Genomic DNA, 57671 nt, shown 5'->3' with positions numbered 1-57671 from the left:
AGACTGCAAGGTGCAGCGAATTTAGGACTCCGGAGGGACAGGCGCTGGGTGCGGAAATGTGCCGCAGGCACGAAATTGACGGAGTTATTGTAATTGGCGGCGACGGTTCCTTTAAGGGAGCTCAGAAACTGGCTGCTCTTGGAATTAATACCGTGGCAATTCCCGGAACCATTGATTTGGACATTGCATGTACGGAATACACCATTGGATTTGACACAGCAGTGAATACAGCCATGGATGCCATTGACAAGGTACGTGATACATCCACTTCCCATGAGCGCTGCTCTATCATAGAAGTTATGGGACGCGGAGCAGGCTATATTGCACTCTGGTGCGGCATCGCCAACGGTGCGGAGGATATCCTCCTGCCGGAAAAATATGATTATGACGAGCAGAAACTGGTAAATAATATTATTGCCAACCGGAAACGGGGAAAGAAACATCACATTATTATAAATGCAGAGGGAATCGGACATTCCGCAAGCATGGCAAAGAGAATCGAGGCAGCTACCGGCCTTGAGACAAGAGCAACCATTCTGGGCCACATGCAGCGCGGCGGAAGCCCTACCTGTAAAGACCGTGTTTATGCATCCACCATGGGAGCCTATGCGGTGGATTTACTCTGTGAAGGAAAATCCAACCGGGTGGTGGGATACCGTCACGGTGATTTTGTGGACTTTGATATTGACGAAGCGCTGGCCATGGAGAAACAGCTTCCGGAATATCAGTTTGAAGTCTGCAGAAATCTGAGTGTTTAGAAGAATTGGAGCGCATATGATTACAAGTTCCGGAAACAGACAGATGAAACAGATCTTACAGTTGAATAAAAAGTCAAAAACCCGCTATGAACAGCGGGTTTTTGTGGCGGAAGGAATGAAAATGTGTCTGGAAGCCCCCGGAGAATCCATTGAGGCCATGTATGTCTCCGAGTCTTTTCTGGAGGATTCGGAAAAGTGCCGGAAGATTCAGGGATATGATTATGAAGTGGTGTCAGACCGGGTATTTCAGGCTGTCAGTGATACCAAAACCCCCCAGGGGATTCTGTGTGTGATAAAAATGCCGGAGTACAGTCTGAATGATTTGCTGGGGAAAGACAGGAAGGGACATCTGTTAATCCTTGATACCATTCAGGATCCAGGAAACCTGGGTACCATGATACGCACCGGGGAAGCTGCGGGAATTACAGGAATTGTCATGAATCAGACTACCGTGGACCTGTTCCATCCCAAAACCATCCGCGCCACCATGGGAGCTTTGTACCGGGTGCCCTTTTACATTACTCCGGATCTGCCCGAAACACTCCGGGACCTGAAACAGAGAGGAGTTACCCTGTACGGAGCCCATCTGGAAGGGGCCGTATCCTACGAAGAACCGGATTACAGGGGACATACAGGGTTTTTGATTGGAAATGAGGGAAATGGATTAAGTCCTGAGATTGCAGAACTGGCAGATATTCGGATTCGGATTCCCATGGAAGGACGGACAGAATCCCTGAATGCGGCAGTGGCCGCAGCGCTGCTGATGTATGAAGTCAGCCGGCAGAGAAAGTAAAAACAACGTGGTTCCACATCATCTGGCTTTTATCTTCTCTGCTGGACAGGTGACAGAAGGTAAAAGCATTTTCTCTGGCAGTCCGGCTTATTCTTCAATCACATGGATTTCCAGAAAATCAAATGAAATTTCTTCCAGAAAATTATCCTGATAAAAGCGGGCTTTGCCCTGGCGTTTGAATTCGGATATGGTGGAGTCCAGCCAGATTGGCTGGCTCAGGTCAAACTCATAGCAGACCTGTTCCAGTGCATGAAAAATTTTGTGGGTACGGGTATCGCTGCTATCGTCTGTAATCACCGTATCCCGGAGCAGACGGTTATCCCTGAATAATTTAAACCAGATACGCATGGCAGTGTTCCTTTCTTTCGGGAACCTTTGGATTCCCGGTATATTTGATATATCCGGATAACCTCAGAGAGGCCTTTGGGTCTGAAAGGAATACCGGATATGGAAAAGACCAGAAGTTCTGCCGAAACAGAACCCTGGTCTAAAAGAGAGTGGGCAAATTCATTCATAATGCAGCAGTCAGTCATTTTCTTCCATATGGAAATCCTGCCGCATTAACAAAAAGTATGCAACGACGGTTGATTAGTTGTCCCCGTTGCAGTTCATATCTGTAATACTGCAGGTGGTATCGTCTTTGTCGCTGTTACAGTTCATATCTGTGATGCTGCAGGTAGTGTCATCGTTGTTGCCGTTGCAGTTCATGTCTGTAATACTGCAGGTGGTATCGTCATCTGAAGTCACACCGTTCATGTTAGAAATATTTAAGTTTTCTTTCTCCATAGTTTCCCTCCTGAACCGAATATAAAAAATGTAATTGCGTCTTATCTGTGACTGTATTATAACGTTAATTGACAGGGATTGCAAGGCAAAAAAGTTGGAAATGACGGAATAGACAGGGTTTTTTGACACTTGAAATGAACTGTATGAGGGGAGAGAGCAATATTCCGGAAAGCTCATTTCCGATTTGAGAAAATATTAGTTGCTTTTACGGATTTTCAAAGATATAATAAAGTGCAGGTGGTTTACCGTTGCAGGTATCAATGCAACAGGAACGCTTATAAAATGAACGGATGGATGAGAGAAAGGAGTTTTATAATGGAAAATATGATTAATAAACAGGTGGAGGAATTTCAGGTATCCGCATTCTGCAAAGGGGAATTTCTGGACGTGACACAGGAAGATCTGAAAGGACACTGGTCCATACTGTTTTTCTATCCCGCTGATTTTACCTTTGTATGTCCTACGGAACTGGGAGATCTGGCAGACCATTACGAGGAATTCAAAGAAGAGGGATGTGAGATTTATTCCGTATCAGAAGATACCCATTTTGTACATAAAGCATGGGCGGATGCGTCCGATACCATCAAAAAGATTCAGTATGTGATGCTGGGAGATCCGGCAGGTGTTCTCGCGAAACAGTTTGGCGTTCTGGTGGAAGAACTGGGACAGGCCCTGAGAGGAACCTTTATTCTGAACCCCAGAGGAGAAGTGAAAGCATATGAGATTCACGATATGGGAATCGGGAGAAATGCAGAGGAGCTGCTTCGTAAACTGCGGGCAGCGAAATTTGTGGAAGAACATGGCGATCAGGTATGTCCGGCAAAATGGCAGCCGGGGGAGGAGACCTTAAGCCCAAGCCTTGATCTGGTTGGAATGCTGTAGGAGGGGCGGAATGATTAATATCGAAAAAATATCTCCCAGAAGCGAACTTATCACCGAAGAACTGGAAGGCCAGCTGAATACCGTACTGGGAAAACTCACAGGGGGAGTATGTATGGTATGCGTGATAAATCCGGAAGAAAAGGCTTCTGTGGAAATGGCGGAACTGGTACGTCACATGACAGGATTGTCGGATAAACTTTCCTGCCGCTTTTATGACCGGGAAGAGGCTGAAAAAGAACTGCCTGAACTGGACGCTTCGCTGCTGCCTGTTACAGCGCTCTATAAAAATGACAGGTATACAGGAGTAGCATACCATGGAGTTACCGGCGGCAAGGAGATGAATTCTCTGGTGTTCGGCATTTACAATACTGCAGGTCCGGGACAGGAGATTAACGGACGCATGCAGAAGAAGCTGCAGAAACTGGAAGAACGGGTGGATATCAAAATATTTGTATCTCTTTCCTGTCATCATTGTGCACAGCAGGTAATTACCTGTCAGAAAATAGCCTCCGAGTCAGAAGTGACAGAGGCCAGGATGATTGACGCCAGACTGTATCCGGAGCTTGCAGAAAAATATCATATTGAACGGATTCCCATGACCATTGTAAATGACAGTGAGGTGCTGATGGGAACAAAAACCATAGAAGAAATGTATCAGGTAATGAAAAAGTGTAAAAAACAGAAATAGCCATTGGACAAAATAACCAAAATGTCAGAATAAAATTTGACAGTATTGGCCATAATTTTATTTTTTTCGAAAGTTTGCTTGAATTTCTCCGTTAAAAATGCTAACATAATAGCACGAGATAGAAGTAAACAGATGCCTGGAGAGTGGAGAGTAAGGTTATGACAGCAGAAATGTTGCTTATTAGCTTTACTCTTTTTTTCTTTCAAAAAATTAAGGAGGTGAAGGTTCAGTACATAAAATGGAACGTGAACTGGCTGAAACTGGTATGGGAGGCTTATGGAACAGAAATTTTATGATGCGATGACGGACAGTCCCGTTGTTGCGGCGGTGAAGAATTTTGAGGGAATTGAAAAGTGTTTGAAATCTGATGTAAAAATCGTATTTATTCTGTTCGGAGATATGTGTAATATCGGTGAAATTGTGGCACGAATGAAACAGGCGGAAAAAATAGCCCTGGTGCACCTGGATTTGATTGAAGGACTCAGTGCTCATGAGATTGCGGTGGATTATATTAGAAAAAACACAGAAGCAGATGGAATTATTTCAACCAGGATGAATATGATTAATCGTGCAAAAGAGTTGTCCATGTATACGGTTTATCGAATCTTCGTACTGGATTCCAGAGCTTATCAGAGTATAGAAAAGCAGAAGAAACAAATCCGGGCGGATTTTATTGAAATCCTGCCGGGAGTCATGCCGAAAATTATACGGAAGATCAATAAACTTAGTTCTCAGGCTGTCATTGCCGGCGGACTGATCAGTGACAGGGAAGATGTAATTGATGCACTGAATGCCGGGGCAATTTCAGTTTCAACCACCAACCAGGATATATGGTTTATGTAAGGAGGAGAAAGAGAGATGGGTAATACAAAAAGAAAGATTGCAGACGGGTTACAGGAGATGCTTCATGAAAAGCCGCTGAGGAAGATTACCGTTCAGGATATCATGGACTGCAAAAATATGAAACGCCAGAGTTTCTATTATCATTTCCAGGATATTTATGGAGTGATTGAGTGGCTTTATAATGAAGACTTTGTAAAACAGGTTGCATATGACGAGAATGAGGCATTTGAGGATTGGATTTGCAAGGTTGTAAGAATCATCAGGGAAAATCGTTTCTTCTATAAGAAAGTGCTGGAGAATATCAGCAGAGAACGACTGATGGAGCGGCTGTTTCCGGTGGTGGACGAACAGCTCAGAGGCCGGTTCTGGTCAGAGAAAAACGGGAACTATCTGGTGGAAAGTTTTATTGTGAAATCTGTCTGTCATTTTGTACTGGACTGTGTGGCCATGAAGAAAGGGCCGGGAGAGGAAGAAGTGCTTGCTGCGGTGGAAAATATCAGAGCCATGCTGCATCATCCAACAAATAATATTTTGGTACTTCCTACAACAAAAAGCAGTATGACAGCATAGAGTTTCGGCAGAAACACCGTGTATTGGGACGGAAGAACAATAAATTTCAATAAATTGTACAAATAAGAATATGTGTCTAATGACAAAAAGTATTTAAAAAGCTATAATAATACTATCAAGTCAAAACGGAGGAGGATTTTACAAATGGCAAAATATGTTATGGCGCTGGACGCCGGCACAACAAGCAACAGATGTATTCTTTTTAACGAAAAAGGTGAAATGTGCAGTGTAGCTCAGAAAGAGTTCACACAGTATTTTCCGAAACCAGGCTGGGTAGAACATGATGCTAACGAGATCTGGTCTACACAGTTAGGTGTTGCAGTAGAAGCAATGCAGAAGATTGGGGCTTCCGCAGATGACATCGCTGCAATCGGTATCACAAATCAGCGTGAAACCACTATCGTGTGGGATAAGAATACAGGCGAACCAGTGTATCATGCAATTGTATGGCAGTGCCGCAGAACTTCTGAATACTGTGATTCTCTGAAGGATAAGGGTCTGGAAGATTCCTTCCGTCAGAAAACCGGTCTGGTAATCGACGCATACTTCTCAGGAACAAAATTAAAATGGATTCTTGATAATGTAGAAGGCGTAAGAGAAAGAGCAGAAAAAGGAGAACTTCTCTTTGGTACCGTTGAGACATGGTTAATCTGGAAACTTACAAAGGGCGCAGCTCACGTAACAGATTACTCCAATGCAGCACGTACCATGCTGTTCAATATCAATGACCTGAAATGGGATGAGGAAATTCTGAAAGAGCTGAACATTCCGGCAAGTATGCTTCCTGAAGCAAAACCTTCAAGCTGTGTATACGGAGAAGCAGATCCGGCTTTCTTTGGTGGAAAGATTCCGGTCAGCGGAGCAGCAGGAGACCAGCAGGCAGCATTATTTGGACAGACATGTTTCACAGCAGGCGAAGCAAAGAATACATATGGAACCGGATGCTTCCTGTTAATGAACACCGGAGAAAAACCGGTATTCTCCAAGAATGGTCTGGTTACAACAATTGCATGGGGTATTGACGGAAAAGTTAATTACGCATTAGAAGGTTCTATTTTCGTAGCTGGCGCTGCAATCCAGTGGCTGCGTGATGAGTTAAGAATCATCGACAGCGCTCCGGATTCCGAGTACATGGCTAAGAAAGTAAAAGACACCAATGGATGTTATGTAGTACCTGCATTCACAGGACTTGGTGCTCCTCACTGGGATCAGTATGCAAGAGGAACGATTGTAGGAATTACTCGTGGTGTTAATAAATATCACATCATCCGCGCAACACTGGAGTCTCTGGCATATCAGGTAAATGACGTTCTGCAGGCAATCAAAGCAGATTCCGGCATTGAACTGAGTGCTCTGAAGGTTGACGGTGGTGCAAGTGCCAACAACTTCTTAATGCAGACACAGGCAGACATTATCGACGCTCCGGTTAACCGTCCTTCCTGCGTAGAGACAACCGCTATGGGTGCTGCTTATCTGGCAGGTCTTGCAGTTGGCTACTGGGCAAGCAAAGAAGACGTTATTAAGAACTGGGCAATTGACCAGACTTTCAAACCTCAGATTTCTGCAGAAGAGAGAAAAGAGAAAGTAGAAGGCTGGAACAAGGCTGTAAAATATTCTTATGGCTGGGCAAAAGAAGACTAGAAGACAAAAGTAGATTGAAGGCAGAAAGGGGAACACGAAATGTTACCATATATAGCAGAATTTGTAGGAACAATGATGTTGATCATGTTAGGTGATGGCGTAGTTGCTAACGTAACTCTGAACAAATCCGGAATGAAGGGCGCAGGCTCTATCCAGATTACCATTGCCTGGGGTCTTGCAGTTATGATACCGGCATTCATTTTTGGTGCTGCATCCGGCGCAAGTTTCAACCCCGCTTTAACTCTGGCATTAGCAGTAGACGGCAGCTTTGCATGGGATCTGGTGCCTGGTTATATTGTAGCACAGTTCGCAGGTGCATTTGTAGGCGCGATTATCGTATGGATTGCTTTCAAAGGCCAGTTCGATGCAACGGATGATCCGGGAACCAAACTTGGTGTATTCTCCTGTGGACCATCTATTCCGAACCTTCCAATGAACATTCTTGCAGAAGCAGTTGCAACTTTCGTACTGGTATTTGCAATCAAAGGCCTTCCGGCAGAAGCTCCTGCTGGTGTAGGTAACCTGTTAGTATTCGGAATCATCGTTTCCTGCGGTATGTCCTTTGGTGGATTAACAGGATACGCTATGAACCCGGCCCGTGACCTTGGACCTCGTCTGGCACATACAATCCTTCCGATCAGCGGAAAAGGAAGCTCTAACTGGGGATATGGAATCGTTACATTAGTTGGACCGATCATCGGCGCTCTGCTGGCAGTTGGTCTGTATGGAATCATTCCATGGTAAAATAATGACTCGAATGTTATAATTATCGTGTAAAGCACTGATATGTGAAATATGGCATTGCAGAGATAACAGAGAGGCAATGATTACATTCCCCGGAATGGGGAGTGTGATTGTTGCTTTTCCTGTATCAGAAACTGGTTTGTATTTTAAATATGTAAATTAACTGCCCTGAACCTCCGGCTTATGGCAGTAAAAAATAAATAAGAAAGAGTGAGAAAAGGATAGGTGAACAATATGTATGATGTAGTAATTATTGGAGCAGGCGTATCAGGAAGTGCTTCCGCAAGAGAACTTTCCAGATACAAACTGAATGTCTGTGTAGTGGAAAAGGAAGAAGACGTATGCTGTGGAACATCCAAGGCAAACAGTGCAATTGTACATGCCGGATTTGACGCAGAAGCAGGTTCCCTTATGGCGAAGCTGAATGTGGAAGGTAACCAGATGATGGAAGCTCTTTCCAAAGAACTGGATTTCCACTATAAGAATAACGGTTCTCTGGTTGTATGTATTAACGAGGAAGAAAAACCCAATCTGCAGGCGCTGTATGACAGAGGTGTGGAGAACGGTGTCAAAGATTTGCGCATTATTGACAGAGAAGAACTCGTAAAGTTAGAGCCCAATATTGCAGACGAGGCAGTAGCAGCACTGTATGCACCTACCGGCGGAATTGTCTGCCCCTTTGGAATGAACATTGCATTTGCTGAAAATGCTGCAACCAACGGCGTGGAGTTCAAATTTGATACAGAAGTTACTGACCTGGAGAAAAAAGGTGACAACTGGGTAGTTAAGACCAGCCAGGGTGAAATTGAAACCAGATACGTTGTTAATGCGGCAGGTGTTTATGCGGATAAATTCCACAACATGGTAAGCGACAAAAAATTACATATCACACCGAGACGTGGAGATTACTGTCTGTTAGACCGCTCTACCGAAGGATTTGTAACACATACTATTTTCCAGCTTCCAGGTAAATATGGAAAAGGCGTTCTGGTATCTCCTACCGTTCACGGCAATACTTTAGTAGGACCTACTGCAATTGATATTGAGAACAGAGAAGGAACCAATACCACACAGGAAGGTATTGACGAACTGATTAACAAGGCAGGAACTACTGTAAAAGGTCTTCCGATCCGTCAGGTAATCACCTCATTTGCAGGACTCCGTGCACATGAAGACGGACATGAGTTCTACATCGGCGAGCTGGAAGAAGCAAAAGGATTCATTGACTGTGCAGGTATCGAGTCTCCTGGACTGACCAGTGCTCCGGCAATTGGAAAAATGGTAGCAAATATTATCAAAGATCTGACAAATGCAGAAGAGAATCCTGACTTTAACGGAACCAGAAAAGGAATCCTGGATCCCAAGACCCTGACCAATGAAGAACGGGCGGCTCTGATTAAGGAAAATCCCGCATATGGAAATATTATCTGCAGATGTGAGATGATTACAGAAGGCGAAATTATCGACGCAATCAAACGTCCTCTGGGCGCAAAATCCCTGGACGGTGTAAAACGTCGTACCAGAGCCGGAATGGGACGCTGCCAGGCAGGTTTCTGTTCTCCGAGAACCATCGAGATTCTTTCCAGAGAACGCGGAGTAGACCCATCCGAAATTACAAAAGCAGGTGGAGAATCCAAGATTATTGTAGGAATTAATAAAGACAGAATATAGTTGGTTACGAATCAGGAGGGAAAAAAATGTTAAATTATGATATTGTTATTGTAGGAGGCGGCCCTGCAGGACTTGCAGCAGCCGTATCAGCAAAAAGAAATGGAGTAGAATCTATTTTAGTACTGGAAAGAGATAAAGAACTGGGTGGTATCCTGAATCAGTGTATCCATAACGGATTCGGACTTCATACATTTAAAGAAGAGCTGACAGGCCCGGAATACGCAGGAAGATTTATTGATCAGTTAAAAGACGAAAAGATTGAATATAAATTAAATACCATGGTTATGGATATTGCACCCAACAAGGTTGTAACTGCCATGAACCGTGAAGATGGTATGTTTGAAATCCAGGCAAAAGCAATTGTACTTGCCATGGGCTGCAGAGAGCGTTCCAGAGGCGCATTAAACATTCCCGGATATCGTCCGGCAGGTATCTATTCTGCAGGTACTGCACAGCGTCTTGTAAACATGGAAGGCTATATGCCGGGACGTGAAGTAGTAATTCTCGGCTCCGGTGATATCGGACTGATTATGGCAAGAAGAATGACACTGGAAGGTGCAAAAGTTAAAGTGGTAGCTGAGTTAATGCCTTACTCCGGCGGATTGAAGAGAAATATTGTACAGTGTCTGGATGACTACGGAATTCCGCTGAAATTAAGCCATACTGTTGTAGATATCGAAGGTAAGGAAAGAGTGGAAGCGATTACCATCGCAGAAGTAGGACCGGACAGAAGACCGGTTCCCGGAACAGAAGAGCGTTACACCTGCGATACCCTGCTGTTATCCTGCGGATTGATTCCGGAAAATGAGCTTTCCAGAAGTCTGAATGTTGAAATGAGCCCGATTACATCCGGACCATTGGTAAATGAATGTCTGGAAACCAATGTGGAAGGTGTATTTGCATGCGGTAATGTACTTCATGTACATGACCTGGTAGACTTTGTTTCCGAGGAAGCATCCGCTGCCGGAAAACATGCGGCTGAATATGTGCTGAACGGAGCAAAACATAAAGATACCAGCGCAAAGGATATTCCGATTGTTGCGGTAGAAGGCGCACGTTACACCGTACCAAAGACCATCAATCCGGATAGAATGGATGAGAAACATACGGTGCGTTTCCGTGTGGGCGATGTATATAAGAACTGCTATGTATCCGTATATCTGAATGATGAGCGTATTATTCACAAAAAACGTCCGGTTGTAGCACCTGGAGAGATGGAAGAAGTTGTACTGAAAAAAGAAGAATTAGCAGCATTTTCAAATCTGTCTCAGATTACCGTAAAGATTGAGGAGGCGTAAAACTATGGAAACAAGAGAATTAATTTGTATCGGATGCCCCATGGGCTGCCCGTTAAAAGTGGAAATGAACAATGGTGAAGTGGTAAGCGTTACCGGCAATACCTGCAAACGCGGTGATGACTATGCCAGAAAAGAAGTAACCAATCCCACCAGAATCGTTACAAGTTCTGTGATTGTAGAAGGCGGAAGCCTTGCAGCAGTATCTGTAAAAACCAAAGAAGATATTCCGAAAGGAAAAATCTTTGATATTATGAAAGACCTGAAAGGTGTAAAAGTTCAGGCGCCGGTACATATCGGGGATGTGATTGTAAGCGACGTGGCAGGCACAGGCGTAGATATTATCGCAACCAAAAACGTATTATAAGTAAGCCTATCCTAAATTTCAAAATCTTTCACCGCTGTGCGGTAAAGAATATCCCCCTGCAGCATATAATGTAGCAGGGGGATTATTATGCGTTTATGTGAATTAAAAGAAAAAGAAGTTATTAATATCTGCAACTGCAGATGTCTGGGGTTTGTGGTGGATTTGGATATTGACCCCTGCAATGGATGTATTCTGGCGCTGATTATTCCAGGCTGCGGAAGAATCTGGGGGCTGTTCGGCAGAGAGAGTGAAATTATAATTCCCTGGAGCCAGGTAGTCAAAATCGGGCCGGATATTATTCTGGTGGAGATTCCGGATCCTCCTCCGCCCAGGTGAATTCGGGGACCGGAAAGTTTCGGGAAATGATATTGACAGAAGAAAAAAAGAATAATATACTGAAAGAAAACTATGCGGTTTTTGTGTACAGATTTGGGAGGGGTTTCATGAAATGTCCGTTTTGCAGCAGTGATAATACACGGGTGATTGATTCAAGGCCCGCGGATGACAATAATTCCATTCGCAGGAGAAGGCTCTGTGACGACTGTGGGAAGCGTTTTACAACTTATGAAAAAGTTGAAACGATTCCCCTGATTGTCATTAAAAAAGATAATAACAGGGAGCAGTATGAACGGACGAAGGTGGAAGCCGGGATTCTGCGGGCGTGCCACAAACGTCCGGTGCCTGTAAATATGATAAACCAGCTGGTAGATACGGTGGAAGTAGATATTTTCAACCGGGAAGAAAAGGAAATCTCCAGTTCGGAAATCGGAGAAATTGTCATGAACAGACTGCAGGAACTGGATCCGGTGGCTTATGTGAGGTTTGCTTCCGTATATCGGGAATTTAAAGATGTCAATACCTTTATGGACGAGCTGAAGAAGATACTGGACAAGTAAGGTGTGATTTGAAAATTGCAGAGTTCAGGAGAATGGCAGAATGTTGAAAAAATTTTATCCGAATGAATATTTGGATTCCGCGTATCAGATAGAATTTGAGCGTTTGTATCAGGAAGGATATCGGGGAATTATTTTTGATGTGGACAATACGCTGGTACCCCATGGGGCGCCGGCAGATGAGCGGGCGAAAAAGCTCTTTGCTCAGCTGAAAAAGCTGGGCTATCAGTGCTGTCTTCTGTCCAATAATAAGGAACCCAGAGTGAAAATGTTTAATGACCAGGTGCAGGTGCAGTATATTTTTAAGGCAGGAAAACCCAAAGTTTCCGGGTATGAGCGGGCCATGGAACTGATGGGAACCCACAGAACAAACACGCTTTTTGTGGGAGATCAGATTTTTACGGATGTATATGGGGCCAACCGGGCAGGAATCCGGACGATTCTCACCAGACCCATTCATCCGAAAGAAGAAATTCAGATTGTACTGAAACGATATCTGGAAAAGATTGTACTGTTTTTTTACCACAGAAGCCATAAAAGGAAAAAGCAGGAAATATAATAAAGATCATTTTGACAGAAACTGTTGAACAGCTTGTTAAGAACCAGGGAGGAGTAACGTGAAGATAGCGATTGGAAATGATCACGCGGCAGTAGATTTGAAAAGAGAAATTGCCAGGTATGTGGAAAGTCTGGGCTATGAAGTAATTAATTTTGGGACGGATAACAATGAGAGCTGCGATTATCCCATATATGGTGAAAAAGTGGGACAGGCAGTGGCAGAAGGACAGGCGGACTGCGGGATTTTGATTTGCGGAACGGGAGTGGGAGTCTCTCTGGCTGCAAACAAGGTGAAAGGAATCCGCTGCGGTGTCTGCTCTGACACCACAACAGCCCGTTTGATTAAAGAACATAACAATGCAAATGTAATTGCTTTTGGGGCAAGAATCGTAGGCGCGGAAAAGGCGAAAGATATTGTAAAAGCCTATTTGGAAGCGGAATTTCAGGGCGGAAGGCACCAGTCCAGAGTGGATATGCTGAGCAGAATGGAAGAATCCTGGAGCCGGAGCGAATAAGGCTTTCCTGCGGCAGCCCGTCATTTTCCCGGTGGTCCCGGAAAAAAAGGTTGAAAAATCTGCCATTATAGGATAGAATAGTAACGAATACAGGGGCGGAATGGGCCCAAGTGTAGTTTAAGGAGGAAATTCGGATGATTTCAGCAGGAGATTTCAGAAATGGTATTACGATTGAATTAGATAATAACATTTACCAGATTATTGAGTTTCAGCATGTAAAACCAGGAAAAGGCGCAGCCTTTGTCAGAACGAAACTGAAAAATATTAAGAACGGTGGAGTAGTGGAGAAAACATTTCGTCCTACGGAGAAATGTCCCCAGGCAAGGATTGACAGGGCGGACATGCAGTATTTATATTCAGACGGAGATCTGTTCCATTTTATGGACGTGGAAACATATGAACAGATCGCTCTGGACGCGGATGCAATCGGGGATGCGCTGAAGTTTGTAAAAGAAAATGAAATGGTAAAAATGTGTTCTCACAACGGCAGCGTATTTGCAGTAGAACCGCCTCTGTTCGTAGAATTGAAAATTACAGAGACAGAGCCTGGTTTCAAAGGTGATACCGCAACCGGCGCAACCAAGCCGGCAGTTGTGGAAACAGGTGCAACCGTATATGTTCCGCTGTTTGTGGAACAGGAAGACGTAATTAAAATTGATACAAGAACCGGCGAATATCTGTCCAGAGTATAGTGAAACTGCTGCTTTGTGACATGTATCCCATCCGGTAAAAGGCTCAGGTTCCTTATTCGTGAGGAGCCTGAGCCTTTTTTTCGGAAAGCATCCGAATAGAAAGGGAGTATTCCGAAGGCGTCATGCCGGTTATTTTTTTAAACTGCCGGGAAAAATAATGAATAGAGGCATAACCCAGAGAATCAGCAATCTGGGTGAAATTCATGTTCTGTTCCCGAATCATTTCTTTGGCCCGTCCGATTTTCATGCGGGAGAAATATTCAATGATACCGCTGCCGCAGCTGCTGTGGAACAGCTTCTGGAGCTGAGAAGTACCAATCAGATTGTCCCGGCAGATTTGTTCCAGAGTGAGACTCTGAGAAATACGGGCTTCCATATAGGCATGAATGTGGCGGAAAGTCTCGTCATCCTGTTTTAATTTTACAGATCTGGCAGGATGGGTATCCGGGGAGGATGCGATGCCTTTTCGGTAGAGGGAGATCAGGAAATGTTCCAGAGAAATCTGTATCAGCTGTTCTGCTCCGGGACGTTGTTTGGGATTGCCGGAAAGCTGGCAGGTATATGGATTATCCAGGGGAGTCAGAAATGCATCGCCGGCTTCCGAAATGACAGCTGCAAGCAGACTTCGTTCCAGTTCTCCCAGGGGAAGAATTTTATCTTCAAAAAACTGCATGGCCGGCGAAGGGCACACAAAGGAGACCACTACCAGATTTGGAGCAATAACCCCGTTTGTGGCCACGGAATGAAACTGACCGGGTTTGTGGAAAATAATACTGCCTTTCTTCAGGATGTGGGTAGTCTGGTCGGCAGTGACGGTGATTTCTCCCTTGTCCACACAGAGAAATTCCCAGAAATCATGGGATTCACCTTCAAAAATGAAATCTTTTCCGTATTCAAAATAGTGGATGGTCACAATTTGAGAGACTTCAAATAACCGGGACAGAGGATACCTGTAAAATTCCATAAAAATTCCTTTCTGTTTTGTGGGGCAGGAGACACCTGGGAAAGGGTTAAATTGCCGGAGTTTGGAACAGGTATATTTTAACATAAAATTGTGCAAAAAAGTAAAAATATTGTGCAAATACAGAATATTTTTTTTGTATTATCATGAGAGATATAAGAAGAAACAGGCAGTGCAGAGGCACTGGAATTTCAGGAGGACAGAAAATATGAAAAAACCAGTATTAGTTATTTTGGCAGCAGGAATGGGAAGCCGCTACGGTGGTTTAAAACAGATTGATCCGGTAGACGAGCAGGGACATATTATTATTGACTTTTCCATTTACGATGCTCTGGAGGCAGGATTTGAAAAAATAGTGTTTATCATCAAGAAAGCCAATGAGGCCGCATTTAAGGAGAGTATCGGAGACCGGGTTTCTGAGAAAATTCAGGTGGAATATGTATATCAGGAACTGGAAAAAATTCCCGCAGGTTTTCAGGTGCCGGAAGGCAGGGTGAAACCTTTTGGTACAGGCCATGCCATTCTGTGCTGCAGGGACGTGCTGGACGGGCCTTTTGCAGTGATTAATGCAGATGATTATTATGGCAAACATGCCTATCAGGCAATCTATGATTATCTGACCAGCCATCAGGACGATGAAAAATATCGTTATGCCATGGTGGGATATGAGCTGAAAAATACCCTGACAGAAAACGGACATGTGGCCAGAGGAATCTGCGAAGCAGATGAAGAAGGATTTTTAACAGAAATCTGTGAACGCACCCATATTGAAAAACGGGGAGAAACAGCGGTTTATACGGAGGATGACGGGGCTTCCTGGACAGAAATCCCCATGGACAGCGTGGTTTCCATGAATATATGGGGCTTTTCTGAAAGCATTTTAAAGGAGCTGGAAACAGGATTTGTGAAATTCCTGAAAGAGGAACTGCCGGATAATCCAATGAAAGCCGAGTATTACCTGCCCATGGCAGTAGGAGATATACTGAGAGAAGGCAAGGCCAGCGTACAGGTATTAAATTCCCGTGACAAATGGTTTGGGGTTACCTATAAAGAGGACAAAGAGCAGGTGGTAAAAGCCATTGCAGAGCTGAAACAGCAGGGACAGTACCCGGAAGAATTTTAAAGGCTGGAAGGGAAGCATATGGAGGGAGAACATATGGAAGAAAAGGAAATACTGAAATGGGCGAAAGAGGCGGCCAGTGAGTTTGAGCTGGCAGGGAATGTGAAAAATATCCGTCCTTATGGCAGCGGGCATATTAACGACACCTTTCTGGTGGAAGGAGAAAAGGACTGTATTCTGCAGCGGATGAACCGAAATATTTTTACAAAGCCGGAAGAGGTAATGGACAATATTCTGGGCGTTACCACCTTTCTGAAAAAGAAAATTGCAGAAGCCGGAGGCGATGAACTGCGGGAGACATTAACGGTACTGTCTGCCAGAAACGGAAAACCTTTTTACCGGGACAGCCAGGGAGAATACTGGCGCATGTATTATCTGATTGAAGATGCGGTAAGCTATGACAGAGTGGAACGGGATGAGGATTTCTATGAGAGCGCTCTGGCTTTCGGGAATTTTCAGCAGCTGCTGGCAGATTATCCCGCAGAAACCCTTCATGAAACCATTCCCGGATTTCACGATACGAAAGCCAGATACCAGGTATTTCTCGATGCGGTGGAAGCAGATGTGTGTGGAAGGGCAGAAAATGCCCTGGAAGAAATCGAATTTTTCAAATCCCGGAAGGAGACAGCCTGTGTGCTGGGGGATTTACTGGCAGAAGGAAAAATGCCTCTGCGGGTAACGCACAATGATACCAAACTGAACAATATTATGGTGGATAAGGAGACCAGGAAAGGCATCTGTGTGATTGACCTGGACACAGTTATGCCGGGACTGGCAGTGAATGATTTCGGAGACGCCATTCGGTTTGGAGCCAGCACCGGAGATGAGGACGAAAAGGATTTGTCAAAAGTGAGCTGCGATTTGAGACTGTTCCGCATTTATACAGAGGGATTTTTAAAAGGCTGTAAGGGAAATCTGACAGATATGGAAGTTGCCATGCTTCCCATGGGTGCAAAAGTGATGACTTATGAAAACGGTATACGTTTTCTGACAGATTATTTACAGGGAGATACTTATTTTAAAATTCATCGGGAAGGCCATAATCTGGACCGGTGCCGCACACAGATGAAACTGGTGGCAGATATGGAAAAGAAATGGAAGGAACTGGAGGAAATTGTCAGGGAATGTCAGGAAGCAGAAAGTAAAATGAGATAAGTTTTCTGTTATCCCGGTAAAACAGGAGATAAATATTTACTAAAATTATAGTAAAATAAAATTAGTATTTACTAAACAAATGGAATGTGGTATACTGATTCCTGAGAAAGCCGGATAGCAGGACGGATAGTTTCGGTTTTCCCGGACAGGTAATAAGGATATGCGTAACAGTGCGCAGATTGCGGACAGGAGGTAAAGAATTATGGCAATTTTGGTAACAGGCGGAGCTGGTTATATCGGAAGCCACACATGTATTGAGCTGATTCATGCAGGATATGAAGTGGTTGTAGTGGATAATCTGGTAAATTCCAGTGAAGAAGCGGTAAAAAGGGTGGAAAAGATTACCGGAGCAAAGGTACCATTTTATCAGGTGGATATTCTGGATGCCCAGGGGCTGGGAGAAGTATTTGAAAAAGAAAAGATTGACAGTGTCATTCATTTTGCAGGGTTGAAAGCAGTAGGAGAATCTGTGCAGAAACCTCTGGAATATTATCATAACAATATTACCGGAACACTGATTTTGTGTGATGTTATGCGTAAGCATGGAGTGAAGAATATTATTTTCTCATCCTCCGCAACAGTATATGGAGATCCTGCAATTATCCCCATTACAGAAGAGTGTCCCAAAGGCCAGATTACCAATCCCTATGGCCAGACCAAAGGAATGTTAGAGCAGATTCTGACAGATTTCCATGTGGCAGATCCGGAATGGAATGTGGTACTCCTTCGTTACTTTAATCCCATTGGCGCCCATGAAAGCGGAATTATCGGAGAGGATCCCAAAGGAATTCCCAACAATCTGGTACCCTATATTGCTCAGGTTGCAGTGGGCAAGTTAAAATGTCTTGGAGTATTCGGAGACGATTACGATACACCGGACGGAACCGGCGTACGGGATTATATTCATGTGGTAGACCTGGCAAAAGGCCATGTGAAAGCACTGAAAAAGATTGAAGACAAATCCGGCGTCAGCATTTACAACTTGGGAACCGGAAACGGTTACAGCGTGCTGGATGTGGTAAAGGCATATGAGAAAGCCTGCGGCAGGCCGATTCCTTATGAAATCAAACCCAGAAGAGCCGGAGATATTGCCACCTGCTATGCAGACGCTTCCAAAGCCAAAGCAGAACTGGGCTGGGAGGCAGAATTCGGTATTGACAGAATGTGCGAGGATTCCTGGAGATGGCAGAGCAGCAATCCGGACGGATACCGCAGTTAAGTTATAATATGTAATAATAAAGGGGCTGTTGCAAAATAGCCGCTATATACAGGATATGGTATGGAAGCCCGATGGGACTCATGCATATATTGTATATAAGCTGTATTTTGCAACGCCCCTTTTGCTGTTTTGCAGGCAGCCGCACAGTTTATTACAGGGACCTTCCGGCAGCAAGTATCTGGTTTCGTTTGTCAGAGTACCGTTTCGCAGTTTCCTGAGTATGGGGGTCGCTGGCATATTTTTTTAAAGTTTCATGGTCTACCTTAAGGCGCAGATCCATGGTCTTCATCACATCTGAAATATGCATGGTTTTCTGGAATCTGGAATCGGTAAAATCAACCATCTGATTGTCGGAAAACAGGATAACCACAGGCTGGGCATAATTTTTCTGATTTTCTTCCACAATAATTCCTTTCTGCCCGTTGGAAAAGTCCACGCAGCATCCTTTTGGAAGAATGTGAATGCACTGGGTAAGGGCAGTGACAAATGCAGCAGGATAATAGTCCGGATATTCCCGCAGAAAACGTACCGCCCGGATTTCAGATACCGGTTCCCGGTCCAGATTCATGGAAGTCATTTCATCGAACATGCTCGCCACATGGAGTACGTGGGTACCGTTTTTCCAGCGGATGTTTTTCTGGAGAGGGACTTTGACGTTGTGCTCCAGACGGGCCATCTGGCCCACAATCTGAAGGGTGAGTTCCGGCAGTTTGTATTCGTTGTAATCGGGGTGCAGCATCTGATAGCCTTTTTCCAGATATCCCTGAATCAGCCGGCGTTCATCCGGAGAAAGAAGCCGGTCGCCTTTTTCCAGAATTTCATCCGGCACCATCAGAAGTCCCACGTCATGCAGCAGAGCTGCACATACGATGGCAAGCTGTTCCGCATAGGAATAATGAAGCCGGTTTACCATCATGGCTGCCAGAACAGCAGTGTTCAGGCAGTGTTTGTATACATAATCTCCGTTGCTGCGGAGGTTTCTGGCAAAGTTGATTTTGTGGTCAGATGAGCCGAAGCTGCGCAGAATTGTCTGGGCCAGAGGAGTGATATTCTGCGGCGGCATATCATTCATAAGCAGCACGAGATCATCTTTTAAACGAAAAGTGGAAACGGTGAGAAAACGTTCCAGTTCAATATCTTCTTCACTGAGAGGCGGTACCGGCTCTGCCGGTTCCAGAATATAAACGCCCCAGAGACCGAAGTTCTTAATGCTGGCAATTCCCTGGCGTGTGAGTCTGGTATCACGCTCAAACAGCATAACTCCCATTTTATTGTAAACAGGCCGGGCAAGACGCATGCCGGGCTTTAACTGGCTGATTTTAACATATTGCACGAAAACACCTCCGTATCTGATTCCTGTATAACCAGAGTGTTAAATACTACTATATTTATATCGGTTAAAATCAGGAAATGGCAAAGGCTGTCAGAAGATAAAAATCTTTCCTGTTTTTCGACAGGAATTGCGCTGAAGCCCTTTGTGTGATAAAATCTGTATGACAGTTCCGGACAGCAGAAGACAGAAATTGTGGAGGGAAGCATGAGAAAAATATGGAAAAGCACGGTCCTGATTTTATTCCTGTGCTGTTTATCCGGCACAGTGGTTTCTGCCACTCAGGGAAAAATCAACCAGGTACAGGAAGGGATAGAGGATCTGGAAAAACAGAAGAAAGAAGCGCAGGAGCAGGTGGACAGCCTTACGGGTCAGGCGGGCAGCCTGGAAGGAGACCTGAAAAGTTTCAACAACAGTCTGGCCTCCGTGACAGAAGAACTGAATGCCACAGAGGAGCAGCTAAACAGTACCAGAGTCAGTCTGGAAGAGACGGGAAAGGCGCTGGAGGCGGCAAGAAAAAAAGAACGGGATCAGTATGAAGCCATGAAAAAGCGGATTCAATTCCTGTATGAAATGAATATGGAAGGTATGCTGGAGGTTCTGCTGAGCGCAGAGAATTTTGCGGATTTTTTAAATAAAGGAGAATACATTGTAAGCATTCACAGTTACGATCGAAAAATGCTGAAAGAGTACCAGGCAACCAAAGAGGAGATTGCCGGAAAAGAACAGAAGCTGGAGGAGCAGGAAAGAATGCTGGCAGATTTGCAGAAGCAGCAGGAAGGCAAACAGCAGGAACTGGCAGATCTGGTGGACAGTACCTCTGAAAAACTGAACGCCGCCAGAAAGCAGATTGCAGATGCCCAGGCGGATGTGGAATCTTACGAGGCTGAGATTGACCGGCAGAAAGCCTATGAAGCGGAACTGGAAAAGCAGAAAGCCGCAGAGGACGCAAAAAGGATGGCGGAAATCAAACGGCAGGAAGAGGAAATGAGCCAGAAGGAAGAGACCGGAGGGGGAGAGAGCTATCAGGGCAGCGCTTCTGACACAGCGCTTCTGGCAGCACTGATTCAGTGTGAGGCCGGAGGAGAAAGCTATGAAGGAAAACTGGCAGTGGGCAGTGTGGTAATGAACCGGGTACGCAGCTCTCATTTTCCCAATACGGTGGCCGGGGTGATTTATCAGGGAGGACAGTTTTCCCCTGTGGCAAGCGGCAGATTTGCCACTGTGCTGGCTAAGGGAGCCAACCAGAGCTGCACCCAGGCGGCCGCAGAGGTTCTGGGCGGTAATATTACCATAAAATGCCTCTATTTCCGGAGGAATGACGGCACCATACCAGGCACTGTAATAGGAAATCATGTTTTTTATTAATACACAGCCGGAGGGCGGGAAACAGGAAAAAGGTCGGTTTTTGTGGGATATGCACAAAATCTGACCTTTTTTTTCGAAAAAATGCCGGGTAGAATGATAAAAATATAACAAAGATGTACAAAAAGAACAGGAGAAAAAAGGAGAATGGGGAGGGCCGGAAAGGGGAAGATAATCCTTGCAATTTACAGTGAAATGTGCTAGGATATTTTTATCGAGGGAAGAAAACATGGGAAAAACAGGAATTTTCAGAATTATTTTGCAGGCATGGCAGAGAAATGAATGCCAGCGAACCTGTTTTCCTTTTTTTTGACAAAAGATTGTTAAAAAAATAACAGGCATTTTGGTGATTTTGTCAAAAATGTTTTCACGATTACATAATATTTTAAAAGGAGACGAAGAAAATGGCAAAGAAAGTTGTTTTGGCAGGCGCATGCCGTACCGCAATCGGAACTATGGGTGGAGCTTTAAGCACAACTCCTGCACCGGTATTGGGAACTATCGTTATCAAAGAAGCATTGAACAGAGCTGGTGTTCCGGCTGACAAGGTTGACCATGTATACATGGGCTGCGTTATCCAGGCTGGTCTGGGACAGAACGTGGCACGTCAGGCATCCATCAATGCAGGTTTGCCTATTGAGACACCGGCAGTTACTGTGAACGTAGTATGCGGTTCCGGTCTGAACTGTGTAAATATGGCTGCTCAGATGATTCAGGCTGGTGATGCTGACATCGTTGTGGCAGGCGGTATGGAAAACATGTCTATGGCTCCTTATGCTGCTATGCAGGGACGTTACGGATACAGAATGAACAATGCCACACTGGTAGATACCATGGTAAACGATGCATTATGGGATGCATTCAATCAGTACCATATGGGAATCACTGCTGAAAACGTGGCAGAGAAATGGGAACTGACCAGAGATCAGTTAGATGAGTTTGCAGCAGCTTCACAGCAGAAATGTGAAAAAGCAATAAACGATGGCAAATTCAAAGACGAAATCGTCCCGGTAGAAGTAAAACAGAAGAAGAAAACAGTTATCGTAGATACAGATGAAGGACCACGTCCCGGCACAACAAAAGAAAGCATTTCCAAACTTCGTCCTGCATTCAAACCGGACGGAATTGTAACTGCAGCAAATGCTTCCGGAATCAATGACGGTGCAGCAGCAGTTGTTGTTATGAGCGAAGAAAAAGCAAAAGAACTGGGTGTAAAGCCTATGGCAACTTTCGTAGCAGGCGCACTTGGCGGTGTGGATCCTTCCATCATGGGTGTAGGCCCGGTTGCTTCCACAAAGAAAGTATTCGAGAAAACAGGACTGACCATTGACGATATGGATCTGGTAGAGGCAAATGAAGCATTTGCAGCTCAGTCTCTGGCAGTGGCACGTGACCTGAACTTTGATATGAGCAAGGTAAATGTAAATGGCGGCGCTATCGCACTTGGACATCCGGTAGGAGCCAGCGGATGCCGTATCCTTGTTACCCTGCTTCATGAAATGCAGAAGAGAGACGCTAAGAAAGGTCTTGCAACTCTGTGTATCGGCGGTGGAATGGGATGCTCCACCATCGTGGAAAGAGATTAATTTTAACTGGTCATTAATTGAGATACCGAAGCGGTTACGCTTCGGTATCTCATAGAATAATTTAAGGAGGACTATCATGAAAGTTGGCGTTATTGGAGCAGGAACCATGGGTTCCGGAATTGCACAGGCATTTGCACAGACAGAAGGATATGAAGTATGCCTTTGCGATATTAATGACGAATTTGCAGCAAATGGCAAGAAAAAAATTGCAAAAGGATTTGAGAAGAGAGTTGCAAAAGGCAAAATGGATCAGGCAGCAGCAGATGCAATTCTTGCAAAAATTACCACAGGTACAAAGGAAATCTGCGGTGACTGCGATTTAATCGTGGAAGCAGCGCTGGAAGTTATGGATGTTAAGAAACAGACATTCAAAGAACTGCAGGATATCGTAAAGAAAGACTGCATGTTCGCAAGCAACACATCTTCTCTTTCTATTACAGAAATTGGTGCAGGACTTGACAGACCGGTTATCGGTATGCATTTCTTTAACCCGGCTCCGGTTATGAAACTGGTAGAGGTTATCAAAGGTGAGAACACACCGGATGAAATGAAAGACAAAATCGTTAAGATTTCTGAAGAAATCGGCAAGACCCCGGTAGAAGTAAATGAAGCAGCAGGCTTTGTTGTAAACAGAATCTTAATCCCGATGATCAATGAAGCAGTTGGAATCTATGCAGACGGTGTTGCTTCTGTAGAAGGTATCGACACTGCCATGAAACTTGGTGCAAACCATCCGATGGGACCTCTGGCACTGGGAGATCTGGTTGGACTGGATATCTGCCTTGCAATCATGAATGTATTATATGATGAGACAGGAGATCCGAAATACCGTCCGCATCCATTGTTAAAGAAAATGGTACGTGCAGGTAAGCTGGGACAGAAGACCGGAATCGGTTTCTATGATTACAGCAAATAATACATATTGACGAAAGCATGGCCGGCAGCAGGCTTTTGCCTGCGCCGTATAGAATGTGAGGAACTGCCGTATTGGGTTTATCTTAATGCGGCAGTCCCATTCCATAAAATAAAAGAAAGTTTGGAGGAAAAGTATCATGGATTTTTCTTTAGATAAGAAACATGAAATGGCGAGAACTCTGTTCAGAGAGTTTGCTGAAAATGAAGTAAAGCCTCTTGCTCAGGAAGTTGATGAGACAGAAAAATTCCCAAGAGGAACCGTAGAGAAAATGCAGAAAATCGGATTCATGGGTATTCCGATTCCGAAAGAGTACGGCGGACAGGGCTGTGATCCTCTTACCTACATTATGTGCGTAGAGGAACTGTCCAAAGTTTGCGGTACTACCGGCGTTATCGTATCTGCACACACCTCTCTGTGCTGCGACCCGATTATGACATACGGTAATGAAGAGCAGAAACAGAAATATCTTGCACCTCTTGCAAGAGGAGAGAAGCTGGGCGCATTTGCTCTGACAGAGCCGGGTGCAGGTACAGACGCACAGGGCTGCCAGACAAAAGCAGTTCTGGATGGCGATGAATGGGTACTGAACGGCTCCAAATGCTTTATCACCAATGGTAAAGAAGCTGATATCTATATCGTAATCGCAATCACAAGCGTTGTGGAAGATAAGAGAGGCAGAAAGAAAAAGAATTTCTCCACCTTTATCGTAGAAAAAGGAACACCCGGATTCTCCTTTGGAACAAAGGAAAAGAAAATGGGTATCCGCGGATCTGCTACCTATGAACTGATTTTTGAAGACTGCAGAATTCCGAAAGAGAATCTGTTAGGACCGGAAGGAAAAGGATTCCCAATCGCAATGCATACTCTGGATGGCGGACGTATCGGTATCGCAGCTCAGGCTCTGGGTCTTGCGGAAGGCGCTCTGGAAGCAACCGTTGCCTATACAAAAGAGAGAAAACAGTTTGGCCGCTCCATCGCAATGCAGCAGAATACACAGTTCCAGTTAGCAGATATGGCAGCTAAGATTGAAGCAGCACAGATGCTGGTTTACAAGGCAGCTATGGCAAAAGCTACTCAGAAGGTTTACTCTGTAGAAGCAGCAAAAGCCAAATTATTTGCAGCAGAGGTTGCCATGGACGTAACTACCAGATGCGTACAGCTTTTCGGTGGATACGGATACATCAGAGAGTACGATGTAGAGCGTATGATGCGTGACGCCAAGATTACAGAGATTTATGAAGGAACTTCCGAAGTTCAGCGTATGGTTATTTCCGGCGCATTGTTAAAGTGAAAATAATAAAACAAAACATAAGGAGTGAATTACCGTGAAAATCGTTGTATGTATAAAACAGGTACCAGATACCAAAGGCGGAGTGAAATTCAATCCAGATGGTACTCTGGACAGAGGTGCAATGCTCACCATCATGAATCCCGACGACAAAGCCGGACTGGAAGCAGCACTCAGATTAAAAGAGCAGTATGGTGCAGAAGTTACCGTACTTACCATGGGACTTCCGAAAGCAGACGAAGTTCTTCGTGAAGCAATGGCAATGGGTGCCGACAAAGGTGTCCTTGTAACAGACAGAGTATTGGGAGGAGCAGATACATGGGCTACCTCTACTACAATTGCAGGAGCAATCCGGAATCTGGAATATGACCTGATTATCACAGGACGTCAGGCAATTGACGGAGATACCGCACAGGTTGGACCGCAGATTTCCGAACATCTGGACATTCCTGTAATTTCCTATGCACAGGAAATCAAAATTGACGGAGACTATGTAGTAGTTCAGCGTCAGTATGAAGATAGATATCATGAATTAAAAGCAAAAATGCCGTGTCTGGTAACCGCTCTTTCCGAATTAAACGAGCCGCGTTATATGACACCAGGCGGAATTTTTGACGCATATGACAAAGAAGTAACCGTATGGGGCCGGGCAGATCTGAAAGATGTAGACGATTCTGACCTTGGTTTGAAAGGATCACCTACAAAGATTGCAAAAGCATCTGACAAAGTAAAGAAAGGTGCCGGAGAAAAAGTTATTCCTGATACACCGGAAGATGCAGTTGCCTATATTACAGGTAAACTGAAAGAGAAACACGTAATCTAATATATCCGTAAAAATAAGGAAAGTGGTGAAAATAATGGGTTTAGAAGCATATAAAGGAGTTTATGTCTTTGCACAGCAGGTAGATAACGTATTAAGCGGAATTGCTTTTGAGCTGCTTGGCAAGGCAAAAGACCTGGCAAAAGATTTGAATACAGATGTAACAGCAGTATTGATTGGTTCAGACGTAAAAGGTCTGGCAGACCAGCTGGCAGAGTATGGCGCTGATAAGGTAATCGTTGTGGACGATCCGGAACTGAAAGAGTACAGAACAGAGCCTTATACCCATGCACTTGCATCTGTTATTGATGAATACAAACCGGAAATCATGCTGGTAGGCGCTACCGCAATCGGACGTGACCTTGGTCCTCGCGTATCTGCAAGGGTAAAGACAGGTCTGACCGCAGACTGTACCGTACTGGAAATCGGCGATTTCCCGCTGAATCCTGTTCCTGGCAAAGAAGACGAGCAGAAGCACAATCAGTTACTGATGACCCGTCCTGCTTTCGGCGGCAATACCATCGCTACTATCGCATGTCCGGATAACCGTCCTCAGATGGCAACCGTTCGTCCTGGCGTTATGCAGAAAATTGACCCGATCAAAGGTGCAAAGGCAAATGTGATCGAGTACAATCCCGGATTTACTCCCAATGATAAATACGTTGAAATCCTCAACGTGGTAAAAGCTGTAAAAGAAACAGAAGATATCATGGAAGCAAAGATTCTGGTTTCCGGCGGACGTGGAGTTGGAAGCGCAGAGAACTTCAAAATGCTGCAGGATCTTGCAGATGTAATCGGCGGAACCGTAAGCTGCTCCCGTGCAGTAGTGGAAAACGGATGGAAACCGGTAGATTTACAGGTAGGACAGACTGGTAAAACCGTTCGTCCGAATGTATACTTTGCAATCGGTATTTCCGGAGCAATCCAGCATGTGGCAGGTATGGAAGAGGCAGACATCATCATTGCAATCAACAAAGATGAAGATGCTCCAATCTTTGACGTAGCTGACTACGGTGTAGTTGGAGATTTACATAAAGTTGTTCCGGCTCTGACAGAAGCTCTGAAAGCTGAAGTAGCAAAATAATATATCTGAAGCTGTAACAGGTGTGATTTTCGGTGATGATGAGAATTCATGGTCGGAATCACACCTGTTTTTTTCTTCTACAGGAAATACCCTGTCACGCTAACGTGCGAAAGTGTCTTCCTATAGAAGAAAAATAATATGCGCACTCGCACAAGAGGTAAAATATTGCTTCGCAACTGTGCTCGGCGCGCAAAGTGTCCAGGCCCCTCATGAGTGAGGGGTCAGGGGAGCTGAAGTGGGCCTGCCCACTTTGTTCCAGTACGGGGAATTGATTATGAAAAAACAAAAGAAATATAAGGATATTCTGATTCTGTGTTTCCTGACAGCAGTGCTGTCAGGCTGCGGCCCATGGAATGTATGGAACGCTTATGAAGTATCTGTGAGTTCATTGTGGAAAGAAGGGGGAATATCCGGCGAAACAGTCTCCGGGAAAATATCAGAAGGAAAAGAAACCGTTTCAGATCCGGAAAGAGCCATAGAAAAAATTCTGGACAGTGTTTCGGGAGAAATTCCGGGCGGGTATCCGGCAGAAAAATCATTTTTTCTATGGTTTTTCGAGGAATACGGAGAGGAACATATATCTGTTCTGAAGAAAATGGCAGATAGCCCGGAACAGGATGCGGAAATCTGGTATCAGATTACCGGAAAATCCATTCATATCCTGTGGACAGAATATTGTAAAAATACCGGGCAGTACCCGGAGTATGCAGAAATAAAGCTGTATGAAAAAGAGTGTGGGGCTTCAGACAGGATTGTGCTGGATTTTACCGGAGACATTAACCTGGCGGAAGGATGGTCCACCACAAAATATCTGGATGGAAGAGCAGGAGGGATTCAGGAATGTATTTCTCCGGCGCTGCGGGAAGAGATGAAACATGCAGACATTCTTATGCTGAACAATGAATTTACTTTCAGTACCAGAGGAAAGCCTCTGCCGGGGAAACGTTATACTTTCCGGGCAAATCCGGAACGGGTATCTGTGCTGCAGGAACTGGAGGCAGATATTGTGTCCCTGGCAAATAACCATGTATTCGATTTTGGAGAAGAAGCGCTCCTGGACACCCTGGATACACTTAAGAAAGCAGAGATTCCCACTGTGGGAGCCGGACGGAATCTGGAGGAAGCCATGGAACCTGTGTATTTTGCTGCAAACGGGCGGAAAATTGCCATTGTATCTGCTACCCAGATTGAACGTTCTGCCAGCTATACCAGGGAGGCCACAGAAACCGGCGGGGGAGTGCTCAAAACACGGAATCCCGACAAATTTCTGACGGTGATTGAAAAGGCCCGGAAACAGAGCGACCATGTCATCGTTTTTGTTCACTGGGGTACGGAAAATACCAGCTATTACGGGAAAGACCAGACAGAGCTGGGATCAGCCTTTATTGAAGCCGGGGCAGATGTTGTGGTGGGCGGCCATACCCACTGTCTCCAGGGATTTGATTTTTACAATGAAAAACCGATCATATACAGCCTTGGGAATTTCTGGTTTAATAACAGGACGCTGGATACAGGGATTTTCCAGGTGATCATTCACACGGACGACAATCAGGTGGACGTCCGGTTTCTGCCCTGCATCCAGCGGGGGTGTACCACGTCCCTGACAGAAGACCCCCAGGAAAAGCAGAGGATTCTTGACTTTATGCAGAAGATTTCCGCACCAGGAGTCCAGGTGGACCCGGAAGGATATGTTATCAGATAAACTGATTGTATTTTCCTGTCAGGGTGTGTTATAATATGCCTTGAGAACAGAGGAAATGGGAGAATCCATTTGCCGTGTTTCAATCTGTAAATTATCAGGAAGAAAGGAAGATGAAAATCTTATGAGCAGGAAACCCACAGTATTGATGATTCTGGATGGTTTTGGTTTAAATGAAAAGCAGGAAGCAAATGCAGTGTATGAGGCAAGTACACCGAATATCGACGGGCTGATGAAGGACTGTCCCTTTGTCAGAGGATATGCCAGCGGACTTTCCGTGGGACTTCCCGACGGACAGATGGGGAATTCCGAGGTAGGACATCTGAATATGGGGGCAGGAAGAATTGTATATCAGGAGCTGACCAGGATTACCAAAGAAATTGAAGACGGGGATTTCTTTAAAAATGAAGCTCTGCTGAAGGGGATGAAGAACGCAAAAGAGAATAATTCAGCCCTGCATCTCTATGGATTGCTGTCTGACGGAGGCGTGCACAGCCACAATACCCATTTATACGGACTGCTGGAACTGGCAAGACGGGAAGGACTTGAGAAAGTATATGTACACTGTTTCCTGGATGGACGTGATACGGCGCCCACTTCCGGAAAAGGATTTATGGAAGAACTGGAAGCAAAAATGAAGGAAATCGGCGTGGGAGAAATTGCTACGGTATCCGGACGTTACTACGCCATGGACCGTGATAACCGCTGGGACAGAGTGGAGAAGGCATACAAAGCCCTTGTTCTGGGAGAGGGAAACCGGGCGGCCAGTGCAGTGGAGGCAGTGGCAGCTTCCTACGAGGAAGATATAACCGATGAATTTGTAGTTCCCACAGTGGTGGAAAAAGATGGAAAGCCCCTGGCTGTCATCAATGACAAAGATACCATTATTTTCTTTAATTTCCGTCCTGACCGGGCAAGAGAGATTACCAGAACCTTCTGTATGGATGAATTTGACGGATTCGACAGAGGCCCAAGAAAAGATGTGACCTATATCTGCTTTACCGAGTATGATGTTACTATTCCAAATAAAACAATTGCGTTCCATAAAGTGGAGCTGACAAATACATTCGGAGAATTTCTGGCGGCTCATGGCAAAACCCAGGCCAGAATTGCCGAGACCGAGAAATATGCCCATGTTACGTTCTTTTTCAACGGAGGCGTGGAAGAGCCCAATCAGGGAGAAGACCGTATACTGGTAAATTCTCCCAAGGTAGCCACCTACGATCTGAAGCCGGAAATGAGCGCATATGAAGTGTGCGACAAACTGGTGGAAGCCATCAAATCTGACAAATACGATGTGATTATCATTAACTTTGCAAATCCCGACATGGTGGGCCATACCGGTGTGGAAGCGGCAGCCATCAAAGCAGTGGAAGCAGTGGATACCTGTGTGGGAAAAGCAGTGGAAGCACTGAAAGAGGCAGACGGCACCATGTTCCTGTGCGCAGATCACGGAAATGCCGAGCAGCTGGTTGATTACAATACAGGGGAGAGCTTTACCGCTCATACCATCAATCCCGTTCCGTTTATTCTGATTAACTATGACGACACATATACCCTGCGGGAGGGCGGATGCCTGGCAGATATTGCGCCTACGCTCATTGAGATTATGGGAATGGAACAGCCGGAAGAAATGACAGGTAAATCACTGCTGGTAAAACGATAATATATGGAGGAATCAATGAGCATTCAGGAATTTAAACCGATAAAAGAAGGAAAAGTACGCGAGGTCTATGACAACGGGGATAACCTGATTATCGTGGCCACAGACAGAATTTCCGCCTTTGATGTGATTTTAAAAAACAAGATTACACAAAAAGGTGCGATTTTAACGAAAATGTCAGGATTCTGGTTTGATTTTACCAGGGATATTGTACCGAACCATATGATTTCCACCGAAGTGGCAGATATGCCTGAATTTTTCCGCAATGAGAATTTTGACGGAAACAGCATGAAATGCAAAAAACTGGATATGCTGCCGGTAGAGTGCATTGTACGGGGCTACATTACAGGAAGCGGCTGGGAGAGCTATCAGAAGGACGGCACAGTCTGCGGAATCAGGCTTCCCGAAGGACTGAAGGAGTCCGACAGGCTGCCGGAGCCCATTTATACCCCTACCACCAAGGCGGATCTGGGACTTCATGATGAACATATTACCTTTGAAGAAAGTGTGGAGATTCTGGAAAAACTCCATCCGGGAAAAGGTGCGGAATATGCAGAGCAGATTCAGAAATGTACCATTCAGTTATATGAGAAGTGTGCAGAATATGCACGGAGTAAAGGAATCATCATTGCCGATACCAAATTTGAATTCGGACTGGATGAAAATGGACGTGTGGTTCTGGGGGATGAAATGCTGACGCCGGACAGCTCCAGATTCTGGCCGCTGGAAGGATATGAGCCTGGCAAATCCCAGCCATCCTTTGACAAACAGTTTGTCAGGGACTGGTTAAAACAGAATCCGGACAGCGATTATCTGCTGCCGGAGGAAGTTGTGACAAAGACAGTTGACAAATATAAAGAAGCGTATGAACTTTTGACCGGGGAGAAATTTGTATAAAACTGGCTGAAGAATATATCAGAGGAGACTGCGGCAGATAGCAGTGCATCGGACAAAGGAAGGAGAACATACCATGTCGACAGACAGATATAACAGTCCCTTATCAGAGCGTTATGCCAGTAAGGAAATGCAGTACATTTTTTCACCGGATATGAAATTCCGTACCTGGAGGAAACTCTGGATTGCCCTTGCGGAGACAGAGATGGAACTGGGATTAAGTGAAAACGGAAAGCCTGTCATTACGCAGGAACAGATAGAGGAACTGAAAAGCCATGCAGACGATATCAACTATGAGGTGGCAAAGGAACGGGAGAAACTGGTAAGGCATGATGTAATGAGCCATGTCTATGCCTATGGACAGCAGTGTCCCAAAGCCGCCGGCATTATTCATCTGGGAGCCACCTCCTGCTATGTGGGAGACAATACAGATATTATTGTCATGAGCGAGGGGCTGAAACTGGTGCAGCGGAAACTGGTGAACGTAATTGCAGAACTGGCGGAATTTGCCGGTACCTACAAAGACCTGCCCACCCTTGCATTTACTCATTTTCAGCCGGCCCAGCCCACCACTGTGGGGAAACGTGCCTCGCTGTGGCTGCAGGAATTTCTGATGGATCTGGAAGATCTGGAATATGTGATGGGAAGCCTGAAACTGTTGGGCTCCAAGGGAACTACCGGGACACAGGCAAGTTTCCAGGAGCTGTTTGCGGGAGATCAGGAAACCATAGACAAAATAGACCCCATGATCGCGGAAAAAATGGGATTTTCAGAGTGCTATGCAGTGTCCGGGCAGACTTATTCCAGAAAAGTGGATACCAGAGTGCTGAATGTCCTTGCAGGAATTGCGGCCAGCGCCCATAAAATGTCCAATGATATCCGTCTTCTTCAGCATTTGAAGGAAGTGGAGGAGCCTTTTGAGAAAAATCAGATCGGTTCTTCCGCCATGGCATACAAGCGGAATCCCATGCGCAGCGAACGGATTGCCTCTCTGGCCCGGTATGTGATGGTGGACGCGCTGAATCCGGCCGTTACCTCTGCTACCCAGTGGTTTGAACGGACACTGGATGATTCTGCCAATAAACGCCTTTCCGTTCCGGAAGGTTTTCTTGCGGTGGACGGAATTCTGGATCTGTGCCTGAATGTGGTGGACGGCCTTGTGGTATACGAGAAGGTGATTCGTAAACATATGATGGCGGAGCTGCCTTTTATGGCAACGGAAAATATTATGATGGACGCTGTGAAAAACGGAGGAAACCGCCAGGAAATGCATGAGAAAATCCGTCAGCTTTCCATGGAGGCAGGCAGACAAGTAAAGGAAGAAGGAAAAGACAATAACCTGCTGGAGCTGATTGCAGCAGACCCGGCCTTTAATCTGACCCTGGAAGAGCTTAAGCAGTCCATGGAACCCTCCGGATATGTGGGCAGAGCCCCCTTACAGGTGGAAAAATTCCTTGCACAGGAAGTACAGCCGGTTTTGGAGAAGAATAAAGAAATGCTTGGCATGACAGCCGAAATTAACGTATAGGTTTTAGAAAAGGGAATGTATCAGGGCAGAAAGGCCGTGGTACATTCTTGCTGTATGAGGAACAGAAATGAGATATATTGAAATAGGCAAAGTGGAACCAGGCATGATGCTGGGAAAGGGCATTCATGACATTTACAACCGTATTTTGCTGGCAGATGGGAAAATTCTGACAGAAGAGCTGATAGAACGGCTGACGGAGCTGGGTTACGCCGGCGTTTACATAGAAGATGAGCTGTCCAAAGACATACGCATTCAGGAAGCCATTTCTCTGGCTCTTCGCAATTCTGCAGTTCGTTCTCTGCAGGAATTGAACCTGGAGAAGGCGATAGAATTTGCAGAGAAAATTGTGGATCAGATCCTGGAGGCAAAAACGGTTTCCCTGGATTTAATGGACATGCGTTCTTTTGATGACTATACCTACCGTCATTCCGTCAACGTGGCTGTGCTGTCTACTGTAATCGCCATGGGAATGGGGTATGGCAGAGAGGATCTGATTGATTTGTGCGTATCGGCGGTTTTTCATGACCTGGGAAAAATGCTGATTGACAAAGACATTCTGAACAAGCCGGGAAAACTGAACTGTCAGGAAATGGAGGCAATGAAACAGCATCCCCAGTTCTCATATGATATGCTGTCGGAAAAGTGGAATATACCTGCCAGGGTACGACTGGGTGCGTTATGCCACCATGAAAATGAGGATGGCAGCGGCTATCCGAAGGGCCTGACCGGTGAAAAAATCCATCCCTTTGCAAAAATTATTCATGTGACAGATGTGTATGACGCTCTTTCATCCAGACGCCCTTACAAAGAAGCCTGTTCTTTTTCCGAAGCATTGGAATACCTGATGGGAGGATGCGGAACCATGTTTGATAAAGAAGTGGTAGAGGCATTTTTAAATTATGTGCCGGTATATCCCAGAGGCTCCATGGTGGAACTGTCAGACGGAAGAGAAGCCCTTGTGGTGGAAAACTATCCCCGGAATCTTTTGCGGCCTCAGCTGCGCCTGACAGATGGAACCACCCTGGATTTGCTGAACCAGAGGGAGTACCGAAGCCTGACGATTCTGCGGCAGGCAGGAGGCACCCTGGTGCAGGCTTACGAGTCCTGAGAACAGAGGCGGAGAATGCGCATAGCGCATTCTCTTTTATCATGTATATTTTCCGGGATTTTGCAGATACTGGAATCAGGTAATTGCGAAAGGAGAACGGATATGAGCTTATGTTTGAAAATCACGGAGGTCCATGCACGGGAGATTCTGGATTCCAGAGGGAATCCCACTGTGGAGGCAGATGTAACGGTGGAAACCACCAGCAATGGAAAGAAAACCACCGGACGGGCGGCGGTGCCTTCCGGAGCTTCCACCGGACAGTTTGAGGCAGTGGAGTTAAGAGACGGGGAACCCAGATATTTTGGTCTGGGGGTCCAAAAAGCGGTGAAGCATGTAAATGATAAAATTGCTAAATCACTGGTTGGAAAAAATGCTCTGAATCAGGTGGAAATTGACCGTATTCTGATTGCAGAAGACGGAACAGACGATAAAATCAATCTGGGAGCCAACGCCATGTTAAGTGTGTCCCTGGCGGTGGCAAGAGCGGCTGCAAAAGCCATGGAACTTCCGCTGTACCAGTATCTGGGCGGCGTAAATGCAAAACAGCTCCCGGTACCCATGATGAACATTTTGAATGGAGGACGCCATGCGGACAATACGGTGGATTTCCAGGAATTTATGATTATGCCGGTGGGTGCGGAAAGTTTCCGGGAAGGACTGCGCATGTGTGCGGAAGTATACCACAATCTGAAAAAAATCTGCGAGAAGGAAGGGCTTTCTACGGCAGTGGGAGACGAAGGCGGATTTGCGCCGGATTTGCCGGATGCAATTTCTGCGCTGGAGCTGATTGTTCAGGCAATACGGGCTTCCGGGTATGCGCCGGGAGAAGACTTTAAAATAGCACTGGATGCAGCGGCCAGCGAGCTTTACGATAAGAAAACAGGGCTGTATCATTTTCCGGGGGAATCCCGTGTCAAAGGAGAGAAGGTTGCCCGCAGCACCAGTGATATGATTGCCTGCTACACGGATTTAATTGAGAAATTCCCCATTATTTCCATTGAGGACGGACTGGACGAAGAAGACTGGGACGGATGGCAGGCCATGACAGAATGTTTGGGTGAACGGATTCAGCTTGTGGGCGACGATCTGTTTGTGACCAATACGAAACGTCTGGATGCAGGAATCAAACTGAAAACTGCAAACGCAATCCTGATTAAGGTAAATCAGATTGGAACGCTGACAGAAGCTATGGAAGCCATTGAAACTGCCCATAAAAATGCTTACCGGGCTGTAATCTCCCATCGTTCCGGTGAAACAGAGGATACCTTTATTGCAGATCTGGCAGTGGCGGTAAATGCAGGCCAGATTAAGACAGGGGCTCCCTGCCGGGCAGAGCGTACAGCGAAATACAATCAGCTTCTCAGAGTGGAAGAACAGCTTGGCGTTGTGGCGGAATATAAAAATCCCTTTAATAAATACTGATGTGCTGACTCCTGTTTCAGCCGGCGGATTCCGGAGCTTTTTCATTGAAAAAGCCCCGGAATCTGTTATAATAAGGACAGATGCATACTGTGATTTGCAGAAAGGTACGGGGACAGTTATGAAACAGTTTCAATTTGTATATCATGATTCAGAAACATTTTCCGAAGAACTTTCCGATTTCAGATGCTGGTGCCAGGAGCACCGGATTACAAAGAAAATGTTTCAGATTTATTCCGAAGAACTGGAGCCTGAGGTGCTTCAGACCGTGTGTGCGGCAGTGGAAGAGATCTTTCCGGATACGCCTTATATGGGATGTTCCACCAGCGGAAATATTGTTGATTGCCGGATGTCCGGAAACATTACAGTAATATGTACGGTGTTTGAACTTCCTTCCACACAGGTGAAGGTGTTCCAGTATGATCTGTCTTTGCAGCCTGTGGAGCACATTACGGAACAGATTCTGGAAAAAGCAGAGGAAAATCCCTGGGTGAAGGCCATAGAAATGTTTTTTACCATTCCGGAAGGATCTACTACCCGCTTTTGCGACGGGCTTAAGGGCATTCGGCCGGATATTCAGATTTTCGGAGGCGTTGCCTGCAGCGATGACATCACCAGTGATGATTCCTGTGTGTTTTCAAAGGGAGCAGGCGTTTCCAAACGTTCCATTGTGATACTGTTTTACGGAGGCGAAGATTTTCATGTGGAATCCATAAATGTGACAGGATGGAAGCCTCTTGGAAGAAAGTTTCATGTGACCAGATCCAACGGCTCCATTTTGCAGGAACTGGATGGAATTCCCGCATACGATGTGTACCGTAAATATCTGAACATCAGAAATGATGAGAATTTTTTCTATAATACGCTGGAATTTCCGCTGTTTTACGAGCATAATGACACCACCATACTGCGCACTCCCGTGGCAAGTAATGAGGATGGCTCCATTACTATGACATCGGACATGGATATTGGCTCGGTGGTACGGATTTCCTATGGAGATCCGGGAACCATTATTGAGAGCATCAAACAGGACAGCAGGAAAATTGCAGAATTTTCACCTGATTTATTACATATTTTTTCCTGCGCAGCAAGGCGTACCTTCTGGACCACCAAAGAACCCACTTACGAAATTTATCCTTTCCGGGAAATTTCCGCTTCCAGCGGATTTTTTTCTCATGGAGAATTTCTGCGCACCGGCGGAAACCTGAATCAGCACAATGTAACCCTTGTGATTGCAGCCATGCGGGAGGGAGAGAAGAAAAGTGCTGTGCCTGCGGAACCTTCTCCCGGAGAAAATTCTCTGTCAAAAGTGCCTCTGGTGTCCCGGCTGGCAACCTTTATCAGCATGACTTCCCTGGAACTGGAAGATATCAACCGGAAACTGGAGCAGGCCAATGAGAAACTGAAGACAGCGGCCATTATCGACGGGCTGACAGGCCTTTATAACCGGACAGAAATACAGGACCGGATTGCGTCGGCCATTGCCGGCGGGTCAGACAGAAAAATTTCTCTGATTATGCTTGATATAGACAATTTCAAACAGGTGAACGATACTTACGGCCACCAGGCTGGAGATGCGGTTATTATGGGGCTGGCCAATCTTCTGAACAGCGAAAAATCAGATTATATGCGGAATGTTTCTTCCGGAAGATGGGGAGGGGAAGAATTTATGATGCTGCTCTATGATACGGATCTTTCCGCCGCTTCCTGCATTGCAGATTTGATTCGCCAGTGTTTCGCCAATACAGATTTTCCGGCCATACGTCCCCAGACCGTCAGCCTTGGAGTAACCCAGGCCAGAGCAGACGACACCCTGGACAGGCTGTGTACCCGTGTGGATGAGGCCCTCTATAAAGCCAAAAAGAATGGAAAAAATCAGGTTGTTGTAATCTGAACAGCAGCAGTTATAAGAAAAACTTCTTGAAAAATATTCCTGAATGTGTTACTATAAAACAAGTTGTGAGCAGAATAATCACAGGAGGTACGGAAAAATGGCAGTATTAAAAACGATTTTAATGGTAATATTTATTTTAATAAGTATTGGACTGACAGTTATTGTTTTGATGCAGGAAGGAAAATCAGCAGGACTTGGAACCATCAGCGGTGCGGCAGACACCTACTGGGGCAGGAATAAGGGACGTTCCAGAGAAGGAATGCTGGTGAAGATTACCAGAGTATTAGTGATTCTGTTTCTGGTGATTGCAGCTGTATTGAATATTGGGAGCTTTTAACCAGCCGTCTGCAGGTTTGCAGGCAGCATAGCGTGGTACACAGGAGGCTGTCGGTTTTGTTCCGACAGTCCTTTTTATCATATGGGGAATTCTTTCGGATTTCCTGATGGAGAAGAAAATGGATAAAGAATTATTGGAAAACAGGAAAAATATGATATATGAATTCATGTGCAGCGACCTTTATGTGCCCATGAAACTCAAAGAGATGGCCATTCTGATGGATGTGCCCAGAGACGAAAGAGGCGACCTGGAACAGGTACTTTCAGAGCTTTTGAATGAAGGAAAAATAGAACTCTCCAGACGGGGGAAATATTCCAGGGCAGAAAGCAGGCTTCTGTGCGGGACTTTTGCCGGCAATGTGCGGGGCTTTGGTTTTGTCAGCGTGGAAGGAGAAGAAAAGGATATTTTCATACCGGAAGCTCAGGTGAACGGGGCCATGGACGGAGATCTGGTGCAGATTTCCCTGCCGCCGGGAAAACCCTCAGGAAAACGCCGGGAAGGCGTGGTGGAAAAAATACTCCAAAGAGGCGTTACCCGTCTGGTGGGCACTTTTCAGAAGAGCAAAAGTTTCGGTTTTGTGGTGCCGGATAATCTGAAACTGGCCCAGGATGTATTTGTTCCCCTGGAGCATTCCCAGGGTGCGGTGGACGGCCATAAAGTGGTAGTGGAACTCACCGGTTATGGCAGTGACCGGAAGAAACCGGAAGGAAAAGTAGTGGAGATTATCGGCCATATCAATGATCCGGGAACAGATATTATGTCTATTATAAAAGGATATGATCTGCCCATGGAATTTCCGGAAAAGGTTCTGAAACAGGCAGAAAACGTGGCAAAACCGGTGAGTACGGCAGATATGGCAGGACGGAAGGATATCAGGGACTGGCAGACGGTGACCATTGACGGAGAAGATGCCAAAGATCTGGACGACGCCATTACGCTGACCAGAGAAGGAGACCATTACCGTCTTGGCGTGCACATTGCGGATGTGACCAACTATGTACAGGAGCGCAGCGCACTGGATGGGGAAGCCCTGAATCGGGGCACCAGCGTCTATCTGGTGGACCGGGTTATTCCCATGCTGCCCCATTCATTATCCAACGGTATCTGTTCCCTGAATGCCGGAGAAGACCGTCTGGCCCTGAGCTGTATCATGCTGATTGACAAAAAGGGGAACCTGGTGGATCACGAACTGGCGGAAACGGTAGTCCGGGTAGACCGCCGCATGAGCTACACCAGTGTACGGAAAATACTGAAAGACCAGGATGAGGCGGAGCGGGCGGAATACCAGGAGCTGATTCCCATGTTTGAAAGAATGGAAGAACTGGCTGCCATACTGAGAGAAAAGCGCAGAAAACGCGGCTCCATTGATTTTGATTTTCCGGAGACGAAAATTATTCTGGACAGGCAGGGCAGGCCGCTGGAAATCAAACCTTATGAGCGCAATGTGGCCACCAGGATTATCGAAGATTTCATGCTGCTGGCAAACGAAACCGTGGCCCAGGACTTTTTCTGGCAGGAACTTCCCTTTGTATACCGGACCCATGATACTCCCGATTCCGAGAAAATTCAGAAGCTGGGACTTTTTATAAACAATTTCGGTTATTCCATCAGAATCAGCCAGGAGGATATTCATCCCAAAGAGCTCCAGAAGCTGCTGGATAAAATCGAAGATACCCCGGAAGAACCTCTGATCAGCCGGCTGACGCTGCGTTCCATGAAGCAGGCCAGATACACCACGGTCAATACCGGGCATTTTGGACTTGCCACCCAGTATTACTGTCATTTTACCTCTCCTATCCGGCGTTATCCCGATTTGCAGATTCACCGGATTATCAAGGAAACCCTCAGAGGGAAGATGACAGAGAAACGGATTACCCATTATGAAGAGCTTCTGCCGGAGGTTGCGGCACGTTCCAGTCAGATGGAGCGGCGGGCAGACGAAGCAGAGCGTGAGACAGAAAAGCTGAAAAAGGTGGAATACATGTCAGAGCATATCGGGGAAACCTTTGAAGGAGTGATTTCCAGCGTTACCGCCTGGGGAATGTATGTGGAGCTGTCCAATACAATAGAAGGCATGATTCATGTAACCAGCCTGAAAGGCGATTACTACCACTATCATGAAGATACCTGTGAGCTTGTGGGGGAAGCCACCGGAACACGTTACCGGCTGGGACAGAAAATACAGATTGTGGTGGCAGACACGGACCGGATGCTGCGCACCATTAATTTTGTGCTGCCCCAGGATGCGGAAAAGTTCGGACTGGATGTGACGCCGGAATCAGAAGGACAGCAGGAAGAAAAGGAGTTGTAGATGGGAAGGGAAAGTGTAAAATTAATAGCCAATAATAAAAAAGCATATCATGATTATTTTATAGAAGATAAATATGAAGCAGGCATCAGCCTGGCAGGCACAGAAGTAAAATCCCTGCGTATGGGCAAGTGCTCCGTCAAAGAATCCTTTATCCGTGTTGAAAACGGGGAAGTTTATATTTACGGGATGCACATCAGTCCCTATGAAAAAGGAAATATTTTCAACAAGGATCCCCTTCGTACCCGGAAACTTTTGCTGCACCGCCATGAAATCCATAAAATAGCCGGAAAAATGGCGGAAAAGGGTTACACGGTGGTACCTCTGCAGGTGTATTTCAAAGGAAGTCTGGTAAAAGTGGAAATTGCCCTGGCACGGGGCAAAAAGCTCTACGATAAACGTCAGGATATTGCGAAGAAGGATATGCGCAGGGAATCTGAGCGGGAATTTAAGGTGAAAAACCTGTACTGAGATAATCCGGTACCGTACCATGAAACAGTGTTTTATGACGGTACCGGATTCTGTTTTACGGAATCACTGCAGGAACACATTTTACAAAAAAAGAAAAAGGAATATATTTTTTGTAAATTTATAACTTTTAAAACAGGCCCATATGGTGTAAAATAGAGAATGATTATGAATTTGAATGCTGGAAAATAAGAGGAATCGGTTTTTATGAGTAAAAAAATAGTTTTAATTGACGGACACAGTATTCTGAACAGGGCTTTTTTCGGAATTCCGGATCTTACCAACACAGAAGGGCTCCATACCAATGCGGTGTATGGGTTCCTGAATATCATGTTCCGAATCCTGGAAGAAGAAAAGCCGGAATATCTGACGGTGGCCTTTGATGTGCACGCGCCCACATTCCGGCACAGAATGTACGCGGATTATAAAGGGACCAGAAAGCCCATGGCGGAAGAACTGCGCCAGCAGGTGCCGGTGATTAAGGAAGTTCTGAAATCCATGGGAATTGCCATTGTGGAGCAGGAGGGCTACGAAGCCGACGATATTCTGGGAACCATAGCCGTCCGCAGCCAGCAGGAAGGACTGGAGGTGTCTCTGGTATCCGGGGATCGGGATCTGCTGCAGCTTGCCAGTGAACACATTAAGATTCGCATTCCCAAAACCAGGCGTACCGGGACAGAAATCGAAGATTATTATGAGGCAGATGTAAAGGAAAAATATCAGGTTACACCCAGAGAATTTATAGATGTAAAGGCCCTGATGGGAGATACTGCCGATAATATTCCAGGAGTGCCGGGAATCGGGGAAAAAACAGCTACCGCCTTAATTGCAGCTTACGGAAGCATTGAAAATGCCTATGAGCATCTGGAGGAACTCAAACCGCCCAGAGCCAGAAATAATCTGCGGGAGTTTTATGAACAGGCGCAGATGAGCAAGACCCTTGCCACCATTGAGGTAAACGCACCCATCACATACAGTCTGGAAGAGGCGGTGCTGGGGGATCTGTTTACACCGGAAGCCTATGTGTGGATGAAAAAGCTGGAATTTCAGAATATGCTGGGACGTTTTCAGGTAGAGGCGCCGAAAGCCTCTGCAGAGCAGTATTTTCAGGAGGTAACAGAGCTTTCGCAGGCCCGGAAGCTGTTTGCAGAAGCCGCAAAGGCGGAAGGCGTTGGATTTGGGCTGTTAGCAGACCCGGAAGCGCAGATGGAGCAGGAAGGCCAGATTTCCATGGACAGCCTTCTTAAGACACCGGAAGAACAGGAGGCGTCCCGACGCGGGGAACAGGTTCTGGGAGCGGCGGTTTCTTTCGGGGAAGAACAGATATTTTTTGTAAAAACAGGCCCCGAGGTGACGGGAGCCTGGCTGACGGAAGCAGTGGCTGACTTAGTAAAACAGACGTCCTGGGCAGCAACTTTTGATTTGAAGCAGCAGCTTCCCTGGCTTTCATTGGGCCGGGAAGAGAGGAATAAGACCGGAGATCTGCTGCTGGGGGCCTATCTTCTGAATCCTCTGAAAAATGATTATGCCTTTGACCATGTGGCGAAGGAACATCTGGACTGGATGGTGCCCTCCCGGACAGATTTGCTGGGCAAACTTTCTCTGGCCCAGGCAGCCAGGGAAAAGCCGGAAGAACTGTTCCGGTATGGCTGTTTTATGGCCGCCGCAGGATTTCAGGCGGCAAAAATCCTCTTTAAAAAACTGAAAGATACCGGTATGGAGGGGCTTTTTTGGGATATTGAGATGCCTCTGGTCTATACCCTGTATGAAATGGAGCGGGAAGGAGTCCAGGTAGACGGAGAAGCGCTGAAAACCTATGGGGAAAATCTTTCCGGCAAAATCAGAGAACTGGAACAGGAGATTTATCAGAAGGCAGGAGAGGAATTTAATATCAACTCTCCGAAACAGTTAGGGGTTATTTTATTTGACAAGCTGAAAATGCCCTATGGAAAGAAAACGAAAACAGGATATTCCACAGCGGCGGATGTGCTGGACAAGCTGGCGGGGGATTATCCTCTGGTGTCAGATATTCTGGAATACCGTCAGCTGACAAAGCTGAAATCCACCTATGCGGACGGACTTGCAGGTTATATTGAGGAAGACGGAAGAATCCGCTCCACGTTCCACCAGACCATTACAGCTACGGGAAGAATCAGCAGTACGGAGCCGAATCTGCAGAATATCCCAATCCGGATGGAACTGGGAAGGCAGATTCGAAAAGTATTTATTCCCAGGGAAGGCTGCGTGCTCATTGACGCGGACTATTCTCAGATTGAGCTGCGTGTTCTGGCCCACATGTCCGGAGATGAGAATCTTATTGAGGCTTATCGGAAAGCACAGGATATCCATCGGATTACCGCCTCCCAGGTATTTCATGTGCCTTTTGAGGAAGTGACTTCTCTGCAGCGGAGAAATGCCAAGGCAGTGAATTTCGGCATTGTTTATGGTATCAGTTCCTTTGGATTAAGTCAGGATTTAAGCATTACCAGAAAAGAGGCGGCGCAGTATATTGAATCTTATTTTGAGACTTATCCCGGAGTGAAGGAATTTCTGGACCGGCAGGTGAAAGAGGCCAGGGAACAGGGCCATGTCACCACCATGTTCGGCAGGAGACGCCCGGTGCCGGAGCTGTCTTCCGGAAATTTCATGCAGCGGTCCTTTGGAGAACGGGTGGCCATGAATTCCCCCATTCAGGGAACTGCGGCAGATATTATTAAGATTGCCATGATACGTGTCAGTGAAAGGCTGAAAGAGCAGGGGCTTCGATCCCGGCTGATTCTGCAGGTACATGATGAGCTTCTCATCGAAACCTGGGAAGAGGAAATCCAGCAGGTAAAAGCCATTCTGGAACAGGAAATGGAAACGGCCGCTGACCTTTCCGTAAAGCTGGAGATTGATATGAAACTGGGAAAAGACTGGTATGAGGCACATTAAATTAACAGGTTTGCAGGTGGCGCAGGCTGGACTGTTGCCATTAATCAAAGATAAAGGAGTTTTGTGGTATGCAGGTAATTGGAATTACAGGCGGAGTAGGAGCAGGTAAATCTGCTATTCTGGAGTATCTGGAGCAGAATTACAGAGTAAAAAATCTGATTGCAGACAAAATTGCACGGATGATGATGGAGCCGGGAAGCGAATGTTACCGGAAGTTGCTGAAATTTCTTCCGGTGGAAGTGTATAACGAAGATGAAAGTATTAATCGTTCCGCACTGGCTGCGGCAATCTTTACTTCTGAGGATTTGCGGAAACGCGTAAATGATGTGATGCATCCGGTGGTGAAGGAATATATTCTGGCTCAGATTGAAGAACAGAAGCGCATGGGCCTTCTGGATTTTGTGGTGATAGAGGCGGCCCTTCTGATTGAAGATAATTACGATGAAATCTGTGATGAACTCTGGTATGTGCGCACTTCGGAGGAGGTAAGGAAGAAACGTCTGATGCGCTCAAGAGGCTATACGCAGGAACAGGTGGAACAGATGTTTGCAAGCCAGCTTTCTGATGAAGAATACCGGAAAAACTGTCAGGTGATTATTGAAAATAACGGAACCAGAGAAGAAACTTTTTATCAGGTGGCTCAGGCTATAAAAGAAAAAGGGGAGTTAAATAAAATGGAGCAGCAGTTAGACGGAGTTCCATTGGTATTTGGACTGGATATCGGCACCAGAAATGTGGTAGGTACCGTAGGTTATAAAGAAGATGACGATTTTTACGTGGTAGCCCAGTATGTAAAGGAACACGCCACACGTTCCATGTTAGACGGACAGATTCATGATATCGGCCGGGTAGGACGTACCATCAATGAAGTGAAAAAGGAGCTGGAAGAACAGAGCCGCCTTTCCTTAAATGAAGTCTGTATTGCGGCCGCTGGACGTGTGCTGAAAACAGTTACCACTACCGTGGAATACAGTTTTCCGGAAGAAATCGTGGTGACAGGAGAAGATGTGCATACCCTGGATTTACTGGGAATTGAAAAGGCCCAGCAGATTTTAAATGAAAATAATGACACCAATTTTAAATTTTACTGCGTGGGATATTCCGTAGTAAAATATTACCTGAACGGAGATATTTTCTCCAATCTGGAAGGCCATAAAGCAGAAGTAATCAGTGCGGATATTATTGTGACATTCCTGCCGGAAGACGTGGTGGACGGTCTGTATTCGGCAGTGGGCCTTGCAGGACTGAAAGTGGCCAGCCTTACGCTGGAGCCTATTGCGGCCATCAATGTGGCCATTCCGGAAACATTCCGGATGCTGAATATTGCCCTGGTGGATGTGGGAGCGGGAACCAGTGATATTTCCGTGACAAGAGACGGAAGTATTATCGCCTACGGCATGATACCCTGTGCCGGAGATGAGATTACAGAGCTGCTGGTACAGCATTATCTGGTGGATTTTAAGACTGCGGAACATATCAAGCTCAGCTCCACCACAGAGAAAGAAATTGAATATCAGGATATTATGATGATAAAACATACAGTGACTGCAGAAGAAGTATGGGATCTGATTCAGCCTCTGGTGTACAATCTGACAGAAGATATTGCAGCCAAAATCAAAGAGCTTAACGGTGGAGAAACCGTAAGCGCTACCTTTGTGGTAGGCGGCGGCGGAAAAGTCCATGGATTTGTGGAACATCTGGCGGAAGAACTGGAACTGCCGCTGGAGCGTGTGGCGCTGCGGGGTGAGGAAGTGCTGCAGGAAATTCACTTTGAACAGCAGGATATCAGAAAGGACCCCCTGCTGGTAACGCCCATTGGTATCTGTATCAGTTATTATGACCAGAAAAATAATTTTGTGTTTGTGCGGTTTAACGGTGAACGGATTAAATTATATGACAATAATAAGCTGACAATTGTGGATGCCGCTTTGCGGGCCGGGTTCCCCAATGAACAGCTTTTCCCGCGCAGAGGCAGGGAAATCAATTTCTATGTAAACGGGAAAAAGCGGATTGTGCGCGGAGAACCGGGAGAATCTGCAGTGGTCCGGGTCAATGGCAGAGTGACCAGTATCAATGCCACACTGGAACCCAACAGTGATATTGTGATTGAGCCTTCTACTATGGGTGAGGCGGCAGTGTGCCGGCTGGAAGAACTGGAAGAATACGGAAGGGTAGTAATCACATTTGAAGTAAATGGAAGGATGATTACCTGTCCCAGATTTGCAGAGGTAAACGGAAGTCTGGAGCCTCCTTATTATGAAATACAGGAAAATGACTGGGTGGAGATGCGCAATTTTTACACGGTAGCTCAGATTATGGAGTTTATGGACGTGGAAATTGATATGGACAGCGAGATTCTGGTAAATAACAAGCCGGCAGATCTGGATACCATGGTTTATGAAAATTTTTCTGTGGAATGGGATGTGATTACCTATCGGACGCCGCCCTCAGAAATTGAGAACGTGTACAAACGTTCGGAACCGCTGGTAATGGAGGAAGAGGCAGTTTCAGAACCGGAGCCCGCAGAAGAACCAAAACCGGTGAAAGAGGAAGAAGCAAAGGTTCAGCCTCAGCCGGAACCGGTAAAGGCAGAAGAACCGAAGCCTCAGCCAAAACCGGTAAAAGAGGAAGCAAAAAAAACTCAGCCTCAGCCGGAACCCATAAAGGCAGAAGAACCGAAGCCTCAGCCAAAACCGGTAAAAGAGGAGGAAGCAAAAGCTCAGTCTCAGCCGGAACCGGTGAAAGCAGAGGAACCAGAGTCTCTTACGGAAGAACCGGAACTGTCGCAGGAAGAACTTGAAGAAAAATTTATTCAGTCCCAGCAGACAGCGGAAAGCGATATCCGTCCTACTGTTATAAAGAAGCCGGAAGTGAAAACAGTAAAGGCGAAACCGGAAACAGTTTCTCTGCAGGTAATCGTAAACAATGCGGCAGTTACCCTTACCGGAAAATCATCTTATGTGTTTGTAGATGTATTTGACGCCATATCCTTTGATTTGAATGCAGGAAACGGAAGAGCCATTGTTACCAGACTGAATAATGCAATGCCATCTTATACCGCTCCTCTCCAGTATGGAGATGTGATTGAAATTTACTGGGAGGATTAGAAAACATGAAACTGTGCAGCATTGCCAGCGGCAGCAGCGGAAACTGTATATTTGCAGGAACAGATACCACCAGCCTGCTGATTGATACCGGAATCAGCGGGAAGCGGGTGGAACAGGGACTGAATGAAATCGGACATACTGCAAAAGAAATGGATGGGATCCTGATTACCCATGAGCATTCTGACCATATCAGCGGCCTTGGAGTGATATCCAGGCGGTACGGGATTCCCATTTATACCACAAAGGGAACCTGGGAGGCTATTTTAAAATGTAAAACCACAGGACAGATGCCGGAAGAACTGTTTCGGGAGATTGAGCCGGATCAGGAGTTTATCCTTGGGGATATCAGAATAAATCCGGTAGCCGTTTCCCACGATGCCGCAATGCCCACTGCCTTTATTCTCCGCCATGGGCAAAAATCCATGGCGGTTATGACAGATTTGGGAAGATATGACGATTATATTATAGAAAGACTGCAGCATCTGGATGTGCTGCTGCTGGAAGCCAATCATGATGTACATATGCTGCAGGTGGGGACGTATCCTTACAATTTAAAGCAGCGGATTCTGGGAGACCGGGGGCATCTGTCAAATGAACTGTCCGGGCGGCTGTTAAGCGAGGTGCTCCACGATAATTTTAAAGCAGTGATACTGGGGCATTTAAGTAAGGAAAATAATTACGAGAAGCTGGCCTATGAAACGGTACGCCTGGAGATAGATCTGGCGGATAATCCCTATCATGCAGGAGATTTTCCCATTTATGTGGCCAGACGCGACATGGTTTCCGATATCATTGAATGTTAAAAACTGGAGGAAAGAATGGAAAATAAAACAGACAGAACAATTATTACAGTAGTAGGAAAAGATACTGTGGGAATCATTGCCGGGGTGTGTACTTATCTGGCGGAACACGACATCAATATACTGGACATCAGCCAGACCATAGTACAGGGATTTTTTAATATGATGATGATTGTGGATATGAGTAAGGCAACCGGTTCTTTTGACCAGTGTGCCGGAGAGTTAGAGCAGGTTGGGGAGAAAATCGGCGTGTCCATCAAATGTCAGAGGGAAGAAATTTTCAATAAAATGCACAGAATTTAAGGAGCGGCACAATGATAAATATCTGGGAAGTAAAAGAAACCAACAAAATGATAGAGCAGGAAAATCTGGATGTCCGCACCATTACTCTGGGTATCAGCCTGCTGGACTGTATGGATTCTGATCTGGAAAAATTAAATGAAAATATCTATAATAAAATCACCGCAACAGCTGCGGACCTGGTGGAGACAGGAGAAGAAATTCAACGCAATTACTGTATTCCCATTGTAAATAAAAGGATTTCTGTAACTCCCGTTGCACTGGTGGGCCAGACAGCCTGCCAGACGCCGGAGGATTTTGTGACAATAGCCAGAACCCTGGACAGAGCTGCCAAAGCAGTGGGGGTAAATTTTATCGGCGGCTATTCTGCACTGGTGTCAAAAGGAATGACAAAGGGAGATGAAAATCTGATTCGTTCCATTCCAATGGCCCTTGCTGAGACAGAACGTGTCTGCAGTTCCATCAATGTGGGCTCCACCAAAACCGGTATTAATATGGATGCGGTAAAGCTCATGGGCGAAATTGTGCTTCAGACAGCAGAATATACGAAAGAAAATGATTCTCTGGGCTGTGCAAAGCTGGTAATTTTCTGCAATGCGCCTGATGACAATCCCTTTATGGCCGGGGCATTCCATGGAGTGACAGAGGCAGACGCCATTATCAACGTGGGAGTTTCCGGGCCGGGTGTTGTGAAGAAGGCGTTAGAGCAGGTACGGAATGAGAATTTTGAAGTGCTCTGTGAAACCATCAAAAAGACAGCCTTTAAGATTACCCGCGTAGGGCAGCTTGTGGCTCAGGAAGCCAGCAGAAGAATGGGAATTCCCTTTGGGATTATAGATTTATCTCTGGCGCCCACGCCGGCAATTGGTGATTCGGTGGCGGAAATACTGGAAGAAATCGGTCTGGAATATGCAGGAGCTCCCGGTACCACAGCCGCTCTGGCCCTTCTGAACGATCAGGTAAAAAAAGGTGGAATTATGGCGTCCTCCTATGTGGGGGGATTAAGCGGGGCTTTTATTCCGGTCAGTGAGGACCAGGGAATGATTGATGCGGTGGAAGCCGGAGCTCTGACACTGGAAAAACTGGAAGCCATGACCTGCGTATGTTCTGTGGGACTTGATATGATAGCCATTCCCGGAGACGTGCCTCCCTCCGTAATTTCCGGTATCATTGCCGATGAAATGGCTATCGGAATGATTAATCAGAAAACCACTGCAGTGCGTCTGATTCCCGTAATCGGAAAAAATGTGGGAGATACCGTGGAATTCGGCGGACTTCTGGGCCATGCGCCTGTGATGCCCGTCAATAAATTCGGATGTGAAGCATTTATCAGCCGCGGCGGCAGAATACCTGCTCCGGTGCACAGCTTTAAGAACTAAAAAAAATTTGTATAATGAGAAGGGTTATGATATAATATTGAAGAATATTATACGCCCGTATGGGCTTTGATATTTTATGCCCTATAAATAATGAAAGCACCGGAGGTGGAATCTTTGAACGAGAGAGAAGATTACCTGGACAGATTGTTGCGGGGAGTGGAAGATAGTCCGGAAGATATTCAGGAAACAGAGGAAGATTTTTTAGATGAATTTAATAATTCCTTTTCAGAAGATGATGAAAACGATTTTCTGATGGAATTTGAGAAAAGCAGGAATAAACCGGAAGCAGATTTTACAGCGGATGAAAGCATGGATTTCGATATGGAAGATATTGACCATATTGTGAACAATGTCAAAAACAATACCATGGATGAACCGGAGGAAGCAGATACCTTTGGCGCTTCTGATACTTTCGGAGACCTGGATACGTTCGGGGATTTGGATACTTTCGGGGGAGAGGATGAGCCAGGAGAAGTGGATACTCTGGGAGGAGATGATCTGCCCATAGAGGAGTCTCTGGAGAATTTTTCGGAAGAGGAATCAAATCTGGATGGAATCAGCACGGATTTTGAAAGCGGAGAACCGGAATTTATGATCAATACCATGGATGATGAGTCCTTTGGCACAGAAGATATGGATGATATGATTCCGGGACTGGAAGATGGGGAAGCAGAACTGCCGGAAAACGGAGATTTGGGGGAGAGCGGAATGCCGATGGATGAGATGGAATCCATGGCTATGGAACTGGCCAGAGAAATTGATGATCTTGGACTGGATGAGATGGAAGAGAGCGGGAAAACCAGTAAAAAAAGCGCTCAGGATCAGGAAAAACTGGACGAAGTTCTGTCTGAAGAGGACGAAGAGCCTGGGAAAGGCAAAAAGAAGAAAAAAGAAAAAAAGGGAGAAAACGGCGATAAGAAAACGGGATTTTTCAAACGTCTGTCCATGGCTTTGTTCGGAGAAGAGGAAGTTGTGGTCAGCGATGAGGAAAAGATTCCGGAAATCGGTGATATAGAGAACATTTCTGACGAAAATATTGATATTCTGAGGGAGATGGAAGGGAAGAAGGGGAAATCAGAGGATGACGCCAAAGCCCGGAAAGCTCAGAAGAAAAAGGAAAAGGCAGAAAAGAAAGCTCAGAAAAAGAAAGAAAAAGCAGAAAAGAAGGCCCAGAAAGAAAAAGAAAAGGCGGCAAAGCCAAAGAAGGAAAAGAAGGTAAAAGAACCAAAAGTAGTGGTAAAAACCAAACCGCTGCCCAAAAAGCCGGTATTTCTCATTATGCTGGTAGGCGTTTCCCTGGTTATTCTGATTAATCTGATTACCACCCAGGTGGGCTATACCATGGATGTGGCAGATGCGAAGAAATATTATGAACAGGGAGATTATGTGGAAGCCTATACCTGTTTTACACAGGGCGCAAAAGTAAAAGCAGCAGATGAGGAACTGTATAACAAGGCAAAATATACTGCTTATGTGCAGCAGCAGTTCCGGAATTATTATATGTACAGAGAACAGAATATGCATCCGGAGGCCCTGAATGCCCTGATCTGCGGTCTGGGCAGATATGACAAAAATGTTTCCGATGCAGTGAAGGCCGGAGCCACAGCGGAATTTGACAAGATGCTGATGGAACTGGAAAAACTGTTATCCGAAAATTACAGTATGACATTGGAACAGGCCAGGACACTGTATGCAATCCATGAAAAAGAAGATTATACATATGCTCTGTATGATGTGATTGACAGCCTGGGGCTTTCCGAATAGGCGAAAGACAGGAGCAGTGATATGATAGCAGTCATAGATTACGATGCAGGAAATCTGAAAAGTGTGGAAAAAGCTCTGAAATTTCTGGGAGAGGAAAGTATTGTCACCGGAGATTTCAGGGAAATTCTGAAAGCAGATAAAGTGATTCTTCCGGGAGTCGGCGCTTTTGGAGTGGCAATGGAGCACCTGAAAAAATATGAACTGGACAAAGTAATACGCGAAATAACTGACAGGCAGACGCCCTTTCTGGGTATCTGCCTGGGTCTGCAGCTGCTGTTTGAAGGAAGCGAAGAGAATGACGGTGTGGAAGGGCTTTGCGTTCTGGACGGTAAAATTTTAAAAATACCGGACAGTCCCGGACTGAAAATTCCTCATATCGGCTGGAATTCCCTGCATCTTCAGAATCAGGGCAGACTGTTTGAAGGAATAGCGGAAGGAGCGTTTGTATATTTTGTCCATTCTTTTTATCTGAAAGCAGAGAAAGAAGAAATTGTGAAAGCGTCCACTGATTACAGTGTGAATATTCATGCATCCGTAGAGCAGGGGAATGTATTTGCCTGCCAGTTTCATCCGGAAAAAAGCAGTTCTGTGGGTTTGCAGATTCTGCGGAATTTTGCCGGGACAGGAAAGGATTGAATATGTTTACGAAGAGAATTATTCCCTGTCTGGACGTACATAACGGGCGGGTGGTAAAAGGAGTTAATTTTGTAAACCTGAAAGATGCCGGGGACCCGGTGGAAATTGCAGCGGCCTATGACCGGGCAGGAGCGGATGAGGTGGTTTTCCTGGACATTACCGCATCTTCTGATGCCAGAAATACTGTTGTTGGCATGGTCCGCAGAGTGGCGGAGACGGTGTTCATTCCCTTTACGGTAGGCGGAGGCATCCGTACAGTGGAGGACTTTCGAGTATTGCTTCGGGAAGGAGCAGACAAGATTTCCATAAATTCTTCTGCTCTCAATACACCGAATCTGATACAGGAGGCGGCGGACAAATTCGGCAGTCAGTGTGTGGTGGTTGCCATAGATGCCAAAAGAAGGGCGGACGGCAGCGGCTGGAATGTCTATAAAAATGGCGGCCGGATTGATATGGGACTGGATGCGGTGGCATGGGCAGTCCGGGCATGTGAACTGGGCGCAGGGGAAATTCTCCTTACCAGTATGGACTGCGACGGTACAAAAGCCGGTTATGATCTGGAACTGACCAGCGCCATTGCAAAACAGGTTTCCATACCGGTGATTGCATCCGGCGGTGCAGGTACAAAAGAGCATTTTTATGAGGCGCTGACAGAAGGCGGTGCAGACGCGGCGCTGGCGGCTTCTCTGTTCCATTATAAAGAACTGGAAATTATGGATTTAAAAGAGTATCTGGCACAGAAAGGTGTGCCCATGAGAATATAGCGGTGCGGCCGCTGTCTGGAAAAGGAAACAGTGGAGGTTATTTACGATGGGAATGCTGGTGAACGACTGGGTAGAGGCAATTGGAGAGGAATTTAAGAAGCCTTACTATGCGAAACTTTATAAATTTGTCAGAGAAGAATATAATACAAGGGTTATTTATCCTCCGGCAGACGACATATTCAATGCTTTGCATCTGACCCCTTTAAGCAGAATAAAAGTATTGATTCTGGGGCAGGACCCTTATCATAATGAAGGGCAGGCCCATGGCCTTTGTTTTTCGGTAAAACCGGGGGTAGAAGCGCCCCCTTCTCTGGGAAATATTTATAAAGAGCTGCATGAGGATCTGGGATGCCGGATTCCGAATAACGGATATCTGGTAAAATGGGCGGAGCAGGGCGTACTTATGCTGAATACGGTGCTTACCGTCCGGGCCCATCAGGCCAATTCCCATCAGGGACAGGGCTGGGAACAGTTTACGGATGCAATTATCCATGCAGTAAATGCACAGGACAGGCCCATTGTGTCCATGCTGTGGGGAAGACCGGCTCAGAACAAAGGCTCTATTCTGACCAATCCGAAACATTTGATTTTGAAAGCGCCCCATCCCAGTCCGCTGTCGGCATACCGGGGATTTTTCGGCTGTAAACATTTCAGCCAGGCCAATGAATTCCTTCAGGCCAATGGAGCTGAACCGATAGACTGGCAGATTGAAGACCTTTAAACTTTAAAAAAACGGATGGATTTTCAGAAAAATATTGCCAAAATCGGTGAAAAATGGTATAATACATCTAAATAATCTGTAAAAGGAATTTTTATGGCTGTAAGTAATATGGAATAAAAGTTCCGGACAGTAAAAAAGTTGTAAGCAGGGGAAGAGACAGGGAAGTCCGCCCGATTCAAAGGAGTGAGGTTTATGGCATTTTTTGGATTAAATAACGCAAATTCAGTAAACACATTGTTTTCCAGCCTGAATTCAGGGGCGTCCGGATTTGGTTCCGGGAATATTCTGGCTGATTATGCGAGCATTCGCAATGGTGGGTATTATAAGCTGCTGAAGGCATATTATGGAACCCATTCCAACCGACAGAATCCTTCCGATACATCACAGGTAAAGCGTCCTTCCACATCCACATCTGTTTCCAAAGATTCTACAAAGAAGCTGACCAAAATAGAGAACAGTGCGGATGATCTGAAGAGTTCAGCAGATGCACTGCTTACCAGAGGGAATAAAAATGTGTTCCGGAAGGTAGATGTGAAGCAGGAAGACGGCACTGTGAAGAAGGATTATGACAGAAACGCTATTTATGATAAGATAAAATCTTTTGTGGATGATTATAATGCCCTGATAAGTAATGCGGAAGATACCAATACCGGAACCATCGACCGGGCTGTGCGGCAGTTGACTCATCTGACAGACACCAATGAAAAGACACTGGATAAGATTGGTATTTCCATCGCAGAAGATGATACGCTGCGTCTCGATAAGGAGACTTTCATGAAGGCAGATATGGATCTGGTGAAAGGGCTTTTTAATGGGAATGGTTCTTACGGCTACTCCGTATCTACGAAGGCTTCCATGGTAGATTACTATGCACAGAATGAGGCAAGTAAAGCAAACACCTATGGACGCAATGGAGCATACAATTATAATTATTCTTATGGAAGTAATTATAACAGCTATTTTTAAGAGATCAGAGTTTGATAAGTTGAGAGAACTGTTGCAAAGCAGCAGTTCTCTTTTTCATCATATAGGGAAATTCCGGTTGCCCTGTATGATAAGGATTTTTATCTCAGCTTGCAATTGGAGGGCCGCACATGACATTTCATCGTCACAGACGCCATTCCCACAGAGTAAACAGTATGGACTATTACGCCAGCCAGTCGGGAATATGCCACTGGAATGACAGCTATAAAGTAATATCCGCCTGCAGTATCCTGCTGCTGTGCATTCTTTTGAATCAGCCGGTAGTTTCCATTACAGTGATTTTTACCATGGGATTTGTGAATATAAAGGCAAATGGCGTGTCTTTTTCTGATTATACAGGATTTCTGAAAATTCCCGTTGCCTTTCTGATACTGGGAAGTGCGGCAATTGCCTGCGGTATATCCCGGTCTCCGGCAGGAGATTTCAGGATTTCACTGAACTGGTTTTATGTGTATACAACAGGGAAAAGAATAAAAGAGGCGGCAGAACTGTTTCTGAAGGCAATGGGTGCAGTGAGCGCCATGTACTTTCTGGCATTGTCTACTCCGGCAAATGAACTGACAGGCGTGCTGAAAAAGGCCCATGTTCCCCGAATTATTGTGGAACTGATGGACATGATTTACCGCTTCATTTTTATTTTGACAGAGGTACAGGGCAGGATGAAAACAGCAGCCGCCTCACGACTGGGATATGTGGATTTTAAAACCTCCTGTTATTCTTTTGGACAGACAGGAGGAAATCTGTTTCTGATTTCCCTGAAAAAAGCAAATGCCTGTTATGATGCCATGATTTCAAGGGGCTACGAGGGAGAACTGCCTTTCTGGGAAGAAGAGAAGCAGCTGAAATTATGGCAGATTGGGCTGCTGTTGGTTTATGAAATCAGCCTGATTATGCTGTCTGTGTTCCTTTGAAAGGCTGACGATAAAAAACGAAGCGTGAAGATTTTTGAGAGGAGGAAGTTTTGGAATCCGGAGATATAATTTTACAGGTACAGCATTTATCATATGGATATCATCCCGGAAATCCCGTGTTGAAGGATGTGAGCGTTTCTGTCCGAAAAGGGGAAAAAGTGGCAGTGATGGGAGCAAATGGCGCGGGAAAATCCACTTTTTTTCTGAATCTGAATGGAGTGCTGCAGGCAGAAACAGGAGAGATTTTTTATAAGGGACAGAAAACAGGGAAGAAGAATCTGAATGAACTGCGCAGGCATGTGGGCTTTGTATTTCAGGATGCAGACAGTCAGATTATTGCTTCCAGCGTCCAGGCGGAAGTGGCTTTTGGCCCCATGAATCTGAAACTGTCTAAAGAAGAAGTAAGAGAGCGGGTAGATCAGGCGCTGGAGTATATGGATTTGCAGGCCTACAGGTCCAGGCCGCCTCACTATTTAAGCGGAGGGGAGAAAAAGCGGGTCAGTATTGCAGATATCATTGCCATGCATTCGGAGGTGATATTGTTTGATGAACCCACAGCAGCCCTTGATCCCCTGAGTGCAGACATGTTAGAGGAAGTTCTGGAGAAGCTGTCCGGAGAGGGGAAAGCCCTGCTTGTTTCCACTCATGATGTGGATTTTGCATACCGTTGGGCGGAGCGGGTGCTGGTTTTTGACCAGGGGCAGGTTATAGCAGACGGAGAAGTATTGTCTGTATTTCAGGAGGAAGCTGTTCTGGAGCGGGCACATCTGAAAAAGCCTGAATTGCTGACCGTATATGAGGTACTTCTGGAAAAGGGGCTGATACGGGAAAACAGTTTTCCCAGGCAGGCGGAAGAACTGGCAGAAGCCATGGACTTATAAAAATATCCATATCATACAGGGAGGGCAGGAGGTATAATGAATGAAAAATATATGGAATATCTGATTTATGTGAAGGAATATCTTACCAGAAATCATGGCATTGATTCACCCAATCCCAGACATCCCTTTCGTTCCCGGTTTCAGCATACCATCCGGGTGCTGCACTGGTGTTTTCGTCTGACGGAAGGCATGGAAAATGTGGATAAGGATGCTCTGTATACAGCAGCTGTTTTTCATGATATTGGTTATATGAATCGGGATAATGACCGTCATGCAGTGCGGAGCGGAAAGGCGTTTCATGAATATGCGGTGTGCTGTTGCATGGAAGAAGCATTTCGTGAAAAAGTGGAACGCCTGATTTATGCCCATTCCAATAAAGCCCTGCTGAAAAAGAAGGATACCAGTCTGGAATTGATTTTGCTGATGGAGGCAGATTTACTGGACGAAGAAGGAGCCATGGGAATTGTGTGGGACTGTATGGCCATGGGAAATATACATGCCTCCAGCTATGGAGCAGCATATTATCACATCATGGAGAATTCCAATAAAGAGGAGCCCAATCCCATGGTGACGGAAAAGGCCAGAAAATTCTGGGAAGAAAAAAAGCGGGTGGCAGCAGAATTCGCAGATACGCTGGCTGAGGATTTGATGATCGGAAGCCCTTATTTTGATGTCCCATAATCCTTTTGCCATTTTTGCCTGCTTTCCGGTATATATGGTAAAAGGAAAAGTTCTGGACATTTTTTCATGGTTGTGCTATGATTATAAAATACTGGAGAGTTGAACAGTATCAGAAAATTTAATTACAGAAGGTGCCTGCAGGACTGCAGGATAATAGGGAAATGAGTGAGAATCTCATACGGTCCCGCCACTGTAAAAGTGGAGTTTTCTTTCGCAGACAGCGTATGGTTCAGATGCATTGTCAGATACCACTGGGAAACCGGGAAGGTGGAAGAAAATGAAGAAGCTTGAGTCAGAAGACCTGCCTTTTGTAAAGGAATGCAAAAAGTTACGAGAGATAACTGGTTGCAGATTACCTGTTCCGAAAGAGTGTTGGGGAAAGATTTTTCGGAATGGATTTTCCCGATGCGGTTTTTTGTGTCAGAGCAGAAGATTGCAGAAGATACCGGTTTGCTGTAAAAAATGCAGGAAATACGGTATTTTTTAATTCTATAGGAAATTCCTCCGGATTTCCTATAGAATTAAAAACAATGATGCGCAGGGTCTGCCCCAGCGAAGCGAGGGTACTTATGCGAATGGAAAACGTCACACGGAAGAAACGTGTCAGGTGCGGGAAACTCACAGACGGTATTCTCTCTCGTCTGCAGAAAAGGAGAAAGACTATGACAAAGAAACAGAAGAAACTATTGATTTTTATCAGTGCCTTTGCGGCAGTATTTGCAGTGGTGCCTGAAGTAAACGCCATGCATATTATGGAAGGGTATCTGCCCATAGGATTCTGCATTGCATGGGGGATTGTGTGTATTCCCTTTTTAACGGGAGGATTTTTTTCCATTCAGAAAAAACTGAAGGAAAATCGAAAGAATATTACCATACTGGCCATGTCAGGGGCTTTTATTTTTGTAATATCTTCCCTGAAAATCCCTTCTGTTACGGGAAGCTGCTCTCATATGACAGGAACAGGACTGGGAGCTATTTTGTTCGGACCGGGCGCAGTAAGTATTCTGGGAATTATTGTACTGGTTTTTCAGGCGGTTCTGCTTGCCCACGGCGGGCTGACCAGCCTGGGGGCCAATACCTTTTCCATGGCGATTGCAGGACCCGTGCTGTCCTGGGGTGTTTACGGACTGTGCAGGAAATGTAAGGTGAACCGCAGAGTCAGCGTATTTCTGGCGGCTGCTCTGGGAGATCTTTTTACTTATTGTGTGACCAGTTTTCAACTGGCCCTGGCGTATCCCTCTGAGCAGGGGGGGATTCTGGCGTCTGCCGGCAAGTTTTTGGGTGTATTTGCGCCAACCCAGCTTCCTCTTGCGCTGATTGAAGGTTTCCTCACCACTGTGATTATAATTACACTGGAAAATTATGCCCGGCCGGAGCTGGAAAGTGTGGGATATCTGGAAAAAGGAAAAGCCGGGAGAGAAAAGGTACAGGAGGGTTAAACATGAAAAAGAGGGATAAAAAGATAACTGTAATTCTTCTGGCAGCTGTAGTCTTACTTGTAGTAATGCCTCTGCTGGTTTTAAAAGGAGCGGAGTTTGGCGGTTCGGATGATGCGGGAAGCAAGGTGGTGGAGGCAATTCAGGAAGATTACGAACCATGGTTTACACCGGTGCTGGAAGCATTGATCGGCGGGGAAATACCAGGAGAGGTGGAAAGCCTGATATTCTGTGTTCAGACCGGAATCGGCGTGGGAATCATTGCTTTTTGCATGGGGCGCATGGTGGAGCGAAAGAAATGGAAGGACCGTATGGAAACATGATTCATCCGATGGGTACGATTTGTCCTTACTGAGGGGTACGAACTGCTGTAAAAATGAAAAAATAGTGTACTTATTCCCTGGATATGATTATAATATAGTTTGTTGAAAGAATTTATGAAAGAAAAAGAAATTTACAGTACAGGAGGAATCAGAATGGCAGAGAATAAGGAGTGCAGCAGCGCATCGGGGTGT

The 57671-nt window shown here is 45.7% G+C and carries 55 protein-coding genes and 1 riboswitch (2 of these 56 cut by a window edge); of the genes, 51 read left to right on the top strand and 4 right to left on the bottom strand.

Annotated features, from left to right (window positions below; all coding sequences use genetic code 11):
• Both pfkA and C805_RS18560 read left to right on the top strand, forming a co-directional pair.
• On the top strand, window positions 1–758 hold the 3' portion of the coding sequence (gene pfkA, locus C805_RS18565; protein ID WP_016215511.1) for a 6-phosphofructokinase. The gene continues 217 nt to the left of window position 1, outside the view; 758 of the gene's 975 nt are visible here — the last part of the coding sequence; its start codon lies off the left edge, out of view; the stop codon is at window positions 756–758.
• Window positions 759–801: 43 nt separating this feature from the next.
• Entirely contained in the window at window positions 802–1551 is a 750-nt protein-coding gene (locus C805_RS18560) for a TrmH family RNA methyltransferase (RefSeq protein WP_371197668.1), read from the top strand.
• 87 nt (window positions 1552–1638) lie between these two features.
• On the opposite strand, the gene C805_RS18555 is transcribed toward C805_RS18560, so the two are convergent.
• Window positions 1639–1899, bottom strand: coding sequence for a hypothetical protein (locus C805_RS18555; protein WP_016215509.1), 261 nt, complete (start codon window positions 1897–1899; stop codon window positions 1639–1641).
• A 240-nt stretch (window positions 1900–2139) separates the two neighbouring features.
• Window positions 2140–2337 carry a hypothetical protein gene (locus C805_RS18550; protein ID WP_016215508.1) on the bottom strand — a complete coding sequence of 66 codons (198 nt, stop codon included), beginning with the start codon at window positions 2335–2337 and terminating at the stop codon, window positions 2140–2142.
• Between the two features lie 315 nt (window positions 2338–2652).
• On the opposite strand from C805_RS18550, the gene ahpC reads away from it, so the two are divergent.
• From ahpC to efp, 14 genes are all read left to right on the top strand, one after another.
• Complete coding sequence (gene ahpC / locus C805_RS18545; protein ID WP_016215507.1) at window positions 2653–3219, top strand: alkyl hydroperoxide reductase subunit C; 567 nt, start codon at window positions 2653–2655, stop codon at window positions 3217–3219.
• Between the two features lie 10 nt (window positions 3220–3229).
• Window positions 3230–3907: a thioredoxin family protein gene (locus C805_RS18540; RefSeq protein ID WP_016215506.1), complete on the top strand. Its 678-nt coding sequence runs from the start codon at window positions 3230–3232 to the stop codon at window positions 3905–3907.
• A 276-nt stretch (window positions 3908–4183) separates the two neighbouring features.
• Window positions 4184–4750 carry a glycerol-3-phosphate responsive antiterminator gene (locus tag C805_RS18535; RefSeq protein ID WP_016215504.1) on the top strand — a complete coding sequence of 189 codons (567 nt, stop codon included), beginning with the start codon at window positions 4184–4186 and terminating at the stop codon, window positions 4748–4750.
• 15 nt (window positions 4751–4765) lie between these two features.
• Window positions 4766–5320 (top strand): TetR/AcrR family transcriptional regulator, encoded by a 555-nt coding sequence (locus C805_RS25410; RefSeq protein WP_016215503.1) that lies wholly within the window; start codon window positions 4766–4768, stop codon window positions 5318–5320.
• 144 nt (window positions 5321–5464) lie between these two features.
• Complete coding sequence (gene glpK, locus C805_RS18530; RefSeq protein ID WP_016215502.1) at window positions 5465–6961, top strand: glycerol kinase GlpK; 1497 nt, start codon at window positions 5465–5467, stop codon at window positions 6959–6961.
• Window positions 6962–7000: 39 nt separating this feature from the next.
• Window positions 7001–7705, top strand: a complete 705-nt coding sequence (locus C805_RS18525) for an MIP/aquaporin family protein (RefSeq protein WP_016215501.1) — start codon at window positions 7001–7003, stop codon at window positions 7703–7705.
• Between the two features lie 234 nt (window positions 7706–7939).
• Window positions 7940–9376, top strand: coding sequence for an NAD(P)/FAD-dependent oxidoreductase (locus C805_RS18520; RefSeq protein ID WP_016215500.1), 1437 nt, complete (start codon window positions 7940–7942; stop codon window positions 9374–9376).
• Between the two features lie 26 nt (window positions 9377–9402).
• Window positions 9403–10674: an NAD(P)/FAD-dependent oxidoreductase gene (locus C805_RS18515; protein WP_016215499.1), complete on the top strand. Its 1272-nt coding sequence runs from the start codon at window positions 9403–9405 to the stop codon at window positions 10672–10674.
• A gap of 4 nt (window positions 10675–10678) precedes the next feature.
• Window positions 10679–11038 carry a DUF1667 domain-containing protein gene (locus C805_RS18510; RefSeq protein ID WP_016215498.1) on the top strand — a complete coding sequence of 120 codons (360 nt, stop codon included), beginning with the start codon at window positions 10679–10681 and terminating at the stop codon, window positions 11036–11038.
• 87 nt (window positions 11039–11125) lie between these two features.
• Entirely contained in the window at window positions 11126–11374 is a 249-nt protein-coding gene (locus C805_RS18505; protein ID WP_016215497.1) for a YlmC/YmxH family sporulation protein, read from the top strand.
• 107 nt (window positions 11375–11481) lie between these two features.
• Window positions 11482–11934 (top strand): transcriptional regulator NrdR, encoded by a 453-nt coding sequence (gene nrdR, locus C805_RS18500; RefSeq protein ID WP_016215496.1) that lies wholly within the window; start codon window positions 11482–11484, stop codon window positions 11932–11934.
• A 40-nt stretch (window positions 11935–11974) separates the two neighbouring features.
• Window positions 11975–12490, top strand: a complete 516-nt coding sequence (locus tag C805_RS18495; protein WP_016215495.1) for a YqeG family HAD IIIA-type phosphatase — start codon at window positions 11975–11977, stop codon at window positions 12488–12490.
• A gap of 58 nt (window positions 12491–12548) precedes the next feature.
• Window positions 12549–13004, top strand: a complete 456-nt coding sequence (gene rpiB / locus C805_RS18490) for a ribose 5-phosphate isomerase B (RefSeq protein WP_016215494.1) — start codon at window positions 12549–12551, stop codon at window positions 13002–13004.
• Window positions 13005–13138: 134 nt separating this feature from the next.
• Window positions 13139–13696 (top strand): elongation factor P, encoded by a 558-nt coding sequence (efp, locus tag C805_RS18485; RefSeq protein ID WP_016215493.1) that lies wholly within the window; start codon window positions 13139–13141, stop codon window positions 13694–13696.
• 52 nt (window positions 13697–13748) lie between these two features.
• Here the strand turns inward: efp and C805_RS18480 are convergent, their stop codons facing one another.
• Window positions 13749–14660: an AraC family transcriptional regulator gene (locus tag C805_RS18480; RefSeq protein ID WP_016215492.1), complete on the bottom strand. Its 912-nt coding sequence runs from the start codon at window positions 14658–14660 to the stop codon at window positions 13749–13751.
• 205 nt (window positions 14661–14865) lie between these two features.
• Between C805_RS18480 and C805_RS18475 the strand changes: the two genes are divergently transcribed.
• The 3 genes from C805_RS18475 (at window position 14866) to galE (ending at window position 18151) form a co-directional block, all read left to right on the top strand.
• A complete protein-coding gene (locus C805_RS18475; protein WP_016215491.1) occupies window positions 14866–15780 on the top strand; it encodes a nucleotidyltransferase family protein in 915 nt (304 codons plus the stop codon).
• Window positions 15781–15813: 33 nt separating this feature from the next.
• Window positions 15814–16932 carry a phosphotransferase enzyme family protein gene (locus C805_RS18470; protein ID WP_016215490.1) on the top strand — a complete coding sequence of 373 codons (1119 nt, stop codon included), beginning with the start codon at window positions 15814–15816 and terminating at the stop codon, window positions 16930–16932.
• Window positions 16933–17134: 202 nt separating this feature from the next.
• The gene (gene galE, locus C805_RS18465) at window positions 17135–18151 is read left to right on the top strand and encodes a UDP-glucose 4-epimerase GalE (RefSeq protein ID WP_016215489.1); all 1017 of its coding nucleotides are present in this window, start codon (window positions 17135–17137) and stop codon (window positions 18149–18151) included.
• 151 nt (window positions 18152–18302) lie between these two features.
• Here galE and C805_RS18460 read toward each other — a convergent pair whose 3' ends face one another.
• Window positions 18303–19484: an HD-GYP domain-containing protein gene (locus tag C805_RS18460; protein WP_016215488.1), complete on the bottom strand. Its 1182-nt coding sequence runs from the start codon at window positions 19482–19484 to the stop codon at window positions 18303–18305.
• 204 nt (window positions 19485–19688) lie between these two features.
• On the opposite strand from C805_RS18460, the gene C805_RS18455 reads away from it, so the two are divergent.
• The 32 genes from C805_RS18455 to C805_RS18310 form a co-directional block, all read left to right on the top strand.
• Window positions 19689–20849 (top strand): cell wall hydrolase, encoded by a 1161-nt coding sequence (locus C805_RS18455; protein ID WP_016215487.1) that lies wholly within the window; start codon window positions 19689–19691, stop codon window positions 20847–20849.
• A gap of 401 nt (window positions 20850–21250) precedes the next feature.
• Window positions 21251–22432, top strand: a complete 1182-nt coding sequence (locus C805_RS18450; protein ID WP_016215486.1) for an acetyl-CoA C-acetyltransferase — start codon at window positions 21251–21253, stop codon at window positions 22430–22432.
• A 76-nt stretch (window positions 22433–22508) separates the two neighbouring features.
• Window positions 22509–23348, top strand: a complete 840-nt coding sequence (locus tag C805_RS18445; protein WP_016215485.1) for a 3-hydroxyacyl-CoA dehydrogenase family protein — start codon at window positions 22509–22511, stop codon at window positions 23346–23348.
• A 136-nt stretch (window positions 23349–23484) separates the two neighbouring features.
• Window positions 23485–24639, top strand: coding sequence for an acyl-CoA dehydrogenase (locus tag C805_RS18440; protein ID WP_016215484.1), 1155 nt, complete (start codon window positions 23485–23487; stop codon window positions 24637–24639).
• A gap of 34 nt (window positions 24640–24673) precedes the next feature.
• Entirely contained in the window at window positions 24674–25459 is a 786-nt protein-coding gene (locus tag C805_RS18435) for an electron transfer flavoprotein subunit beta/FixA family protein (RefSeq protein ID WP_016215483.1), read from the top strand.
• Between the two features lie 34 nt (window positions 25460–25493).
• Window positions 25494–26540 (top strand): electron transfer flavoprotein subunit alpha/FixB family protein, encoded by a 1047-nt coding sequence (locus C805_RS18430; RefSeq protein WP_022751272.1) that lies wholly within the window; start codon window positions 25494–25496, stop codon window positions 26538–26540.
• A 274-nt stretch (window positions 26541–26814) separates the two neighbouring features.
• A complete protein-coding gene (locus C805_RS0106035) occupies window positions 26815–28242 on the top strand; it encodes a CapA family protein (RefSeq protein ID WP_155957650.1) in 1428 nt (475 codons plus the stop codon).
• 121 nt (window positions 28243–28363) lie between these two features.
• Window positions 28364–29905: a 2,3-bisphosphoglycerate-independent phosphoglycerate mutase gene (gene gpmI, locus C805_RS26485; protein WP_031201418.1), complete on the top strand. Its 1542-nt coding sequence runs from the start codon at window positions 28364–28366 to the stop codon at window positions 29903–29905.
• Window positions 29906–29920: 15 nt separating this feature from the next.
• Window positions 29921–30799: a phosphoribosylaminoimidazolesuccinocarboxamide synthase gene (locus C805_RS26480; protein WP_016215479.1), complete on the top strand. Its 879-nt coding sequence runs from the start codon at window positions 29921–29923 to the stop codon at window positions 30797–30799.
• Between the two features lie 73 nt (window positions 30800–30872).
• Entirely contained in the window at window positions 30873–32324 is a 1452-nt protein-coding gene (purB, locus tag C805_RS18415; RefSeq protein WP_016215478.1) for an adenylosuccinate lyase, read from the top strand.
• A gap of 67 nt (window positions 32325–32391) precedes the next feature.
• A complete protein-coding gene (locus C805_RS18410; protein ID WP_016215477.1) occupies window positions 32392–33432 on the top strand; it encodes an HD-GYP domain-containing protein in 1041 nt (346 codons plus the stop codon).
• A gap of 102 nt (window positions 33433–33534) precedes the next feature.
• Entirely contained in the window at window positions 33535–34854 is a 1320-nt protein-coding gene (eno, locus tag C805_RS18405; RefSeq protein ID WP_016215476.1) for a phosphopyruvate hydratase, read from the top strand.
• Between the two features lie 118 nt (window positions 34855–34972).
• Window positions 34973–36745 carry a sensor domain-containing diguanylate cyclase gene (locus C805_RS18400; protein ID WP_016215475.1) on the top strand — a complete coding sequence of 591 codons (1773 nt, stop codon included), beginning with the start codon at window positions 34973–34975 and terminating at the stop codon, window positions 36743–36745.
• Window positions 36746–36842: 97 nt separating this feature from the next.
• The gene (gene secG, locus C805_RS18395) at window positions 36843–37082 is read left to right on the top strand and encodes a preprotein translocase subunit SecG (RefSeq protein WP_016215474.1); all 240 of its coding nucleotides are present in this window, start codon (window positions 36843–36845) and stop codon (window positions 37080–37082) included.
• Window positions 37083–37200: 118 nt separating this feature from the next.
• Entirely contained in the window at window positions 37201–39393 is a 2193-nt protein-coding gene (gene rnr / locus C805_RS18390) for a ribonuclease R (protein ID WP_022751270.1), read from the top strand.
• The gene (gene smpB / locus C805_RS18385) at window positions 39394–39861 is read left to right on the top strand and encodes an SsrA-binding protein SmpB (protein WP_016215472.1); all 468 of its coding nucleotides are present in this window, start codon (window positions 39394–39396) and stop codon (window positions 39859–39861) included.
• Window positions 39862–40065: 204 nt separating this feature from the next.
• The gene (gene polA, locus C805_RS18380; RefSeq protein WP_016215471.1) at window positions 40066–42792 is read left to right on the top strand and encodes a DNA polymerase I; all 2727 of its coding nucleotides are present in this window, start codon (window positions 40066–40068) and stop codon (window positions 42790–42792) included.
• Window positions 42793–42860: 68 nt separating this feature from the next.
• Window positions 42861–45899, top strand: a complete 3039-nt coding sequence (gene coaE / locus C805_RS0106025) for a dephospho-CoA kinase (protein ID WP_016215470.1) — start codon at window positions 42861–42863, stop codon at window positions 45897–45899.
• A 5-nt stretch (window positions 45900–45904) separates the two neighbouring features.
• Window positions 45905–46702 (top strand): MBL fold metallo-hydrolase, encoded by a 798-nt coding sequence (locus tag C805_RS18375; RefSeq protein WP_016215469.1) that lies wholly within the window; start codon window positions 45905–45907, stop codon window positions 46700–46702.
• A 15-nt stretch (window positions 46703–46717) separates the two neighbouring features.
• On the top strand, window positions 46718–47002 hold the full coding sequence (locus C805_RS18370) for an ACT domain-containing protein (protein ID WP_016215468.1): 285 nt from the start codon (window positions 46718–46720) through the stop codon (window positions 47000–47002).
• Window positions 47003–47013: 11 nt separating this feature from the next.
• The gene (locus C805_RS18365) at window positions 47014–48378 is read left to right on the top strand and encodes a PFL family protein (protein WP_016215467.1); all 1365 of its coding nucleotides are present in this window, start codon (window positions 47014–47016) and stop codon (window positions 48376–48378) included.
• A gap of 114 nt (window positions 48379–48492) precedes the next feature.
• A complete protein-coding gene (locus C805_RS18360) occupies window positions 48493–50142 on the top strand; it encodes a hypothetical protein (protein WP_016215466.1) in 1650 nt (549 codons plus the stop codon).
• Window positions 50143–50163: 21 nt separating this feature from the next.
• Window positions 50164–50778 carry an imidazole glycerol phosphate synthase subunit HisH gene (gene hisH, locus C805_RS18355; RefSeq protein ID WP_016215465.1) on the top strand — a complete coding sequence of 205 codons (615 nt, stop codon included), beginning with the start codon at window positions 50164–50166 and terminating at the stop codon, window positions 50776–50778.
• 2 nt (window positions 50779–50780) lie between these two features.
• Entirely contained in the window at window positions 50781–51542 is a 762-nt protein-coding gene (gene hisF, locus C805_RS18350) for an imidazole glycerol phosphate synthase subunit HisF (protein ID WP_016215464.1), read from the top strand.
• Window positions 51543–51588: 46 nt separating this feature from the next.
• A complete protein-coding gene (ung, locus tag C805_RS18345) occupies window positions 51589–52263 on the top strand; it encodes a uracil-DNA glycosylase (protein ID WP_016215463.1) in 675 nt (224 codons plus the stop codon).
• 192 nt (window positions 52264–52455) lie between these two features.
• Entirely contained in the window at window positions 52456–53229 is a 774-nt protein-coding gene (locus C805_RS18340; RefSeq protein ID WP_016215462.1) for a hypothetical protein, read from the top strand.
• Window positions 53230–53357: 128 nt separating this feature from the next.
• Window positions 53358–54158, top strand: a complete 801-nt coding sequence (gene cbiQ / locus C805_RS18335) for a cobalt ECF transporter T component CbiQ (RefSeq protein ID WP_016215461.1) — start codon at window positions 53358–53360, stop codon at window positions 54156–54158.
• 50 nt (window positions 54159–54208) lie between these two features.
• Entirely contained in the window at window positions 54209–55039 is an 831-nt protein-coding gene (locus C805_RS18330) for an energy-coupling factor ABC transporter ATP-binding protein (protein WP_016215460.1), read from the top strand.
• A gap of 36 nt (window positions 55040–55075) precedes the next feature.
• A complete protein-coding gene (locus C805_RS18325; RefSeq protein WP_016215459.1) occupies window positions 55076–55720 on the top strand; it encodes an HD domain-containing protein in 645 nt (214 codons plus the stop codon).
• A gap of 112 nt (window positions 55721–55832) precedes the next feature.
• Window positions 55833–56044: riboswitch (cobalamin riboswitch) on the top strand.
• A 338-nt stretch (window positions 56045–56382) separates the two neighbouring features.
• Window positions 56383–57159: an energy-coupling factor ABC transporter permease gene (locus tag C805_RS18320; protein ID WP_016215458.1), complete on the top strand. Its 777-nt coding sequence runs from the start codon at window positions 56383–56385 to the stop codon at window positions 57157–57159.
• A gap of 2 nt (window positions 57160–57161) precedes the next feature.
• A complete protein-coding gene (locus C805_RS18315; protein ID WP_016215457.1) occupies window positions 57162–57479 on the top strand; it encodes an energy-coupling factor ABC transporter substrate-binding protein in 318 nt (105 codons plus the stop codon).
• A 153-nt stretch (window positions 57480–57632) separates the two neighbouring features.
• Window positions 57633–57671, top strand: partial view of an Mrp/NBP35 family ATP-binding protein gene (locus tag C805_RS18310; RefSeq protein WP_016215456.1) — the start only. The gene runs 810 nt beyond the window's last position; 39 of the gene's 849 nt are visible here — the first part of the coding sequence; the start codon lies at window positions 57633–57635; its stop codon lies beyond the right edge, outside the window.

The sequence above is a fragment of the Eubacterium sp. 14-2 genome, assembly GCF_000403845.2.
Lineage (GTDB): Bacteria > Bacillota > Clostridia > Lachnospirales > Lachnospiraceae > Petralouisia.
The sequence above is the reverse complement of the archived record's forward strand: the minus strand, read 5'-3'. Positions and strand labels throughout refer to the sequence as shown.

Bases quoted from the DNA above. Each gene is read 5' to 3' on its own strand.
- C805_RS18560 (WP_371197668.1), top strand. From the start codon at position 802: ATGAAACAGATCTTACAGTTGAATAAAAAGTCAAAAACCCGCTATGAA.
- C805_RS18555 (WP_016215509.1), bottom strand. From the start codon at position 1,899: ATGCGTATCTGGTTTAAATTATTCAGGGATAACCGTCTGCTCCGGGAT.
- C805_RS18550 (WP_016215508.1), bottom strand. From the start codon at position 2,337: ATGGAGAAAGAAAACTTAAATATTTCTAACATGAACGGTGTGACTTCA.
- ahpC (WP_016215507.1), top strand. From the start codon at position 2,653: ATGGAAAATATGATTAATAAACAGGTGGAGGAATTTCAGGTATCCGCA.
- C805_RS18540 (WP_016215506.1), top strand. From the start codon at position 3,230: ATGATTAATATCGAAAAAATATCTCCCAGAAGCGAACTTATCACCGAA.
- C805_RS18535 (WP_016215504.1), top strand. From the start codon at position 4,184: ATGGAACAGAAATTTTATGATGCGATGACGGACAGTCCCGTTGTTGCG.
- C805_RS25410 (WP_016215503.1), top strand. From the start codon at position 4,766: ATGGGTAATACAAAAAGAAAGATTGCAGACGGGTTACAGGAGATGCTT.
- glpK (WP_016215502.1), top strand. From the start codon at position 5,465: ATGGCAAAATATGTTATGGCGCTGGACGCCGGCACAACAAGCAACAGA.
- C805_RS18525 (WP_016215501.1), top strand. From the start codon at position 7,001: ATGTTACCATATATAGCAGAATTTGTAGGAACAATGATGTTGATCATG.
- C805_RS18520 (WP_016215500.1), top strand. From the start codon at position 7,940: ATGTATGATGTAGTAATTATTGGAGCAGGCGTATCAGGAAGTGCTTCC.
- C805_RS18515 (WP_016215499.1), top strand. From the start codon at position 9,403: ATGTTAAATTATGATATTGTTATTGTAGGAGGCGGCCCTGCAGGACTT.
- C805_RS18510 (WP_016215498.1), top strand. From the start codon at position 10,679: ATGGAAACAAGAGAATTAATTTGTATCGGATGCCCCATGGGCTGCCCG.
- C805_RS18505 (WP_016215497.1), top strand. From the start codon at position 11,126: ATGCGTTTATGTGAATTAAAAGAAAAAGAAGTTATTAATATCTGCAAC.
- nrdR (WP_016215496.1), top strand. From the start codon at position 11,482: ATGAAATGTCCGTTTTGCAGCAGTGATAATACACGGGTGATTGATTCA.
- C805_RS18495 (WP_016215495.1), top strand. From the start codon at position 11,975: ATGTTGAAAAAATTTTATCCGAATGAATATTTGGATTCCGCGTATCAG.
- efp (WP_016215493.1), top strand. From the start codon at position 13,139: ATGATTTCAGCAGGAGATTTCAGAAATGGTATTACGATTGAATTAGAT.
- C805_RS18480 (WP_016215492.1), bottom strand. From the start codon at position 14,660: ATGGAATTTTACAGGTATCCTCTGTCCCGGTTATTTGAAGTCTCTCAA.
- C805_RS18475 (WP_016215491.1), top strand. From the start codon at position 14,866: ATGAAAAAACCAGTATTAGTTATTTTGGCAGCAGGAATGGGAAGCCGC.
- C805_RS18470 (WP_016215490.1), top strand. From the start codon at position 15,814: ATGGAAGAAAAGGAAATACTGAAATGGGCGAAAGAGGCGGCCAGTGAG.
- galE (WP_016215489.1), top strand. From the start codon at position 17,135: ATGGCAATTTTGGTAACAGGCGGAGCTGGTTATATCGGAAGCCACACA.
- C805_RS18455 (WP_016215487.1), top strand. From the start codon at position 19,689: ATGAGAAAAATATGGAAAAGCACGGTCCTGATTTTATTCCTGTGCTGT.
- C805_RS18450 (WP_016215486.1), top strand. From the start codon at position 21,251: ATGGCAAAGAAAGTTGTTTTGGCAGGCGCATGCCGTACCGCAATCGGA.
- C805_RS18445 (WP_016215485.1), top strand. From the start codon at position 22,509: ATGAAAGTTGGCGTTATTGGAGCAGGAACCATGGGTTCCGGAATTGCA.
- C805_RS18440 (WP_016215484.1), top strand. From the start codon at position 23,485: ATGGATTTTTCTTTAGATAAGAAACATGAAATGGCGAGAACTCTGTTC.
- C805_RS18430 (WP_022751272.1), top strand. From the start codon at position 25,494: ATGGGTTTAGAAGCATATAAAGGAGTTTATGTCTTTGCACAGCAGGTA.
- C805_RS0106035 (WP_155957650.1), top strand. From the start codon at position 26,815: ATGAAAAAACAAAAGAAATATAAGGATATTCTGATTCTGTGTTTCCTG.
- gpmI (WP_031201418.1), top strand. From the start codon at position 28,364: ATGAGCAGGAAACCCACAGTATTGATGATTCTGGATGGTTTTGGTTTA.
- C805_RS26480 (WP_016215479.1), top strand. From the start codon at position 29,921: ATGAGCATTCAGGAATTTAAACCGATAAAAGAAGGAAAAGTACGCGAG.
- purB (WP_016215478.1), top strand. From the start codon at position 30,873: ATGTCGACAGACAGATATAACAGTCCCTTATCAGAGCGTTATGCCAGT.
- C805_RS18410 (WP_016215477.1), top strand. From the start codon at position 32,392: ATGAGATATATTGAAATAGGCAAAGTGGAACCAGGCATGATGCTGGGA.
- eno (WP_016215476.1), top strand. From the start codon at position 33,535: ATGAGCTTATGTTTGAAAATCACGGAGGTCCATGCACGGGAGATTCTG.
- C805_RS18400 (WP_016215475.1), top strand. From the start codon at position 34,973: ATGAAACAGTTTCAATTTGTATATCATGATTCAGAAACATTTTCCGAA.
- secG (WP_016215474.1), top strand. From the start codon at position 36,843: ATGGCAGTATTAAAAACGATTTTAATGGTAATATTTATTTTAATAAGT.
- rnr (WP_022751270.1), top strand. From the start codon at position 37,201: ATGGATAAAGAATTATTGGAAAACAGGAAAAATATGATATATGAATTC.
- smpB (WP_016215472.1), top strand. From the start codon at position 39,394: ATGGGAAGGGAAAGTGTAAAATTAATAGCCAATAATAAAAAAGCATAT.
- polA (WP_016215471.1), top strand. From the start codon at position 40,066: ATGAGTAAAAAAATAGTTTTAATTGACGGACACAGTATTCTGAACAGG.
- coaE (WP_016215470.1), top strand. From the start codon at position 42,861: ATGCAGGTAATTGGAATTACAGGCGGAGTAGGAGCAGGTAAATCTGCT.
- C805_RS18375 (WP_016215469.1), top strand. From the start codon at position 45,905: ATGAAACTGTGCAGCATTGCCAGCGGCAGCAGCGGAAACTGTATATTT.
- C805_RS18370 (WP_016215468.1), top strand. From the start codon at position 46,718: ATGGAAAATAAAACAGACAGAACAATTATTACAGTAGTAGGAAAAGAT.
- C805_RS18365 (WP_016215467.1), top strand. From the start codon at position 47,014: ATGATAAATATCTGGGAAGTAAAAGAAACCAACAAAATGATAGAGCAG.
- hisH (WP_016215465.1), top strand. From the start codon at position 50,164: ATGATAGCAGTCATAGATTACGATGCAGGAAATCTGAAAAGTGTGGAA.
- hisF (WP_016215464.1), top strand. From the start codon at position 50,781: ATGTTTACGAAGAGAATTATTCCCTGTCTGGACGTACATAACGGGCGG.
- ung (WP_016215463.1), top strand. From the start codon at position 51,589: ATGGGAATGCTGGTGAACGACTGGGTAGAGGCAATTGGAGAGGAATTT.
- C805_RS18340 (WP_016215462.1), top strand. From the start codon at position 52,456: ATGGCATTTTTTGGATTAAATAACGCAAATTCAGTAAACACATTGTTT.
- cbiQ (WP_016215461.1), top strand. From the start codon at position 53,358: ATGACATTTCATCGTCACAGACGCCATTCCCACAGAGTAAACAGTATG.
- C805_RS18325 (WP_016215459.1), top strand. From the start codon at position 55,076: ATGAATGAAAAATATATGGAATATCTGATTTATGTGAAGGAATATCTT.
- C805_RS18320 (WP_016215458.1), top strand. From the start codon at position 56,383: ATGACAAAGAAACAGAAGAAACTATTGATTTTTATCAGTGCCTTTGCG.
- C805_RS18315 (WP_016215457.1), top strand. From the start codon at position 57,162: ATGAAAAAGAGGGATAAAAAGATAACTGTAATTCTTCTGGCAGCTGTA.